50 protein-coding genes and 1 pseudogene (1 of these 51 cut by a window edge) are annotated in these 56,578 nt (G+C 69.0%); 29 read left to right on the top strand and 22 right to left on the bottom strand.

Going from position 1 to position 56,578, the window contains the following annotated elements:
- Window positions 1-1,507 (bottom strand): annotated as a pseudogene (locus tag FPV16_RS13630) (DNA translocase FtsK); the annotation flags it as partial.
- 288 nt (window positions 1,508-1,795) lie between these two features.
- Here FPV16_RS13630 and FPV16_RS13635 point away from each other — a divergent pair.
- The 3 genes from FPV16_RS13635 (at window position 1,796) to FPV16_RS13645 (ending at window position 4,635) form a co-directional block, all read left to right on the top strand.
- The gene (locus FPV16_RS13635; protein ID WP_227438950.1) at window positions 1,796-3,853 is read left to right on the top strand and encodes an NAD(+) synthase; all 2,058 of its coding nucleotides are present in this window, start codon (window positions 1,796-1,798) and stop codon (window positions 3,851-3,853) included.
- Between the two features lie 67 nt (window positions 3,854-3,920).
- A complete protein-coding gene (locus FPV16_RS13640; protein ID WP_227438951.1) occupies window positions 3,921-4,148 on the top strand; it encodes a hypothetical protein in 228 nt (75 codons plus the stop codon).
- 91 nt (window positions 4,149-4,239) lie between these two features.
- Window positions 4,240-4,635 carry a PilZ domain-containing protein gene (locus FPV16_RS13645; RefSeq protein ID WP_227438952.1) on the top strand — a complete coding sequence of 132 codons (396 nt, stop codon included), beginning with the start codon at window positions 4,240-4,242 and terminating at the stop codon, window positions 4,633-4,635.
- A gap of 1 nt (window position 4,636) precedes the next feature.
- On the opposite strand, the gene FPV16_RS13650 is transcribed toward FPV16_RS13645, so the two are convergent.
- On the bottom strand, window positions 4,637-5,083 hold the full coding sequence (locus tag FPV16_RS13650; protein WP_227438953.1) for an HIT family protein: 447 nt from the start codon (window positions 5,081-5,083) through the stop codon (window positions 4,637-4,639).
- 115 nt (window positions 5,084-5,198) lie between these two features.
- On the opposite strand from FPV16_RS13650, the gene FPV16_RS13655 reads away from it, so the two are divergent.
- Entirely contained in the window at window positions 5,199-6,143 is a 945-nt protein-coding gene (locus FPV16_RS13655) for a cation diffusion facilitator family transporter (protein ID WP_227438954.1), read from the top strand.
- A gap of 3 nt (window positions 6,144-6,146) precedes the next feature.
- On the opposite strand, the gene FPV16_RS13660 is transcribed toward FPV16_RS13655, so the two are convergent.
- The 7 genes from FPV16_RS13660 to FPV16_RS13690 all read right to left on the bottom strand — a co-directional run bounded on the left by FPV16_RS13660 (window position 6,147) and on the right by FPV16_RS13690 (window position 11,166).
- Window positions 6,147-6,635 (bottom strand): glutathione peroxidase, encoded by a 489-nt coding sequence (locus FPV16_RS13660; protein WP_227438955.1) that lies wholly within the window; start codon window positions 6,633-6,635, stop codon window positions 6,147-6,149.
- Window positions 6,632-7,792 (bottom strand): M20 aminoacylase family protein, encoded by a 1,161-nt coding sequence (locus FPV16_RS13665; RefSeq protein WP_227438956.1) that lies wholly within the window; start codon window positions 7,790-7,792, stop codon window positions 6,632-6,634. The genes FPV16_RS13660 and FPV16_RS13665 overlap by 4 nt, the downstream gene beginning before the upstream one ends.
- On the bottom strand, window positions 7,789-9,048 hold the full coding sequence (locus tag FPV16_RS13670; RefSeq protein ID WP_227438957.1) for a GNAT family N-acetyltransferase: 1,260 nt from the start codon (window positions 9,046-9,048) through the stop codon (window positions 7,789-7,791). Before FPV16_RS13670 ends, FPV16_RS13665 begins: the two co-directional genes overlap by 4 nt.
- A 63-nt stretch (window positions 9,049-9,111) precedes the next feature.
- Window positions 9,112-9,618 carry a hypothetical protein gene (locus FPV16_RS13675; protein WP_227438958.1) on the bottom strand — a complete coding sequence of 169 codons (507 nt, stop codon included), beginning with the start codon at window positions 9,616-9,618 and terminating at the stop codon, window positions 9,112-9,114.
- Between the two features lies 1 nt (window position 9,619).
- A complete protein-coding gene (locus tag FPV16_RS13680; protein WP_227438959.1) occupies window positions 9,620-9,898 on the bottom strand; it encodes a hypothetical protein in 279 nt (92 codons plus the stop codon).
- 39 nt (window positions 9,899-9,937) lie between these two features.
- Window positions 9,938-10,690: a glycerophosphodiester phosphodiesterase family protein gene (locus FPV16_RS13685; RefSeq protein WP_227438960.1), complete on the bottom strand. Its 753-nt coding sequence runs from the start codon at window positions 10,688-10,690 to the stop codon at window positions 9,938-9,940.
- Window positions 10,691-10,692: 2 nt separating this feature from the next.
- On the bottom strand, window positions 10,693-11,166 hold the full coding sequence (locus tag FPV16_RS13690) for a RidA family protein (protein ID WP_227438961.1): 474 nt from the start codon (window positions 11,164-11,166) through the stop codon (window positions 10,693-10,695).
- A 329-nt stretch (window positions 11,167-11,495) separates the two neighbouring features.
- Between FPV16_RS13690 and FPV16_RS13695 the strand changes: the two genes are divergently transcribed.
- From FPV16_RS13695 to FPV16_RS13710, 4 genes are all read left to right on the top strand, one after another.
- A complete protein-coding gene (locus FPV16_RS13695) occupies window positions 11,496-12,689 on the top strand; it encodes an aspartate aminotransferase family protein (RefSeq protein WP_227438962.1) in 1,194 nt (397 codons plus the stop codon).
- An 80-nt stretch (window positions 12,690-12,769) separates the two neighbouring features.
- Window positions 12,770-13,714, top strand: a complete 945-nt coding sequence (argF, locus tag FPV16_RS13700; protein ID WP_227438963.1) for an ornithine carbamoyltransferase — start codon at window positions 12,770-12,772, stop codon at window positions 13,712-13,714.
- 94 nt (window positions 13,715-13,808) lie between these two features.
- Entirely contained in the window at window positions 13,809-14,081 is a 273-nt protein-coding gene (locus FPV16_RS13705) for a hypothetical protein (protein WP_227438964.1), read from the top strand.
- Window positions 14,082-14,376: 295 nt separating this feature from the next.
- Entirely contained in the window at window positions 14,377-15,375 is a 999-nt protein-coding gene (locus FPV16_RS13710; protein WP_227438965.1) for an Hsp33 family molecular chaperone, read from the top strand.
- A 33-nt stretch (window positions 15,376-15,408) separates the two neighbouring features.
- Here the strand turns inward: FPV16_RS13710 and FPV16_RS13715 are convergent, their stop codons facing one another.
- Together FPV16_RS13715 and FPV16_RS13720 are read right to left on the bottom strand one after the other, a co-directional pair.
- Window positions 15,409-16,539 carry a 2'-deoxycytidine 5'-triphosphate deaminase gene (locus tag FPV16_RS13715; protein WP_227438966.1) on the bottom strand — a complete coding sequence of 377 codons (1,131 nt, stop codon included), beginning with the start codon at window positions 16,537-16,539 and terminating at the stop codon, window positions 15,409-15,411.
- A gap of 102 nt (window positions 16,540-16,641) precedes the next feature.
- Window positions 16,642-17,055: a hypothetical protein gene (locus FPV16_RS13720; RefSeq protein WP_227438967.1), complete on the bottom strand. Its 414-nt coding sequence runs from the start codon at window positions 17,053-17,055 to the stop codon at window positions 16,642-16,644.
- A 132-nt stretch (window positions 17,056-17,187) separates the two neighbouring features.
- On the opposite strand from FPV16_RS13720, the gene apaG reads away from it, so the two are divergent.
- The 3 genes from apaG (at window position 17,188) to speG (ending at window position 19,455) form a co-directional block, all read left to right on the top strand.
- A complete protein-coding gene (gene apaG, locus FPV16_RS13725) occupies window positions 17,188-17,580 on the top strand; it encodes a Co2+/Mg2+ efflux protein ApaG (protein ID WP_018044100.1) in 393 nt (130 codons plus the stop codon).
- Between the two features lie 107 nt (window positions 17,581-17,687).
- The gene (argE, locus tag FPV16_RS13730; RefSeq protein WP_227438968.1) at window positions 17,688-18,860 is read left to right on the top strand and encodes an acetylornithine deacetylase; all 1,173 of its coding nucleotides are present in this window, start codon (window positions 17,688-17,690) and stop codon (window positions 18,858-18,860) included.
- Between the two features lie 10 nt (window positions 18,861-18,870).
- Entirely contained in the window at window positions 18,871-19,455 is a 585-nt protein-coding gene (speG, locus tag FPV16_RS13735) for a spermidine N1-acetyltransferase (RefSeq protein ID WP_227438969.1), read from the top strand.
- Window positions 19,456-19,515: 60 nt separating this feature from the next.
- Here speG and FPV16_RS13740 read toward each other — a convergent pair whose 3' ends face one another.
- The 8 genes from FPV16_RS13740 to FPV16_RS13775 all read right to left on the bottom strand — a co-directional run bounded on the left by FPV16_RS13740 (window position 19,516) and on the right by FPV16_RS13775 (window position 29,914).
- Window positions 19,516-19,839: a type II toxin-antitoxin system PemK/MazF family toxin gene (locus FPV16_RS13740; RefSeq protein WP_227438970.1), complete on the bottom strand. Its 324-nt coding sequence runs from the start codon at window positions 19,837-19,839 to the stop codon at window positions 19,516-19,518.
- Window positions 19,836-20,060, bottom strand: a complete 225-nt coding sequence (locus tag FPV16_RS13745) for an antitoxin MazE family protein (RefSeq protein ID WP_227438971.1) — start codon at window positions 20,058-20,060, stop codon at window positions 19,836-19,838. Before FPV16_RS13745 ends, FPV16_RS13740 begins: the two co-directional genes overlap by 4 nt.
- Before the next feature lie 95 nt (window positions 20,061-20,155).
- The gene (pgl, locus tag FPV16_RS13750) at window positions 20,156-20,887 is read right to left on the bottom strand and encodes a 6-phosphogluconolactonase (protein WP_227438972.1); all 732 of its coding nucleotides are present in this window, start codon (window positions 20,885-20,887) and stop codon (window positions 20,156-20,158) included.
- A gap of 14 nt (window positions 20,888-20,901) precedes the next feature.
- Window positions 20,902-21,876, bottom strand: a complete 975-nt coding sequence (gnd, locus tag FPV16_RS13755; protein WP_227438973.1) for a phosphogluconate dehydrogenase (NAD(+)-dependent, decarboxylating) — start codon at window positions 21,874-21,876, stop codon at window positions 20,902-20,904.
- Between the two features lie 183 nt (window positions 21,877-22,059).
- Window positions 22,060-24,915 (bottom strand): bifunctional transaldolase/phosoglucose isomerase, encoded by a 2,856-nt coding sequence (locus tag FPV16_RS13760; protein ID WP_227438974.1) that lies wholly within the window; start codon window positions 24,913-24,915, stop codon window positions 22,060-22,062.
- A gap of 233 nt (window positions 24,916-25,148) precedes the next feature.
- Window positions 25,149-27,224 (bottom strand): transketolase, encoded by a 2,076-nt coding sequence (gene tkt, locus FPV16_RS13765; protein WP_227438975.1) that lies wholly within the window; start codon window positions 27,222-27,224, stop codon window positions 25,149-25,151.
- Between the two features lie 34 nt (window positions 27,225-27,258).
- Window positions 27,259-29,145, bottom strand: coding sequence for a glycoside hydrolase family 15 protein (locus FPV16_RS13770; protein ID WP_227438976.1), 1,887 nt, complete (start codon window positions 29,143-29,145; stop codon window positions 27,259-27,261).
- A 160-nt stretch (window positions 29,146-29,305) separates the two neighbouring features.
- Window positions 29,306-29,914: a hypothetical protein gene (locus FPV16_RS13775; protein WP_227438977.1), complete on the bottom strand. Its 609-nt coding sequence runs from the start codon at window positions 29,912-29,914 to the stop codon at window positions 29,306-29,308.
- Window positions 29,915-30,227: 313 nt separating this feature from the next.
- Between FPV16_RS13775 and FPV16_RS13780 the strand changes: the two genes are divergently transcribed.
- The 12 genes from FPV16_RS13780 (at window position 30,228) to FPV16_RS13835 (ending at window position 46,233) form a co-directional block, all read left to right on the top strand.
- Window positions 30,228-30,815 (top strand): ANTAR domain-containing response regulator, encoded by a 588-nt coding sequence (locus FPV16_RS13780; protein WP_227438978.1) that lies wholly within the window; start codon window positions 30,228-30,230, stop codon window positions 30,813-30,815.
- Window positions 30,812-31,828, top strand: coding sequence for a CmpA/NrtA family ABC transporter substrate-binding protein (locus FPV16_RS13785; RefSeq protein WP_227438979.1), 1,017 nt, complete (start codon window positions 30,812-30,814; stop codon window positions 31,826-31,828). The genes FPV16_RS13780 and FPV16_RS13785 overlap by 4 nt, the downstream gene beginning before the upstream one ends.
- A gap of 320 nt (window positions 31,829-32,148) precedes the next feature.
- Window positions 32,149-33,438 (top strand): CmpA/NrtA family ABC transporter substrate-binding protein, encoded by a 1,290-nt coding sequence (locus FPV16_RS13790; protein WP_227438980.1) that lies wholly within the window; start codon window positions 32,149-32,151, stop codon window positions 33,436-33,438.
- Window positions 33,438-34,310, top strand: coding sequence for a nitrate ABC transporter permease (ntrB, locus tag FPV16_RS13795; protein WP_227438981.1), 873 nt, complete (start codon window positions 33,438-33,440; stop codon window positions 34,308-34,310). Before FPV16_RS13790 ends, ntrB begins: the two co-directional genes overlap by 1 nt.
- A gap of 76 nt (window positions 34,311-34,386) precedes the next feature.
- Window positions 34,387-35,181, top strand: coding sequence for an ABC transporter ATP-binding protein (locus FPV16_RS13800; protein ID WP_027173078.1), 795 nt, complete (start codon window positions 34,387-34,389; stop codon window positions 35,179-35,181).
- Between the two features lie 16 nt (window positions 35,182-35,197).
- Complete coding sequence (locus FPV16_RS13805; protein WP_227438982.1) at window positions 35,198-36,421, top strand: NAD(P)/FAD-dependent oxidoreductase; 1,224 nt, start codon at window positions 35,198-35,200, stop codon at window positions 36,419-36,421.
- 11 nt (window positions 36,422-36,432) lie between these two features.
- Window positions 36,433-38,220: a NirA family protein gene (locus tag FPV16_RS13810; protein WP_227438983.1), complete on the top strand. Its 1,788-nt coding sequence runs from the start codon at window positions 36,433-36,435 to the stop codon at window positions 38,218-38,220.
- Window positions 38,217-39,821: a sulfite reductase subunit alpha gene (locus FPV16_RS13815; protein ID WP_227438984.1), complete on the top strand. Its 1,605-nt coding sequence runs from the start codon at window positions 38,217-38,219 to the stop codon at window positions 39,819-39,821. Before FPV16_RS13810 ends, FPV16_RS13815 begins: the two co-directional genes overlap by 4 nt.
- Before the next feature lie 271 nt (window positions 39,822-40,092).
- Window positions 40,093-42,771 carry a nitrate reductase gene (locus FPV16_RS13820; RefSeq protein WP_227438985.1) on the top strand — a complete coding sequence of 893 codons (2,679 nt, stop codon included), beginning with the start codon at window positions 40,093-40,095 and terminating at the stop codon, window positions 42,769-42,771.
- Between the two features lie 15 nt (window positions 42,772-42,786).
- The gene (gene cysG, locus FPV16_RS13825; RefSeq protein ID WP_227438986.1) at window positions 42,787-44,277 is read left to right on the top strand and encodes a siroheme synthase CysG; all 1,491 of its coding nucleotides are present in this window, start codon (window positions 42,787-42,789) and stop codon (window positions 44,275-44,277) included.
- A gap of 150 nt (window positions 44,278-44,427) precedes the next feature.
- Window positions 44,428-45,537 (top strand): D-alanyl-D-alanine-carboxypeptidase/endopeptidase AmpH, encoded by a 1,110-nt coding sequence (ampH, locus tag FPV16_RS13830; RefSeq protein ID WP_227438987.1) that lies wholly within the window; start codon window positions 44,428-44,430, stop codon window positions 45,535-45,537.
- 117 nt (window positions 45,538-45,654) lie between these two features.
- Window positions 45,655-46,233, top strand: coding sequence for an SCO family protein (locus FPV16_RS13835; protein WP_227438988.1), 579 nt, complete (start codon window positions 45,655-45,657; stop codon window positions 46,231-46,233).
- 4 nt (window positions 46,234-46,237) lie between these two features.
- On the opposite strand, the gene FPV16_RS13840 is transcribed toward FPV16_RS13835, so the two are convergent.
- Window positions 46,238-48,106, bottom strand: a complete 1,869-nt coding sequence (locus FPV16_RS13840) for a glycosyltransferase family 2 protein (RefSeq protein WP_227438989.1) — start codon at window positions 48,104-48,106, stop codon at window positions 46,238-46,240.
- A gap of 134 nt (window positions 48,107-48,240) precedes the next feature.
- Here FPV16_RS13840 and FPV16_RS13845 point away from each other — a divergent pair, with 134 nt between their 5' ends.
- On the top strand, window positions 48,241-49,092 hold the full coding sequence (locus tag FPV16_RS13845; protein WP_227438990.1) for a transporter substrate-binding domain-containing protein: 852 nt from the start codon (window positions 48,241-48,243) through the stop codon (window positions 49,090-49,092).
- 31 nt (window positions 49,093-49,123) lie between these two features.
- Here FPV16_RS13845 and FPV16_RS13850 read toward each other — a convergent pair whose 3' ends face one another.
- Window positions 49,124-50,194 carry an NAD(P)H-dependent flavin oxidoreductase gene (locus FPV16_RS13850; protein ID WP_227438991.1) on the bottom strand — a complete coding sequence of 357 codons (1,071 nt, stop codon included), beginning with the start codon at window positions 50,192-50,194 and terminating at the stop codon, window positions 49,124-49,126.
- A 335-nt stretch (window positions 50,195-50,529) separates the two neighbouring features.
- Here FPV16_RS13850 and FPV16_RS13855 point away from each other — a divergent pair, with 335 nt between their 5' ends.
- Genes FPV16_RS13855 through uraD form a run of 4 tightly spaced genes read left to right on the top strand, consistent with a single transcriptional unit; the run spans window position 50,530 to window position 53,309 of the window.
- Window positions 50,530-51,792 (top strand): MFS transporter, encoded by a 1,263-nt coding sequence (locus FPV16_RS13855; protein WP_227438992.1) that lies wholly within the window; start codon window positions 50,530-50,532, stop codon window positions 51,790-51,792.
- Window positions 51,793-51,838: 46 nt separating this feature from the next.
- Window positions 51,839-52,381, top strand: a complete 543-nt coding sequence (gene uraH / locus FPV16_RS13860) for a hydroxyisourate hydrolase (RefSeq protein WP_227438993.1) — start codon at window positions 51,839-51,841, stop codon at window positions 52,379-52,381.
- Window positions 52,382-52,432: 51 nt separating this feature from the next.
- A complete protein-coding gene (uraH, locus tag FPV16_RS13865; protein ID WP_027173093.1) occupies window positions 52,433-52,786 on the top strand; it encodes a hydroxyisourate hydrolase in 354 nt (117 codons plus the stop codon).
- Window positions 52,787-52,790: 4 nt separating this feature from the next.
- Window positions 52,791-53,309: a 2-oxo-4-hydroxy-4-carboxy-5-ureidoimidazoline decarboxylase gene (gene uraD, locus FPV16_RS13870; protein ID WP_227438994.1), complete on the top strand. Its 519-nt coding sequence runs from the start codon at window positions 52,791-52,793 to the stop codon at window positions 53,307-53,309.
- 52 nt (window positions 53,310-53,361) lie between these two features.
- On the opposite strand, the gene FPV16_RS13875 is transcribed toward uraD, so the two are convergent.
- Entirely contained in the window at window positions 53,362-54,867 is a 1,506-nt protein-coding gene (locus tag FPV16_RS13875) for a calcium-binding protein (protein ID WP_227438995.1), read from the bottom strand.
- Window positions 54,868-55,131: 264 nt separating this feature from the next.
- Here FPV16_RS13875 and FPV16_RS13880 point away from each other — a divergent pair, with 264 nt between their 5' ends.
- Window positions 55,132-56,578, top strand: partial view of a lysine--tRNA ligase gene (locus tag FPV16_RS13880; protein ID WP_227438996.1) — the 5' portion only. 254 nt of this gene lie beyond the right edge of the window; 1,447 of the gene's 1,701 nt are visible here — the first part of the coding sequence; its start codon is at window positions 55,132-55,134; the stop codon falls past the right edge of the window.

A 56,578-nucleotide genomic window follows, 5' to 3' on the forward strand; every position in this document is an offset into this window, starting at 1 on the left:
TGGCAGGGGAGGGGGCCTGCATTGGAGAGGCTTGCGCGACGGTGGCGTCCATCACGGGAGCTTGCATGATGGGAGCTTGCGCCACCGGGGCGGCGGGCATGCGGGCCGGGCGGATCGCCGCGCGGGCGGCCATGGCCGAGACGGCGACGGGGCGCTGGGGAGCCGGTCCGGTCTGCTCGATGACGAGAGCCAGGGTCGCTGCCTCGGCGACTTCGGCGACGCGGTCCTCGTGGCTCGGCTCGTCCCTGACGGGTGCGGACTGGCCGTTATCCTGGCCGTCGGCGGGCAGCGGCGCGCCGCCACGGTCGAACCGCATCAGCCGGTCGAGGACGTAGACGGGGCTGGGCGGCAGCGGGCGCAGGAGCGAGATGTCCACGGGCGGTGAGACCGTGAAGGCTGAGGTCTGGTCCTCCGGCGCGCTCACCGGGGCCAGATCCGGCACCGGAGACATCTCCAGCACGGCAGAAACTTCCGGCACGGGAAAAACGTCCGACACGGGCGGAGCCAAAACCTCGGCGGAATCGGCCTGGATCGCCGACCACGTCTCGACGGCCGTCGAATCCTCGCCGTCGAACCAGGCGCGCATGGCGGCCCAATCCGGGACCTCGGTCCAGTCGCGGTCGACAGGCAGCGGGGCCGGCTCGGCGGGGGCCACGGGCTCGCTCACCGATGCGAGGATGGGCAGCGGCTCCTCGACGATGGCGGCGAGGACGGCCTGCGGGCGGCGGTCGGGCGAGCGGAAGAAGCGCACGCCGGGTGGGGGGGTATAGGGCTGGCGCCACAGGGGCTGGGGCGGCTCGGGGGGGATCGCGGCGAGAAGCGCGGCCTCGGCCGCCTCCTGGGCGGCACGCTCGGCTTCCGCGGCGGCGAGGGCGGCGCGTTCGGCGGCCTGCCGCGCCTCGTCCTCGGCCTGCCGCGCGGCGCGGACCTGCTCTTCCTGGGCCAGGCGCTCGGCATCGAGCGCCCGCTGGCGGCGCTCCTGCAGGACCGGATCGGGGGTGCGGGTGTAGCGCACCGCCGGGGCGTCCGGTTCGGGCGCGGAATGGGCCGGCGCGTCGTAGCCCTCCGGCGTGATCGAGGCGGGGCGGCGCGGCGAGCGGATCAGCACGCGCGGGCTCGATGCACCGTGGTCGATCCGGCTCTCGCCTGTCGAATCCAAGGCCGCGATGCCCGAAGAGCGGGCGAGATCGGGGGTGGCGCGGTCGTCGAAGACGTGGTCCGGCCAGGCCTGCGCCTCGGCCCACTCACCCTGCTCCCGCCAAGGCTGGGCCTGGGGAGCGGGGGCATCGTGCACCATGTCCCTGGGGGCCGTGAGCCAGGATTGCGCCGGGCGCGGCGAGACCAGACTCGGGCGCTGCGGCGGTCCGGCGAGGCGCCGGGTCAGGCTTGCGCGCAGGCTGATCAGCCTGTGCGCGAGGGCGCCCAAGGACAGGCCGGGGCGGTCGCCGCCGCGTCCGGGCCGGGAGGGATCACGATGTGAATAGGGAGGCCGTCCCGATGCGCGCATGATGCTCTGGATTGACTCGAAGGGTACGGGTCCGCGTCCTCGATAGGAGCGGTTCTTCCCCAAGCTAGGGCCAACGTCGTTAACAGACGCTTGCCCGCATGCCGCGAAGTGTCGGATCTCCGAAGACCGGGAGCGCCCGCCTCCCCCTGGAGCCCCGGCGCGTAACGGGTTAGATGAGGGAACCCGATGAAGCGTCTCGGATCAAACGGGTTTCCCTCGGCGGACCCTGCCCGCTCAGCCCCGCGCGCTGCGGACGCTGCGTCACCCTTGCGAGAGGCACCCCGCGCCTTGGTCGAAACGACACGAAGTTCCGCCTTCAAGTCCCTCTACCGTCACGGTTTCGCCCGCGTGGCGGCCTGCGCCGGGAGGAGCCATCCGGCCGATCCGGAGCGCAATGCCGACGAGATCCTGGCGCTGGCCGGGGAATGCCATCGGGCGGGCGCGGTCCTCGCCGTGTTCTCGGAACTCTGCGTCTCGTCTTATGCCATCGAGGACCTGCTGCTGCAGACGCCCCTCCTCGACGCGGTGGAGACGGCGATCGCCCGCATCGTCGCGGCCTCGGCCGAGCTGACGCCCATCCTCGTGGTCGGCGCGCCCCTGCGCTGGCGCCACCGGACCTACAATTGCGCGCTGGCCATCCATCGGGGCCGGGTGCTCGGCGTGGTGCCGAAGAGCTACCTGCCGAATTACCGGGAGTTCTACGAGAAGCGCCATTTCGCCTCCGGTGCCGGCCTTCTCGGCGAGGCGATCATCCTCGGCGGGGTCGATGCGCCGTTCGGCACGGACCTGCTCTTCTCGGCGGACGACCTGCCCGGCTTCACCCTCGGCATCGAGGTCTGCGAAGATTTGTGGGTGCCCGCCTCCCCCGGCACCGATGCGGCCCTGGCCGGCGCCACCGTGCTCGCCAATCTCTCGGGCAGCCCGATCACCGTGGGGCGCGCCGAATCGCGGGCGATGCTCACCCGGTCGGCGTCGATGCGCTGCGCCTGCGCCTATGTCTACGCGGCGGCGGGTCTGGGCGAATCCACCACCGACCTGTCCTGGGACGGCCAGACCACCATCGACGAGGTCGGCATCCGCCTCGCCGAGGGCGAGCGTTTCGCCACCAGTCCGGTGGCGACCCTGGCCGATATCGACCTCGACCTCCTGGCCCAGGAACGGCTCCAGACGGGAAGCTTCGACGACAATGCGCGCGGGCGCGGACTCTCCTACCGCACGATCCGCTTCCGCCTCGATCCGCCATCGGGCGATCTCGGGCTGATGCGGCGGGTGGAGCGCTTTCCCTTCGTCCCGGCCGACATCGCCCGCCTCGCCCAGGATTGCTACGAGGCCTACAACATCCAGGTGGCGGGGCTCGCCCAGCGTCTCGCGGCCACCGGCACGAAGAAGGCGGTGATCGGCATCTCGGGCGGCCTCGATTCGACCCATGCCCTCATCGTGGCCGCCAAGGCCTTCGACAGGCTCGGTCTCCCGCGCTCCGACATCCTCGCCTTCACGTTGCCGGGCTTTGCCACCTCGGAGGCCACCAAGGCCAATGCCCACGCGCTGATGGCGGCCCTCGGGACCACCGCCGGGGAGATCGACATCCGGCCGGCGGCGCGGCAGATGCTCGCCGATATGGGCCATCCCTACGGGCGGGGAGAGCCGGTCTACGACGTCACCTTCGAGAACGTGCAGGCGGGCCTGCGGACCGATTACCTGTTCCGGCTCGCCAACCAGAACGGCGGCATCGTCATCGGCACCGGCGACCTGTCGGAACTGGCGCTCGGCTGGTGCACCTACGGCGTCGGCGACCAGATGAGCCATTACGGCGTCAATTCCGGGGTGCCCAAGACGCTGATCCAGCACCTCATCCGCTGGGTCATCGCCAGCGGCCAGATCGGGGAGGACGCCAACGCCACCCTGCAGGCGATCCTCGCCACCGAGATCTCGCCCGAACTCGTGCCCACGGAGGAGGGCGGTTCGCCCCAGAGCACGGAGGCCAAGATCGGCCCCTACGCGCTGCAGGATTTCAATCTGTTCTACACCCTGCGCTACGGTTTCCGGCCCTCGAAGATCGCCTTCCTGGCCCTGCATGCCTGGAGCGATGCGGCGCGCGGCGCATGGCCGCCGGACTTTCCCGAGGCCAAGCGTCAGGTCTACGCGCTGCCGGAGATCCGCGCTTGGCTCGGCGTCTTCCTGCAGCGCTTCTTCGGCTTCAGCCAGTTCAAGCGCTCGGCGATGCCCAACGGCCCGAAGGTCGCCGCCGGGGGCGCCCTCTCCCCGCGCGGCGACTGGCGCGCGCCGTCCGACGGCAATGCCCGGATCTGGCTCGACGAGCTCGCCCGCAACGTCCCGGAAAACTGATCGACACAGTCCGGTCCGATTATGCCACTATCAGCCCGAGTCGGGGTGGCCAGTCGGAGACCGACCGATGCAACGCTACAACGTGTTCTGCCTGAAGAGCGTCAGCGGCCTGTGCTGCGCGGTGCCCGAGAGCCGTGCGGTGCCGCGCTTTCTCAGCGAACGGAACTGGGCGTTCAGCGGACGCCTGCGCGACGAGGCCGAGGCGCCGGCCGATTTCGACGAGCGGGCCGCGACCACGGCAGTGCGCTTCAACGGCTTCTACCTGTTCGAGACCATGGACCAGCGCTTCAACTGAGCGGGCTCGTCCATCCCGGCGATCATTCCTTAAGGGGCGCCATGCGAGGGTCCGGCCGGTCCGCACCAAGCGAAGTCGGAGGCCGACCGTCATGTCGGACAAACGCAAGGAAGCGCGGCAGAGGACATTCCTCAAGGGCCGCATCATTTTCAACAACGGCGCGTCGAGCATGGATTGCCTCGTGCGCGACCTGTCGTCGATCGGCGCGCGCCTCGCGCTGACGGAGACCGCGAGCCTTCCGGATACGTTCGACCTCTTCATCCCCCAGAAGGAGCGGACCTATCGGGCGAATCTGCGCTGGCGCCGCGCCGACGGCATCGGCATCGCCTTCGTGGACGAAACGGCGGTCGCTGCGCCAGTTCCGGTGCCGCAGACCGATCAGGGCACGATGCTGGCCCTGATCCATCGCATCAGCGAACTCGAAGCCGAGAACGCCGTCCTGCGCCGGCTCGTCGCCGCGAAGCCCGCGCCCGCCGGCACCGACTGACTCACGCGCCGGCCAGCGCCGCCCGGATCTGCGCCGCATGGATGCCGAGAAGATCCTGATCGGCCATCTTGCCCGTATGGCGGCCCAGGGCCACGCCGTCGAAACGGGGGACGACATGGACGTGGAGGTGGAACACCGTCTGCCCGCCGGCCGCCTCGTTGTACTGGAAGACCGTCAGGCCATCGGCAGAGAAGGCGATCTTCACGGCGCGGGCCACCCGCTGCACCGTGGCGGCGACGGCGGCCAGGGATGCGGGATCGGCATCGAGGAGGCCGCGGGCCGGCGCCTTGGGGATCACCAGGGTATGGCCCGGCCCCTGGGGCATCACGTCCATGAAGGCCAGGGTGTGCTCGTCCTCGTAGACCTTATGGGCGGGGATCTCGCCGCGCAGGATCTTGGCGAAGACGTTCTGCGGATCGTACTGCGCAGCTTCGGCGTTTGAGGACATCGGGGCCGGTCTCCATCGCGGATGGTCGTCTGCGGATTTCCGGCCGGACCTTGCACAGACTGGCCCCCGGCGTCCACGGCGCGCGGGCCGTCCCTTCAATGAGAGTTTCGCCGGCATGGCGCATGAAAGCAACGGCGCGATCTACACCGCCGCGGGAGCCAACCTCGCCATCGCGGCGGCGAAGTTCGTGGGCGCCTTCTTCACCGGATCCTCGGCCATGCTGGCCGAGGGCGTCCATTCCCTGGTGGACACAGCCAACCAGATCCTCCTCCTCGTCGGCCTGTCGCGGGCGAAGAAGCCAGCGGATGCGCGCTTCCCCTTCGGCTACGGCCGCGAGGTGTATTTCTACGCCTTCATCGTCGCGCTGTTCATCTTCCTCGGCGGCGGCGCCTTCGCGGTCTACGAGGGCATCCACAAGATCCACTACCCGGAGGCCTCCGCCGACGCGGTGATCTTCGGCCGCACCATTCCGGGCTTCTGGGTCAACCTCTCGATCCTCGGCTTCGCGGTGCTGGCCGAGGGCTATTCCTGCGCCGTCGCCCTCAAGGCGTTCTGGGCCGAGAAGGGCGACCGGGAGGCGATCACCGCGATCCGCCGGAGCAAGGACCCGGCCCTGTTCACGGTGCTGGTCGAGGACGTCGCCGCCCTCCTCGGGCTGATGGTGGCCCTGGCCGGCGTGATCCTCGCCGAATGGCTGCAGATGCCCGCCCTCGACGGCTGGTCCTCCATCGGCATCGGCGCGATCCTGATCGGGATGGCGCTGTTCCTGATGATCGAGACGCACGGCCTCCTGGTCGGCGAGGCGGCCGCCCCCGAGACCGTGGCGGCGATCGAGGAGACGGTGCGGACGGAGCCCGGCGTCCGCCACGTCAATGCTGTGCTGACGCAGCATCTCGGCCCCTCCGACATCCTGGTGAATGTCAGCCTCGACATGGAGGACGACCTCAAGGCCGGCGAGGTCGAAGCCATGGTCGGCCGCCTCGATGCCCGGCTGAAGGCGCAGAACCCGGCGGTGAAACGGGTGTTCATCGAGATTCAGGCGAAGGACTCCGCCGCCTGACGGTCAGGGGCCGGCGAGCGCCGCCGCGATGTCGCCCTCGAGATCCGCCGGCTTGGCGGTGGGGGGGTAGCGACCGATGACCCTGCCATCGCGGCCCACGAGGAACTTGGTGAAGTTCCACTTGATGCCCTTGGTGCCGAGGAGGCCGGGCTTCTCCTGTTTCAGATGGGCGAAGACCGGGTCTGTGCCGGCCCCGTTCACCTCCACCTTGGCGAGGACGGGAAAACTGACATCGTAGGTCAGGCTGCAGAATTGCGCGATCTCCCCGGCATCGCCCGGCTCCTGGGCGCCGAACTGGTTGCAGGGGAAACCGAGCACCACGAGTCCGCCCTCGCGGTGCTTGCGCCACAGGGCCTCCAGCCCCTCGTATTGCGGGGTGAAGCCGCATTTCGAGGCGGTGTTGACCACGAGCACGACCTGCCCCCGGTGCTGATCCAGGGGATAGGGTGTGCCGTCGGCGGCCTTCGGTGTGAGGTCGAAGAGGCTGGTCATGCGGCGGTGCGCTTCTCCACGAGGCGGGCGAGGTAGGAGCTGCCCAGGGGAATGATGCTGTCGTCGAAATCGAAGGCGGCGTTGTGCAGGCCGGGCCCCGGCGTCGCGCCGATCCAGGCATAGGCGCCGGGCACCACCCTCAGCATGTCGGCGAAATCCTCGCTGCCCATGCGCGGTACCGTGTCGTCGTCGACGTCCTCGGAGCCAAAGACCTCGCGGGCGATCTCGGCCGCCGCGGCGGCATGGGCGGCGCTGTTCTCCAGCACCGAGAACACGTCGCGGATCTCCACGTCGATCTCGACCCCGTGGGCGAGGGCGATGCCCTTGGCCACCTCTCGGATGCGGCGCGAGACGAGTGTGCGCATGCCCGCATCGAAGGTCCGTACCGTGCCGGCGAGATGGGCGCCCTCGGGAATGACGTTATAGGCCGCACCCGCATGGATCTGGGTCACTGAAAGCACCGCGCTCTTCAGCGGGTCGGCATTGCGTGAGACGATGGATTGCAGCGCCTGGACAAGGGCCGAGGCCGCCACGATGGAATCGAGACCGCGATGCGGTTCGGCCGCGTGGGCGCCGCGCCCGGTGATGCGGATATCGAAGAAGTCCGCCGCCGCCATCATCGGCCCGGGGCGGATCTTGAGTTTGCCGTGCGGGCCGCTGGGGGTGTTGTGGAGCCCGTAGATCTCGTCGCAGGGGAAGCGTTCGAACAGACCGTCGGCGAGCATGGCGCGGGCGCCGCCGAGCCCTTCCTCCGCCGGCTGGAACACGAACAGGGCAGTCCCGTCGAAATCCCGCGTCTCGGCAAGATAGCGGGCCGCGCCGAGCAGCATGGTGGTGTGGCCGTCATGGCCGCAGGCGTGCATCTTGCCCGGAATGGTGGAGCGGTGGGGGAGGTTTGTCTCCTCCTCGATCGGCAGCGCGTCCATTTCCGCCCGCAGCCCGATACGGCGGCCATTGGCCGAGCGCCCCTGCAACACGCCGACCACGCCGGTTCCGCCGAGCCCGCGATGAACCTCGATGCCGTAGCGCTGCAGCTCCTCAGCCACGAGGTTCGCGGTCCGCACCTCCTCGAAGCCGATCTCGGGATGGGCATGGATGTCCCGGCGGATCGCGGTGAGGTCGTCGGCGAAGGCCTTGATACGGTCGATCGGGCTCATGGGCGCTCTTCGTCCTCTTGGGTCTCGGGATCGGCGATCGTGCAGTCCCGGCGAAACGGCGTCATCTCGCCAAGCACCGAGGCCGCCTCGAGCACGTGGTCGCGCTCGCGGCGGAGATAATCGGCGACCGCCCGGCGCAGGGCGGGATCGGCGATGTCGTGGGCCGAATGCATCAGCACCGGCCGGTAGCCGCGGGTGAGCTTATGCTCTCCCTGCGCCCCGGCCTCGACGCGCTTCAACCCCTGCCGGATCGCGTATTCGATAGCCTGATAGTAGCAGACCTCGAAATGCAGGAACGGGTGATCCTCGTTGCAGCCCCAGTTGCGGCCGTAGAGCGCCACATCGCCGATGAAGTTGATGGCGCCGGCGACATAGCGGCCCTCGCGCTTGGCCATGATCAGCAGGATGCGCTCCGGCATCCGCTCGCCGATGAGGCCGAAGAACTGGCGGTTGAGGTAGGGCCGGCCCCATTTGCGCGCGCCGGTATCGGCGTAGAACTCGTAGAACGCATCCCAATGGGCCGGCGTCAGGTCGACGCCGGTGACGTGCTCGATGGTGATGCCCTGGCTCAAGGCGTCGCGGCGCTCGCGCCGGATCGCCTTGCGCTTGCGCGAGGAGAGCGCCCCGAGGAAATCCTCGAACCCGGCATAGCCGGCATTGTCCCAATGGAACTGCTGGTCGAGCCGCTGGAGGAGCCCCAGCGCGCCGGCCTGTTCCCATTCCCGCTCCTGCATGAAGGTGACGTGGATCGAGGAGGCCTTGGTCTCCGCCCGGAGCGCGCGCAGCCCGGCGATCAGCGCGGAGGCGGCCTCGGCCACGTCCTGGCCCGGCGCGATGAGGAAGCGCGGGCCGGTGACCGGCGTGAACGGCACGCTCACCTGGAGCTTGGGATAATACGCCCCGCCCGCGCGCTCGTAGGCGTCGGCCCAGCCATGGTCGAACACGTATTCGCCCTGGCTGTGCGACTTGAGATAGCACGGCGCGACCCCGATCAGCCGCCCTTCGCGCTCCACCGCCACATGCAACGGCAGCCACCCGGTCCTGCGCGAAACGCAGCCCGAATCCTCCAGGGCCGAGAGGAAGGCGTGCGAGACGAAGGGATTGTGGGTCTCGTCCCCCGCCGCCAGGGTCTCGGGCGAGGTGGCGCAGGCATCCCACTCCGCCGCCGGGATCTCGGCGAGGCCGGTGACCGCGCGCACCTGCAGGGTCTCTGCGGGATCCAGCTCTGGCTCGGCTACCGGTCCGGTCTTTTCCATGACCGCAATCTAACCCTGTCGGGCGAGGGGACAAGCGCGCGCGATGGGCGCGGGCAAACGGATCTATCGGCGCTGATCGATGAGCATCAACGCCAGGATGTCGCGGATCTCGGCCGTATCGGCCTGGGCGAGGCTCTTTATCCCGAAATCCGCCAGCAGGCAGGCACGCGCGGCGTCCGCGTCGGTGGTGGCTGCTTCCGGATCATAATCGGCCCGGTGCCGCGCTTCCTGCAACTCGACGAAGGTCGTCGCAAGGTAGCGCACGGAAGGACTGACGGCGGCTCGTTTCAGCTTCTCACGGTAGACAGGGCGCAAGCTCGGCTTATCGAGTTCCTCGCATACCTGCTTCATCCGGGCATGAGCGAAGCCCCGGTACAGGAGTGTATAGCTCGCCTCACCCTGATGGCTCCTGCCCACGAACTCGTCGGCAGCACGCCGCAGAAGCGCGTGAAACAAGGCGTAATAAGCCGTGGAGACGGCTCTGCATCGTCGCGCCGGGTTCTGGACCGCACTCCCCGACGACGTCGCGAGCTCCGTTGCAAGATCGAGAAGCTCACGAGGATCGAGCATCTCACTGGATGCTCCACTCATCCTGCGTCATGAGACGGATGTAGGGATAGGATTCGTCGCCGTTCTCAATCAGTTCATCCCGAACCTTGTGGGCGATGTCCAGGAGGACTTCCGGCCGCCCGGTCTGGCTGGTCTCGGAGAGAAAGGACAGAAAGTACGCGGGTTCATCCGCAGAATCGAGGGCGGGACGAACCCTGATCGCCCGGACCTTCCCACCCGCAATGGCTCGGGCGGCCGCTAACCCGATTTCCTCGATGCGGTGGATAGGAAGCTGTGCCATGCAGCGAATGTGATCCCGATGGCGCGATGCGTCAAATCCTCACGGCCGGAATCCCTCGAACACCATCTGGTCGGCGTGCTCCCGTGCTCGGCGGCGCTGGTCGGGATTGCGCACCGTCCAGGTCATCAGCGGTATCCGGCCGAGATGGCGGCAGAGATAGGTCGCGGCGCAGGGCAGGTCGTCCACGCGCCAGGACAGGAAGTCGGGGCGGCTTGCCTCGAGATGCAGCAGGTCAGAGAGCGAGCGCCGCAGGCTCTCCGGCATCAGCGCATAGGCTGGATCGTCCTGGGTGGTCTCGCCGACGATCCCGCGCGGGACGTCCGGCGCCAGACCGGCGAGGGCCTCGATCAGGGCCGGGTCGAAGGACTTCACCGCCACCGGGCCGTCATAGATCGAGACGATGGCGGCCACGCGCTCGACCAGGCGCAGGTCGCCGGAAAAGCGCGACTTGACCTCGACGACGAGGGGCACCCGGCCGGCAATGGCGGCGAGGTACTCGGGCAGGGTGGGGATCGTCTCGGGGGAGCCGGCCACCGCCAGGGATCGGAGGGCGTCCGTTCGCGTCTCGGCCACGAGGGCGACGGCGCCGGTGAGACGCCCAAGCGCCTCGTCGTGGAACACCATCGCCTCGCCGTCGGCGCTGAGCTGCACGTCGCACTCGATGGCGTAGCCGCCGGCGATGGCGGCCTTCGCCGCCGCCAGGGTGTTCTCGGGGATGCCGGCGGCCCGGTCGTGCAGGCCGCGATGGGCGATGGGTGTCGCGGTGAGCCAGGCGGGGGCGTTCGACCCCATCCTCACTTCACCTCGAACATCGCCTCGACCTCGACGGCGGCATCGAGGGGCAGTTCGGCGACGCCCACGGTGGAGCGGGCGTGCCGGCCGCGATCACCCAGGATCTCGACCATCAGGTCGGAGGCCCCGTTCATGATCCCGGCGAGGCCGGCGAAGGTCGGCACGGCATTGATGAAGCCGCCGAGGCGCAGGCATTGCACGACGCCGCGGTCGAGATCGCCTACGGCCGCCTGCACCTGGGCCAGAACGTTGAGGGCGCAGAGCCGGGCGGCGGCGATGCCGGCCTCCGGGGAGATCTCGGCGCCGAGCTTGCCCTTGTGGGCGTCGGCGAGCGTGCCGTCGGCGCCAAAGCAGATCTGGCCGGAGATGATCACCAGATTGCCGGTGCGGATGAAGGGTACGTAGTTCGCCACCGGGGCCGCGGCCTTCGGCAGCACCAGGCCGAGGGCATCCAGGCGTTCCTTGACCGTGCTCATCCGTCCGTCCTTCCTTGAAGGCATGCCACCCTTGGGGTCATGCCCGACGGGGCGGGACAGAGCACACTTGCTCCGAGCCGCGCAAGCTCCGAGCCGGGGGCCCAGCCACGCGAACCGACCCCACCCCGCGGACGCCGTGCAACTGCCGAACCGCGTCCTCCCGCATAGCTTAATCCCTAGGCATGTCAGGCATATGAACCCGGCCGATCATTGACAGAACCGGCCAATTCTCTAGTAATCACAGCGGTGCCGCCCGGTTTCGAGGCGGCACTTTCATTTGGTGCCGCGGCCCATCCGCGTGCCCGCTTTGACGATGGGAAGTCGGGATCGTGACATCCGCCCTTCTGCCGACCTACGCCCGGGCTCCGATCGCCTTCGAGCGCGGAGAGGGCGCCTGGCTCGTGACGCGCGACGGCGAGCGATATCTCGATTTCGGCGCCGGCATCGCCGTCAACGCGCTTGGCCATGCCCACCCGCACCTCGTGGAGGCCCTGACCACCCAGGCGCAGAAGCTCTGGCACACCTCGAACCTGTTCGAGATCCCCGAAGGCGAGCGCCTCGGCCGGCGGCTCGTGGACGCGACCTTCGCGGACGTGGCGTTCTTCGCCAATTCCGGGGCCGAGGCCAACGAGGCCGCCATCAAGATGGCGCGCAAGTACCATGCGGCGGGCGGCCACCCGGAGCGCTTCCGCATCATCACCTTCGAGGGCGCGTTCCACGGGCGGACGCTGGCCACCATCGCGGCGGGCGGGCAGCAGAAGTACATTGACGGCTTCGGCCCGAAGGTGGACGGGTTCGACCAGGTGCCCTTCGGCGATCACGACGCGCTGGTGGCGGCGATCGGCCCGGAGACGGCCGCCCTGATGATCGAGCCGATCCAGGGGGAGGGCGGCATCCGCACGGTGCCCCCCGAGATGCTGCGCGGCCTGCGGGCGCTCTGCGACGAGCATGGCTTGCTCCTGATCATGGACGAGGTCCAGACCGGCGTCGGCCGCACGGGCAAGTTGTTCGCCCATGAATGGGCCGGCGTCACCCCCGACATCATGAGCGCGGCCAAGGGCATCGGCGGCGGCTTCCCCCTCGGCGTCTGCCTCGCCACGGCGGAGGCCGCGCGCGGCATGACGGCGGGGAGCCACGGCACCACCTTCGGCGGCAATCCGCTGGCCATGGCGGTGGGCAACGCCGTCCTCGACGTGGTGCTCGCCGACGGCTTTCTCGACCACGTCCTGCGGATGGGCCTGCTCCTCAAGCAACGACTCGGCGCCGTCATCGACCGGCATCCGGGCGTGATCTCGGAGATTCGCGGCACCGGCCTCATCCTCGGGCTCAAGCTCGGCGTGCCCAACACCGCCTTCACCGCGGCGGCGCGCGACGAGCGCCTGCTGGTGATTCCCGCCGGCGACAACGTGGTCCGACTCTTGCCGCCGTTGATCGTCTCCGAGGCGGACGTGGCCGAGGCGGTCGAGCGCCTCGATGCCACGGCCGGACGGCTCGGCGCGCAGATGCGCGGAGCCGCGGAGTAACGCATGGCCGTCCGGGTCCGGCCTCGTCGCCGGACCGCGACGCCCGCAACGTCGATATGCCCAACACGAAGAACGAGCCGATGATTCCCCAGACCAACGGGACCGCCACCAGGCCCCGCCACTTCCTCGACCTGAAGGACTTCTCCGGCGAGGATCTGCGTGCCGTCCTGACCTCCGCGGCCGCGATGAAGGGGCGTCGCCGCAAGGGCGAGATCGCCGCCGAGCGCCCGCTGACGGGCAAGATGCTGGCGATGGTGTTCGACCGGCCCTCCACCCGCACCCGCGTCTCCTTCGACGTCGCCATGCGCGAGCTCGGCGGCGAGACGCTGATGCTGACGGGCAGCGAGATGCAGCTCGGCCGGGGCGAGACCGTGGGCGACACCGCCCGCGTGCTGTCGCGCTACATCGACGCGATCATGATCCGTATCCTCGACCACGACACGATGCTGGAACTGGCCGACTATGCCGAGGTGCCGGTGATCAACGCCCTCACGAAGGTCTCGCATCCCTGCCAGATCATGGCTGACGTGCTGACCTTCGAGGAGCATCGCGGGCCGATCCAGGGGCGCACCATCGCCTGGTCGGGGGACGCCAACAACGTGCTGGCCTCCTGGGTCCACGCGGCGGCGCGGTTCGACTTCACCCTCAACATCGCCGCCCCCCTCGAATTGTCGGCCCCGCCGGCCCTGCTCGCCTGGGCCAGGGCTGAGGGCGCGCGCATCAACGTCACCACCGACGCGTTCGAGGCGGTGGACGGGGCGGATGCCGTCGTCACCGATTGCTGGGTCTCCATGGGCGACGACGACGAGCATTACCGCCACAACCTGCTCTCGCCCTATCAGGTCAATGCCAAGCTGATGGCGGCGGCCAAGAACGACGCGATCTTCATGCATTGCCTCCCCGCCCATCGCGGCGAGGAGGTGACCGCCGAGATCATGGACGGCCCGCGCTCGGTGGTGTTCGACGAGGCCGAGAACCGCCTGCATGCGCAGAAGGGTATTCTGGCGTGGTGCCTGGGGGCGTAAAGCTCCGTGCGGGCGCGCTTGCCATGGCGCGCTGACATCGATTGTGCCGTCGCCGATCCCACAGCATGCGGGGAGGGCGGGACAGGAGAGAGGCATGGACGACGATCTCGATGCCCTCGACCGTGATGCCCTGATCACCGAGGTGAAGCGTCTGCGGGCCGGCATCCGCCGCCATCGGGACGGCTCCGGCCACGACCTGTGCTGGTTCCATCCGCAACTCTGGTCCCTGCTGCCGGAACCCGTCGCCCCCGATGTCGCCGTACCGCCCTGGCCGGCCTTCATGCGGGGCTGCGTGGCTTTCCGATCGAGCCTCGACCGGGAATTGCCGCATGCGCCGGTGGCGGATGCCGAGTTCGACCAAGGCTGACGGCCGTGTGAAACGGCGGGCTCATCCCTATATCCGGTCCTGGATGCACGGTCGGCGGTGGAGTGCCATACTCGACGATGCCGACAGTCGCGATCCGCACAGCGTCGCTCATCCCCCGCGCGACCTCATCCTGAAGTGCCGCGCAGCGGCCTCGAAGGAGGTTTCCCGTGTTCGTTGCGCGAACTGGAGGCCTCCCTCGAGGCCTTCGCTTTGCTACGGCGCCTCAGGATGAGGTCGAGAATCGAGCCAATGCGTTCGGTCCACGGACCGGATGGACAAAAGACATGGAGAGGCCATGACCTCCGGACACGAGATTTCCTCCGCCGTCATCGACGGCGCCGACGACGTCGCCCTGCCGTTCTCGGTGGAGGCGCTGGATGTGCGCGGCCGCGTGGTCCGGCTCGGCCCCAGCGTCGACACCATCCTGCGCCGCCACGGCTATCCCGACCCGGTGGCGCGTCTGCTGGGTGAGGCGGCGGCGCTCACGGTGCTGCTGGGCTCGTCCCTGAAATTCGAGGGCCGGTTCCAGCTCCAGACCAAGACCGATGGCCCGGTGGAGATGATCGTGGTGGATTTCGAGGCGCCCGACCGTCTGCGCGCCACGGCACGGTTCAACGCCGCGCGGATCGAAGCTCTGGGGAGCGCTCCTCTCAAGGATGCCGATCTGATCGGGCAGGGCCATCTCGCCATGACCATCGACCAGGGCAACGATTTCAGTCGCTACCAGGGCGTGGTGGCCCTGGAGGGCCAGAGCCTGGAAGAGGCGGCCCACCAGTATTTCCGCCAATCCGAGCAGATCCCGACCCAGGTCCGCCTCGCAGTGGCCGAACAATTCGCGGGCGGCGACAAGACCTATCGCGCCGGCGGGCTGCTGATCCAATTCCTGCCGCAATCCATCGACCGCGCCCGCCTCGCCGACCTCCCCCCCGGCGACATCCCCGAAGGCCACGCCCATCTCGATACGGGCGCGGCACCGGAGGACGATGCCTGGGTCGAGGCGCGCAGCCTCGTCAACACGGTGGAAGACCACGAACTGGTCGATCCGGAGGTCTCCTCCGAGCGCCTGCTCTACCGGCTCTTCCACGAGCGCGGCGTGCGGGTGTTCGACACCCAGGCCATCCACGAGCGCTGCCGCTGCTCGCCCGAGCGCGTCATGGGGATGATCCGCTCATTCTCGCCCCAGGAACGCCGAGACATGATCGCCGAGGACGGCCGTATCGGCATCACCTGCGAGTTCTGCTCGCGCCGCTACGACATCGACCCGGCCGAGGCGGAGATCGATCCGGCACAATAGGGCGCCTTCGACCTCGGACGAAGTGCCTCGACGTCAGGCGAAGTGCTTCGACAGTTTCAGCCCCTGCGCCTGGTAGTTCGACCCGGCATCCGCCCCGTAAAGGGCGGCGGGGCGCTCGGCCATGCGCTCATAGACGAGGCGGCCGACGATCTGGCCGTCCTCCAGCAGGAACGGGACGTCGCGCGAGCGGACTTCGAGCACCGCCCGCGCGCCGGCGCCCCCAGCCCCGGCAAAACCGAAGCCGGGGTCGAAGAAGCCAGCGTAATGCACCCGGAACTCGCCCACCAGCGGATCGAACGGCACCATCTCGGCGGCGAAATCCGGCGGGACCTGCACCGCTTCCTTGGAGGCGAGGATGTAGAACTGACCGGGATCGAGGATCAGCGCGCCCGAGCCGTCGGCTGGCAGCGGCTCCCAGAAATCCGCGGTGCGGTGTTGGCCCGGCGCGTCGACATCGACGAGGCCGGTATGGCGCTTGGCGCGATAACCGATGAGGCCTTCGAATCCGGCGAGATCCACCGACACGGCGATGCCGCCCTGGAAGGACGGTGTGGCGGAGGCGACGAGCGGTGTGGCCGCATGGAGCGCGGCGAGTTCGGTGTCCGTGAGGCGCGGCTCGCCTCGGCGGAAGCGGATCTGCGACAGGCGCGAGCCGGTGCGGACGCGGACCGGGAAGGTGCGCGGCGAGATCTCGGCATAGAGCCGGCCGTGGTAGCCGGCCTCAACCTGGTCGAAGGCCTGGCCCCGGTCGGTGATGACGCGGGTGAACACGTCGATGCGGCCGGTGGAGCTTTTCGGGTTCGCGCTCGCCGCCACGTCCGCCGGCAGGGCCAGGGTCTCCTGCAATTCGGCGATGTAGACGCAGCCGGTCTCCAGCACGGCGCCCCGCGTCAAATCGATCTCGTGGAGGGCGAAGGCCGCGATGCAGGCGGAGACCGGCCGCGCACCGGGCAGGAAGCTGGTGCGCACCCGGAAGGCGCGCGAGCCGAGGCGCAGGTCGAGGCTCGCCGGCTGGACCTGATCGACCGCGAAGGTGCTTTCGGGAAGGATGGCGCCGGCCGCATGCAGGGACTGGATGCCTTGTGCCGCCAGAATGCCTCCGGACTTCTCGCCGAGGGAAGGGGGCGGGCTCGTCGGCGCCGTGTCCTGCTTGGTATCCGGCATGGTCTCGCGTCGCCCGCTCCGCACTCGGCCGCCTTCCCCGGCTGGGGATCAGGAATGCCGCATGGTTTGACTCATGATCCCACCGGATCGCTGAAGGCGCGGTTAACCCTCCTCGCGATCGATCCGCAGCACGATCCAGGCAACGACGAGGCGGGCGATGGCCCCCATGGCGATCAGCCCCGCCAGCGCGCTCGCCACGGGGGGGAACCAGGCGGGCCGGAGCAGGAGCGCCACGGCGAACAGCACGGCGCAGAGTCCCGCCGCCGGACCGAAGGCCAGGACCACGGAGGGCAAGCCGGCGATGCGGGGCGCGGGGCCGCGCCGGGCCAGCCATGCGCCCGCCAGCAGCGCGAGGCCGTCGAGCACCAGCGCTGCCCCCAGGGCCAGGGCGGCCCAGCCGTTCCGCTCCGGCGCATTCCAGGCAAAGGCACCGGCCAGGAGAGCGATGGCGAGGCTGGCGAGGACGGCCCGGCTCGGAAACGGAGCGGGCAGGGGCGAGACGGTCTCCTCGACCACGGGGCACGACCTTCCGATTGGGGCGGGCAGCCCCGCATTCAGCACGATTGACGCGATTTCGCCCGGGACGTACCACGGCGAAAAGGCTATGTCGCTTATCGGTGGGCGACGGCACGGGAGGCTTTGAAGGCGATGTACAAGGCCCAGACGCGCGGCATCAGCGTGACCGTCCAGCCCCGCTTCGTCGAGGAGGAATCTTCCCCCGACGAGAGCCGCTACTTCTTCGCCTACACTGTCGAGATCGTGAATAACGGTTCCGAACAGGTGCAGCTGCGCTCGCGCCACTGGCGCATCGTCGACGGTCGCGGCGAGACCCAGGAGGTGCGCGGTGCCGGCGTCGTCGGCAAGCAGCCGGTCCTCGGCCCCGGCGAGTCGTTCAGCTATACCAGCGGCTGCCCGCTCACCACGCCCGACGGGCTGATGGCCGGCAGCTACACCATGTCGACCACCGCCGGCGAGAGCTTCGAGGCCGAGATCCCCGCCTTCTCCCTCGATTCGCCGCACGTCCGCCGCAGCGTTCACTAAGCGGGTTCACGTTGGCAGGCCAACGCTTCACCCTGCTTAGGTTTTTGCTCTGACGCAGGGTTTTACCGCAAAACCGGGGGCCACTTTTGCGAAACCTGCTGAGGCCGATGTCCCGTGGCGGAGAACGGTTGAGCACGCTCGACCTGCTGGCGCGCCTCGTCGCCTTCGACACGGAGAGCTCCCGCTCCAACCTCGCGCTCATCGACAGCGTCTGCGCCTATCTCGACGGCTGGGGCGTGAGCCACGTGCGCATCCCCAATGAAGCCGGTGACAAGGCGGCCATCTTCGCCACGATCGGCCCGATGGTGGATGGCGGCATCGTCCTCTCCGGCCATACCGACGTGGTGCCGGTGGCGGGGCAAACCTGGACCGGCGACCCCTTCACCCTGCGAATCGCGGACGGCCGCGCCTATGGCCGCGGCTCCGTGGACATGAAGGGCTTCTGCGCCCTGGCACTCTCCGCCGTGCCGGACATGCTCGCCGCCGACCTGAAGCGGCCGATCCACATCCTGCTCTCCTACGACGAAGAGACCACCTGCCTGGGCGTCGCCGACACCATCGCCCGGTTCGGCAAGGATCTCCCCCGGCCGGGCGCGGTGATCGTGGGCGAGCCCACCGATCTTGACGTCGCCGATGCGCATAAGAGCATCGTCACCTACCTCACCACCGTCCACGGCCACGAGGCGCATTCGGCGAAACCCATGCTCGGCGCCAATGCGGTGATGGCGGCGGCCGAGCTCGTCTCCGAATTGAACCGCATCGCCGACGCGATGATCGAGCGCGGCGACGCTTCCGGGCGCTTCGATCCACCCGCCACCACGGTGCATGTGGGCACGATCTCGGGCGGCACGGCGCGCAACATCCTGCCCAAGATCTGCACGTTCCACTGGGAGTTCCGCGGCCTGCCCGACCTCGACATGGGCGAGATCCCGGCCCTGTTCGCGGCCAAGGTCGAGACCGTGCTGACGGAGCGGCTCAACCGCTACGGCGCTTACGGGCGGATCGAGACGATCGAGGAGGTGGCGGTGCCGGGCCTTGCCCCCGAGCCGGGCTCCGAGGCCGAGCGCCTGACCCTACGGGTGGCGGGGCGCAACCACACCATCTCCGTGCCCTACGCCACCGAGGCGGGACGCTTCCAGGTGGCGGGCATCCCCACCGTGGTCTGCGGACCCGGCTCCATCGACCAGGCCCACCAGCCCGACGAGTACATCACCCTCGCCGCCCTCGAGGCCGGCGAGGCGTTCATGCGCCGTCTCATCACGGAATGCGTGACCCCATGAGCCTCACCCCATGAGCAAGTTCGCTCCCCGCACCATCGCCGCCGACGGGCCGGTGAAGCTCCGGCCGCTGGAGCGCGAAGACCTGATGTTCGTGCATCAGCTCAACAACAACGACAGCATCATGCGCTACTGGTTCGAGGAGGCCTACGAGTCCTTCGCCGAACTGGCGCAGCTCTACGAGCGCAACATCCACAACCAGACCGAGCGACGCTTCATCATCGCCAATTCGGAGGGCGAGCCGGCCGGCCTCGTGGAGCTCGTGGAGATCAACCACCTGCACCGGCGCTGCGAGTTCCAGATCGCGATCCATCCGGCGTTCCAGGGCCAGGGCTACGCCCCGCGAGCCACCCGTATCGCCATGGATTACGCCTTCAGCGTCCTCAACATCCACAAGCTCTACCTGCACGTCGACAAGGACAATGCCCGCGCCGTCCGCATCTACGAGCGCTGCGGCTTCGTGCCCGAGGGCATCCTCAAGGACGAGTTCTTCGTCAACGGCAAGTATCGCGACGCGGTGCGCATGTGCCTGTTCCAGCCGGCATATCTGGCCCGGCGCGGCAGCGGCGACATTTCGGAGCCGGTGCTGAAGTCGTAGCCGTCGATCCCGGACGGTCTCTTATAGGCCTCGTGCAATCGCCTCGGCAGCGATCCGCCCTCAGGCAACGGCGAAGAACACAGCCAGCGCCCGCGTCACCGCCAGCATCGTCTCGGCATCGAGATGCCCGATCCGTGCGCCGATCGTCTCACGCTTCACTGTCATGGCCTTGTCCACCATGACCTGTGAGCGCTTCCTCAGGCCATTGGCCTCAGTCGGCTCGATGGTCGTGCGGATCAGGGGAGCGTCGGCCAGCGTGCCGGATATCAGCAGCACCGTGACCGTACCGGTCTCGACGAACGCGTCCAATTGGATAATGAGCGCCGGACGAGGTTTGCCGAAATCGCCGGGCATGGCGATGGTGACGAGATCGCCCCGCTTCAAGCCTCGCGCTCAGGGAGCAGATCGAGGAGCGCCGCCTCCATGAAGGCATCCAGTTCCCGATCGGCCGCATCTGTCGCCGCCACGATCCGAGCCTGTCGCCCGCATTCTTCGGCAAAGCCCGCCCGTCGGGTGTCGGGCACCCAAATCTGAATAGGCCGCAGGCCGGCCGCCCGGAGCGCATCACGACGCTTGCTGACGCGCGGACCGACAGATGCCGACATGACGAGACCGTTCCCCAGGGCGTTACACGTCACGTAGGCTCCGCCTGCGACGATGCCAAGGGACCAGGACAGTCACCGACCGCCGGTCCCCGATCTCAGCCGAGATCCGCCGCCGCGCGGTCGAGCAGCCATGTCAGGGTGCCGACACTCGAGATGTGGCGCGCGGGCAGGTCCTCGCCGCCGGCGATCCGGGTGAGGGGCTCGCGCTTGCCCGCTCCCGTCACGAGCACCAGAAGCTGACGCGACGAGGCGAGCGCCGGGAAGGTGAGGGTGACGCGCGGCACGAACGGCGTGAGCCCGGCCTCGGGCACGGCGACGACCCAGGCCTCGCGTTCATTCACGGCGGGCTTGCCCGGAAACAGGGAGGCGGTGTGCCCGTCCTCGCCGAGGCCGAGGAGCACGAGGTCGAAGAGCGGGCGGGCCGGGTCGAGGCTATCGGCGCCGTAGAAGGCGCGCAGGGTGTCGGAATAGGCAGAGGCCGCCGCGTCCAACGTCCCGTCGGTGGGAATGCCATGGAGATGGCCTTCCGGGATCGGCGCGTCGCCGAACGCCGTCCGGACCATGTGCACGTTGCTCGCCTCATCCGTCCAGGGCACGAACCGGTCGTCCCCGAAGAACCAGTGCAGGCGCTCCCAGGGGAGGGCGCCGACGTGATCCGGCCCGGCGAGCAGCGCGTAGAGCCGCTTCGGGGTCGAGCCGCCCGAGAGGCAGATGGCGATGCGCTCCTGCTTGCTCTCGGCGCAGAGCGCGACCAGCCGGTCGGCCGCGGCGCGGGCGACACTGTCCGCGTCGGGAAAGATCTCGGCGTTGTTGGGCAGTGGGATCATGCCGCGGCTCCCGGCTATTTTGGCTCGACGTGCCCGCCGAACCCCTTGCGCATGGCCGAGAGCAGCTTGTCGGCGTAGGACGCATCCTCGCGGGAGCGGAAGCGGGCGTAGAGGGCGGCCGAGAGGACGTTGGCCGGCACCGATTCCTCGATGGCCGCGTTCAGCGTCCAGCGCCCCTCGCCGGAATCGGCGACGAAGCCGGAGAAGTCGGTGAGGTTCTCGTCGCCCGCCAGCGCTCCCGCCGTGAGGTCGAGGAGCCAGGACGAGACCACGCTGCCGCGCCGCCAGACCTCGGCGATGTCGCCGATGTTGAGATCGAAGCGCTGACCCTCCGGAAGGTCCTTCGAATTGGCGTGTTTGAGGATGTCGAACCCTTCGGCATAGGCCTGCATCAGCCCGTATTCGATGCCGTTATGGATCATCTTGACGAAGTGGCCGGCCCCGCTCGGCCCGGCATGGATATAGCCCTGCTCGGCGCGGGCGTCGCGGCCCTCGCGGCCGGGCGTCTTGGGGATCGATCCGGTTCCCGGCGCCAGGGTCTTGAAAATCGGGTCGAGGCGGTCGAGGGCGTCGGTATCGCCGCCGATCATCATGCAGTAGCCGCGCTCCAGACCCCAGACGCCGCCCGAAGTGCCGACATCGACGTAGTGCAGGCCCTTGAGCTTGAGTTCGGCGGCGCGGCGGATGTCATCCTTGTAGAAGGAATTGCCGCCGTCGATGATGACGTCGTCGGAGGCCATCAGGTTGCCGAGCTTCGCCACCGTCGCCTCGGTGATGGCCCCCGCCGGCAGCATCACCCAGGCCGCGCGCGGTACATCGAGCTTGTCCACGAACTCCTCGAGGCTCGCCGCCCCGGTGGCGCCCTCGGCGACGAGGGCCGCCACGGCCTCCGGGTTCTGGTCGAACACCACGGCCGTGTGCCCGTCCCGCAGCAGCCGCCGGACGATGTTGCCGCCCATCCGGCCGAGGCCGATCATGCCGAGTTGCATTGGGGATCTCCGTGCTTGGATTTCGGAACGTGCCAACTTGCCGTCGCCGGGCGCGGGTCCCCTCTCCTGGAAGGAGAGGGACAGGGTGAGGTGTGTGACCTTTCCGAACAGTCCACGACCCTCACCCCAACCCTCTCCCAGACGGGAGAGGGGGCCCGTCTCAGGTGTTCGGAGGCGGTGCGATTATCCGGCGAGGGCCGCCTTGATCGCGGCCGCGATGCGCTTCAGCCCGGTGTCCACGTCGCCGCCCTTGATGTGGACGCGCAGCGCCCGGCGGCCGCGCTCGGCCAGCACCGCGAAATCGCCCCGCGCTTGCGCCGCCACCACGGTGCCGAAGCCCAGCGCCCGGCCGGGGATGGCGAGATCCTCCGACGGGTCGGCGGTGATCTGCAGGAACACCCCGGTATCCGGCCCACCCTTGTAGGCCTGACCGGTGGAATGGAGGAACCGCGGCCCGAATTCGAGGCAGGTCGCGACCTTGCGCTTGTCGCGCAGAGCGATGCGCGCCTCCTGCAGGATGGCGTGGTGCGCCTCGTTGCGGGCGACATAGGCCAGCAGCGCGGCGTAGTCGCCGTCCTTGATCCGCGCGAGATGGGCCTTCAGTGCCGCCTCGAACCCCTCGGCGGTCTGCGGCAGGGCCCCGGCATTGGCCGGGTCGGCATAGAGGGCGATGGTCTCATCTTCGACGAGCGGCGTCTCGGAGGGCAGCGAGCCGCTCTTCTCGGCGGCGTCGAACAGCTTCTTCGTCTCGGTCTTGCTCGCTTCCACGTCCGGCTGGTCGAACGGGTTGATGCCGAGCAGCGCGCCGGCCACCGCCGTAGCGATCTCGAACCGGAAGAATTCCTGCGGCAGCTGCTCCTCGTTGGCCATGGTGATGTGCGCGACGGGATGCCCCTCGCGCTCCAGGCTGCGCACGGCCTCGTCCTGCCGGGCATCCGCCCGGTTGTCGAGACGCAGGTAGACGAAGAAGCGGTCGCGGCCATAGACCGCCGGCACGCCCACCGGCTCGCCGTCGACGGGGATGAGGCCCTTTCCGTCCTTGCCGGTGGATTCGGCGATGAGCTGTTCGGCCCAGGCACCGAACGTGTCGATGCCCGGCGAGGCGATGAACGTCACCTTGTCGCGACCGTCATGGAGCGCCGCCGCCGCCATGGCGGTGCCCAGCAGAACGCCAGGATTCTGGGCGGGCGGCACGGCCGGGCCGCAGGAGCGGACCATGGTCCTGGCCGTGTCGAGGAACTGCTTCACGTCGATGCCGGACGCCGCCGCCGGGACCAGCCCGAAGGCCGAGAGCACCGAATAGCGTCCGCCGATCTGCTTCACCCCGTAGAAGATCCGGCGGAAATTGTCGGCTTTGGCCGCCGCTTCCATGGCCGAGCCGGGATCGGTGACGGCGACGAAATGCGCGCCCGCCCGCTCGCCGACCAGAGCCTTCATCCGGCCGAGGAAATAGTCGCGGAAGACGTTGGGCTCGAGGGTGGAGCCGGATTTCGAGGCGACGATGAACAAGGTCGTCTCGAGGTTCACCGCTGCCTCGGTAGCACGAACCTGATCCGGGTCGGTGGAATCGAGGATGCGCAGCGTCGGGAAGCCGTCGCGGGTGCCGTAGGTCTCGGCCAATACTTCCGGGCCGAGGCTGGAACCGCCCATGCCGAGGACGACCACGTCGGTGAAGCCGGTCTGCCGGACGTCCTCGGCGAAGGCTTGGTACTCGGAAACGTGGGCGAGTTCGTCCTCGACGATGCGGAGCCAGCCGAGCCACTGGTCCTCATCGGCATTCGACCACACGGTCTTGTCATGGGCCCAGAGCCGGCGGATCGAGCCCGAGGCGCGCCAGGATTCGACGGCCTTCTTCGCTTCCGCGCCGATGGCATCGCCGAGGATCAGGGTCTGGCCGTCGAGCTTGGCGCCGAGGAAGTCGGCGCGCTTGCCCGCCACCGCGCCGAGGAGCTTGTCGGCGGCATCGATGAAAAGCTGGACGCCCTCCTCCACGAGCGTGTCGGCCACCGCACCGATGTCGATGCCGGCCTTGGCGAGGCGGGCCATCACGGCCTCGGCGTCGCCGAGATTCTCCTCGATGGCGGACTTGACCGTGCCGTGGTCGCGGAATGCATCCATGGTGGCCGGCGGCATGGTGTTGACGGTATCGCGGCCGATCAGTTCCTCGACGTAGAGCACGTCGGAATAGGCCTTGTTCTTCGTCCCCGTGGAGGCCCAGAGCAGGCGCTGCGCCTTGGCGCCCTTGGCGGCGAGGGCCTGCCATGTCGGCTCGGCGAAAATGCGCTTGTAGCGCTGGTAGGCGAGCTTGGCGTTGGCGATGGCAACCTTGCCCTTGAGGGCTTCCAGTTCCGCCTTTTCGTCGGGATCGTTGGCCTCGGCGATCTTGGCGTCCAGGGCCTTGTCCACGGCGACGTCGATGCGGCTGATGAAGAAGCTCGCGACGCTGGCCACCTTCGAGACGTCGCCGCCCTTGGCACCGAACTCTTCGAGGCCGGCGATGAAGGCGCGGGCCACCTCCTCGTAGGCATCCTGCCCGAACAGCAGGGTGACGTTGATGCTGATGCCGTCGGCCGTCAGCGCACGGATCGCCGGGATGCCGGCGGGAGTGGCGGGCACCTTCACCATCAGGTTGTCGCGGGCCACCGTCTCGTGCAGGCGGCGGCCCTCTTCGAGAGTGTCCTCGGTGGACAGGGCAAGATACGGCGAGACTTCGAGGCTGACATAGCCGTCGGCCCCGTCGCTCTCGTCGTAGACCGGGCGCAGCACATCGGCGGCGGCCTGAATGTCGGCGATGGCGCAGCCCTCGTAGAGGTCGATGACGCGGGCGTCGCCCGTATCCATGACCTCCTTCAGCGCCCCGTCATATTCCGTGGAATCGCCGATCGCCTTCTCGAAGATCGAGGGGTTCGAGGTCACGCCCCGCAGGCCGTCCTCGTCCACCAGCTTCTTGAGGCGTCCATCGGCGATGAAACCGCGGGCGACGAAGTCGAGCCACACGGCCTGGCCCTGTTCCGGGAAGAGAGCCTTGAGCGGGTTCATGCGAAAACTCCTCGTCGTGGTCGTCGTGCCGCTCGGAAAACAGGCGGCGCTATCTCACCAAGTCGCGACCTCATCCCGAGGTGCCCGCATCAGCGGGCCTCGAAGGAGGCCTTCAGGGAATGCCGCGCGACCTGGAGCCCTTCTTGGAGGCCTCCGCTTCGCTCCGGCACCTCGGAACGAGGTGGTGGGTCGGTCGATCCAACCACCTCGCCCCTTCGGAAAACCCTCGACCCCTACTTCTTGTGCCGTTCGATCTGGTCGCGGGCGGCCTGCGCCACCTTCTCGGAGGTGAAGCCGAATTTGGTCTGCAGATCCTTGATCGGCGCCGAGGAGCCGAAGGTGTGCATGCCGATGATCGCGCCGGACGAGCCGGAATAGCGGTCCCAGCCGATCACCGAACCCTGCTCCACGGCGACGCGGGCCAGCACGTCGGGGATCAGGACGCCGTTGCGGTAGGTCTCGTCCTGGCGCTCGAACAACTCCCAGGACGGCATCGAGACCACGCGGGCCTTGATGCCCTCGGCCTTCAGAGCCTCGTAGGCGGAGACGCAGAGCTGCACCTCGGAGCCGGTGCCGATGAGGATCACGTCGGGCGTGCCCTCGCTGTCGGCGAGCACGTAGGCGCCCTTGGCGGTGCCGGCGGCACTGGCAAAGGCCGAGCGGTCGAGGGTCGGCAGCGGCTGGCGGGAGAGGGCCAGCACGGCGGGCTGGTCCTTGAGGTTCATGATGACGCGGTAGGCTTCCGCCACCTCGTTGGCATCCGCCGGGCGGAGGGTGATGAGGCCCGGAATGGCGCGGAGCGTCAGGAGCTGTTCCACCGGCTGATGGGTCGGCCCATCCTCGCCGACCCCGATGGAATCGTGGGTGAAGACGTGGAAGACCGGCAGTTCCATCAGCGCCGCGAGGCGGATGGGCGGGCGCATGTAGTCGGCGAAGACCAGGAACGTCGCGCCGTAGGCGCGCAGGCCGACGAGGCCGAGGCCGTTGACGATCGACCCCATGGCGTGTTCGCGCACGCCGAAATGGATGTTGCGCCCGCCCGGCTCGAACGGCGACAGGGTGCCGGCCCCCTCGAATTCGAGCTTCGTCTTGTTGGAAGGCGCGAGATCGGCCGAGCCCCCGAGCATGTGGGGCACGTTCTTCGCGATGGCGTTGAGGACCTTGCCCGAGGATTCGCGCGTGGCCATGCCCTTGGCGTCGGCCGGGAAGACCGGGATGTCCTTGTCCCAGCCCTCGGGCAGGCGGCCAGCGAGCAGGGCGTCGATCTCCTCGGCCAGCGCCGGTTCGGCGGCCTTGGCCTCCGCCATGAACCGCTCCCAATCGGCGAAGAGCGCGGCGCCGCGCTCACCGATCCCGGCCTGGAAATTCTCCCTGACACCGTCCGGGACCAGGAACTGGGAATCCTCGGGCCAGCCATAGGCGCGCTTGGCGGCCTTGACCTCGTCCACGCCGAGCGCGTCCGAATGCGCCTTCGAGGTGTTCTGCTTGTTGGGGGCGCCATAGCCGATGATCGAATTGACGACGATCAGGGTCGGGCGGTCGCCGGACTGGAGGAAGGTCTCCAGGGCGCTGGACACGGCGTGGACGTCGTTGGCGTCGGCCACCCGCAGCACCTGCCAGCCATAGGCGAGGAAGCGCGTCGCCACCTCTTCCGAGAAGGCGAGCTCGGTATGGCCCTCAATGGTGATGGTGTTGTTGTCGTAGATCCAGCACAGGTTCGACAGGCGCAGGTGCCCGGCGATGGAGGCGGCCTCCGAGGCCACGCCCTCCATCAGGTCGCCGTCCGAGCAGATCGCGTAGACGTTGAAATCGAACAGCGGCAGGTCGGGCCGGTTCAGGGTCTCGCCGAGGAAGCGGCCGCCCATGGCCATGCCGACGGAGTTGGCGACCCCCTGGCCCAGGGGCCCGGTGGTGGTCTCGACGCCGGTGGTGAAGTGGTATTCCGGGTGGCCCGGCGTCTTGCTGTCGAGCTGGCGGAAATTCTTGATATCGTCGATGCTGACGGCCGGCTCGTTGCCGCCATCCGTCTGGGCGACGCCGGCGAGATGCAGCAGACCGTAGAGCAGCATGGAGGCGTGGCCGGCCGAGAGCACGAAGCGGTCACGGTTGGGCCAGTGCGGGTGGGCCGGATCGTAGCGGAGATAGCGGTTCCACAGGGTGTACGCCACGGGCGCCAGCGCCATCGGCGCACCGGCATGTCCCGAATTCGCCTTCTGCACGGCGTCGATCGCCAGGGTGCGCAGCGTATCGATCGACAGCTTGTCGATCTCGCTCAGGGCCTCGGTCGGCCTGTTGTCGGCTCCGCTCATGGTCTCGTCTTCCCGTCGTTTGTGGCAGCGGCGCTCAGCTGCGCTGCGCCGCGGCATCCGTTAAGTCTGCGCCGCCCTCGCCGGGGGAACTCGCCCGGTTGGGGGCGGTGGCGCGGGCGAGGGCGGATTTCCCGCTCCGCTCCCGAGCCGGCCCGTAGGCGCGGCTGTAGTTCAGAATCGTGTTCACCAGCGTGACATGGCTGAAGGCCTGGGGAAAATTGCCCACCAGACGCTTGGCGTCCACGTCGTATTCCTCCGCGATCAGACCGAGATCGTTGCAGACTCCGATCAGCCGCTCGATCAGGTCACGGGCCTCGTCGCAACGGTCCAGGCCGATGAGATTGTCGGCGTACCAGAAGCTGCAGGGCAGGAAAGCCCCTTCGCCGCCGGGCAGCCCATCGGTATTGTCATCCTCGGTGTCGTAGCGCAGCAGGAACCCGCCGCGCATCAGTTTCCGGCCGATGGCCTCCACCGTGCCGACGACGCGCGGGTCGTCCTGGGGCAGGAAGCCCATATGGGCGATGAGGAGCAGGCTCGCGTCGAGGGTCTTCGAGCCGTAATACTGCACGAAGCTGTTGAGCTCGGTGTCGAACCCCTTCTCGCAGACCTCTTCGTGGATGTGGTCGCGGATCGCGCGCCAGCGGTCCACGGGGGCGGGCGGCCCGTCGCCCATCTCGAAGGAGCGGATGGCGCGGTCGAAAGCGACCCAGGCCATGACCTTCGAATGGACGAAGTGGCGGCGCCCGCCGCGCACCTCCCAGATGCCCTCGTCGGGCTCGCTCCAGACCTTTTCCAGGTGCTCGAGCAAAGCGAGGCCCACGCGCCAGCCGTCGGCGTCGCCGAGCATCCCGCGCTGGCGGGCCTGGTAGAGGGCGTCGAAGATCTCGCCGTAGACGTCGAGCTGGAACTGGTCGACGGCCGCATTGCCGATCCGCACCGGCTTCGAACCCTCGTAGCCGGGCAGCCAATCGAGTTCGATCTCGGGCAGCAGCCGCTCGCCGGCGATGCCGTAGAGGATATGAGCCTGTTCCGGATTGCCGGCCACCGCCCGCACCAGCCAGTCGCGCCAGGCGCGGGCCTCGTCGAGGTAGCCGCCATCCATCAGGGCGATGAGGGTGAAGGTGGAATCGCGCAGCCAGCAGAACCGGTAATCCCAGTTGCGCACGCCGCCGAGTTCCTCCGGCAGGGAGGTGGTGGGCGCGGCCACGATCCCGCCGGTGGGCTGGTAGATCAGCGCCTTCAGGGTGAGGAGGGAGCGCTTCAGGATGGCGTCCCACGGGGTGCCCGAGGCGGCGCGGCTCGACCAGTCGCGCCAGTAGCGGTCGGTCTCGTAGAGGATCTTGCGCGGCTGGATCGGCGGCGGGTCGTCCTCGTGGGACGGGCCGTAGCTGAGGCTGAAGGCCATGCTCTCGCCCTCGGCCACGCTGAAGGTCGAGACCGTGGTCTGGCCGACCCCCTCAAGGGGGGCCAGGGTGCGCAGCACCACCTTGTGAGGGCCGGAGATGGCGCGCAGGTCGCCGAGCTCGTTGTGCGAGACCCAGGGCACCGCGAGCCCGTAATCGAAGCGCACGGACAAGACCATGCGCATGTCCACCGAGCCGGAGAGCCCTTCGACGATGCGCACGAGGTGCGAGCCGTCATTGGCCGGCATGTAGTCAGTAACCCTGGCCTCGCCGGTGGAGGTGACGTAGCGCGTCTCGAGGACGAGGCTGCCCTCGCGATAGCGGCGGGAGATCGTCGCGTCGCCGTCTGCCGGGGACAGCTTCCAGAAGCCGTGCTCCTCCGTGCCGAGGAGAGAGGCGAAGCAGGCGGCGGAATCGAAGCGGGGCCAGCAGAGCCAGTCGACGCTGCCGTCCCGACCGATGAGAGCGGCGGTGCGGCCATCGCCCACAAGCGCGTAATCCTCGATGCGTCCCGCCATGCCCATCCTCGCCGCCGGGACTCCGCGGCATACCAGTCGTCGCGCCCGTATTCTCGATGAAGGCTCACCTAGTCCCCGGTGAGGGGAGAATCCAGCGGCAACGCTCGGAAAGAGAGGCCGGGCAGGGCCATAACAGCGACCGATCCACGGAGCGGCGCGGTCAGGGGCGCAACGGCAGGCTGTCGACGAGGCCGGTCACCACGTTGCCGAGGGCCACGGCTTTGGCTCCCGCCGCGGCGCTCTGGGTACCGACGAAGCTGCCGGCCCGGCTGATCGCGGAGATCGCCGGCGCGAAGGGCAGGGCGAGACGGGGAACGAGATCCTCCTCCGCCTCGGCCTCAACCCGGAACGGCTCGGGAGCCACGGCGGGCGCCTTGGCGACGGCGACCGATGGCACGCGGACGGCGTCGGGCCTCGCGGATTCGGCCCTGGCCGTCTCGGACCGCGCGGGATCCGTCCGCCGCAGGGTCGGCTTGGCGGCGACGCGAGCGGCCGGGCGACGGGGTGGGGTCACGGCGCCCGTCGCTGCGACGCTCATGGCACCGTGATCGCGCAACGGAAACTGATCGCGAAAGGCGAGGGCGGCGGGGACGAAGGCCACCGTCGGGTCGGCCTCGGCCGGATTGGCCTGCGCCGTCCGGCTCTCCATCTCGACCATCGGCGGGCCGACGGGCGTCTCAAGGACGGGAGCGGAGGGCGTCTGGCAGAGGAAGGAGGCGGCCGAGACGATCACCGCGACGACGATCGTCGGCAGCAGCGGAAGCGCCATGCCCGACCCCGCCTCGGAGGCGAGGGCGTTCTCGATGGGCTGTGATATGCGGCACTCCACCATCCGAACACCTCACCCCGCGCCTCGACGACGCCATAAGCGCCTGCGTTTGCGGCGGAAGCTGGGCCATTTCCTTTCCCGATCGTATCAAAACATACCGGAGACGCCGAATCGGTCGCGCTGCTTTTCCGCTCCCCCGGTCTTGGGTCGATCCGTTCGGCCGAGCGGCCTGTTCGGCAAGCGGCTCATTCGGTATGCGTCTTGCCCTTTCCCGCCGGCATGCACCCGCCGTCCCGCCGCCCATTGGGCCCCGATGACAGACCCATCCCTCACCGTCGCCGTGATCGATCCGAGCCGAGCCCGCGCCGCGATCCTCGAAGAGGGACTGCGCGCCGCCGGAATCGCGCATGTGGTGATCATCCCCGATACCGCCGACCTGCCGGCGCAGGTGGCCGCCCTCAACCCGGACGTGGTGGTGATCCACCTGGAGAGCCCGAGCCGGGACATTCTCGAACAGATGTCGGGCCTGTCGCGCCATGTGGAGCGCCCGGTGGCGATGTTCGTCGACCGCTCGGACGCGCCGATGATGCAGGCGGCGGTGGATGCGGGGATCTCCGCCTACGTGGTGGACGGGCTTCATCCCCAGCGCATCCGGTCGATCCTCGACATCGCCATCCTGCGCTTTCAGGCCTTCGCCCGGCTGCAGCGGGAGCTCGTGGAGGCGCGGGGCGAGCTTGCCGACCGCAAGATCGTGGAGCGCGCCAAGGGCATCCTCATGGCCGCCCGTTCCCTGAGCGAGGAGGAGGCCTACAAGCTGATGCGGCGCAAGGCCATGAACGAGAAGCGCAAGATCGCCGACATCGCCCGCGCGATCGTCACCGCGGCGGACCTGTTCGGATGAGGCTCGCCCTCGGATACGTCCCCCTCGTGGATGCCGCGAGCCTGATCGCGGCGGCGGAACTCGGCTTCGCCAAGGTCGAGGGGCTCACCCTCGATCTCGTGCGCGAGCCGTCCTGGGCGACCCTGCGCGACAAGCTGGCCGTGGGTCATCTCGATGGCGCGCATATCCTGGCGCCCCTCGCCATCGCCAGCACGCTGGGGCTGAGCGGTCCCCAGACCCGGCTTTGCGTGCCCATGGCGCTGAACCTCAACGGCAACGCCGTCACGGTGTCCCGGCCCCTGTGGGACGCGATGGAGGCCGCCGACGACGAGGTCGACACCGTGGCCGCTGCCTTCGCCCGCATTGCCCGGCGACGGGCTCGGGAGGGACGGCCCCTGACGCTGGGTACGGTGCATCCATTCTCGAGCCATACCTACCAGCTCAGGATCTTCGCCGAGCGTGGCGGTCTCGATCTCGATGCGGAGACCCGCCTCGTGGTGATCCCGCCGCCGCAGATCGCCGAGGCCCTGCGGCGCGAACTGATCGACGGGTTCTGCGTCGGCAGTCCCTGGAACAGCGTCGCCGTGGCGGAGGGCTATGGCCGCATCGCCGTGCTTTGCAGCGAGCTCGTGCCCGGTTGCCCGGAAAAGGTCCTCGCCCTGCCCGAATCCGAAGCCCTGCGCTGCGCCCCCCTGGTGCGGGCCCTCGACCGGGCCGGGCGCTGGTGCGCCGATCCCGGCAACAGCGCGGAACTCGCCTCTATCCTCGCGCGGGAGGCCTATCTAGGAACGTCGGCGCCGATCCTCGAACGGGCGATCACGGGGGACGTCGTTGTCGATCCCGACGGCAGACGCCGGCGCGACCCGCATTTCGCCCTGTTCGGAGAGGCGGCGCACCGGCCGGACCCCGCTCATGCGGAGTGGTTCATCGACCAGGCGCAGCGTGCCGGGCAGCTCGCAGCCTCCGACGATCTGCTGGCCGCCGCCCGCGCCGTCTACCGCCCGGACCTGTTCGATGCCGCTCTGAGCGGCTGATCGGGGCCCGACGCCGCTTTTGACGGCAGAACAAGCCTTCCGATTGTGCATCGCACACCCCGGCCAGGCCTATAGCGGCCATGGCCCGCGCGCCGTCGATCCCATCCCCGAACCTAGAGCCGTTACAGGCTGAACGGCGTTTGGCACGGAACCTGCTGTGATCTTCTCGCTCGTCAACGGCGACGGGCGCGAATGTCGGCAGAGCCGCTGACCCAAGTAACCCGTTGGCGCGCTTTCGCGGCTGCCTCCGGTTGCGTTTGGGCGGCGGTTTTTTTGTGTGTTCAGGTCGGCGGCTCACGCTTCGAGGGATCGATTTCTCCATGACTGACGGGTTTCAGAACAGCCGGCGCAGCCTCCTGAAGGGCGCCGCCGCGACCTTGTCGCTGGCAGCCCTGGCGCGCACCGCGCTGCCCGGCGGCGCCTTCGCGCAAGGGGCCGGCCCCGAGGTGAAGGGCGCCAAGCTCGGCTTCATCGCGCTGACCGATGCCGGGCCGCTCTTCGTCGCCAAGGAGAAGGGCTTCTTCGCCAAGCACGGCATGCCCGACGTGGAGGTGCTGAAACAGGCGAGCTGGGGCACCACCCGCGACAACCTGGTGCTCGGCTCCGAGGGCAACGGCATCGACGGCGCCCATATCCTCTCGCCGATGCCCTACCTCATCAGCGCCGGCCGGGTGACGCAGAACAACGTCCCCGTGCCGATGCAGATCCTGGCGCGCCTCAACACCAACGGCCAGTGCGTCTCGGTGGCCAAGGAGTATCTCGATTCCAAGGTCGCCCTCGATTCCAAGGTGTTCAAGGCCGCGATCGAGAAGAAGAAGGCCGCCGGCAAGTCGGTGAAGGCGGCCATGACCTTCCCCGGCGGCACCCACGACCTCTGGATCCGCTACTGGCTCGCCGCCGGCGGGATCGACCCCGACAAGGACATCGAGACCATCGTCGTGCCGCCGCCCCAGATGGTGGCGAACATGAAGGTCGGCACGATGGATTGCTTCTGCGTCGGCGAGCCGTGGAACGCGCAGCTCGTGCAGCAGGGCCTCGGCTACACCGCGTTGACCACCGGCGAATTGTGGAAGGACCACCCGGAAAAGGCGTTCGCCATGCGCGCCTCCTGGGTCGAGAAGAACCCCATCGCCGCCAAGGCCCTGACCATGGCGGTGCTGGAAGCGCAGATGTGGTGCGACAAGCCCGAGAACCGGGACGAGTTCGCCGCCATCGTCGCCAAGCGTCAGTGGATCAACATCCCCGTCGGCGATGTCGCCGGCCGCATGAAGGGCACCATCGATTACGGCGACGGCCGCGTGGTCGAGAACAGCCCCTACGTCATGAAGTTCTTCGCCGACAACGCCTCCTACCCCTACCAGAGCCACGACCTCTGGTTCCTCACCGAGGACATCCGCTGGGGCAAGTTCGACGCGCAGACCGACACCAAGGCGCTCATCGCCAAGGTCAACCGCGAAGACATCTGGCGTGACGCCGCGAAGGCGCTGGGCGTCACCGCGATCCCGAGCTCCACGTCGCGCGGCAAGGAGACCTTCTTCGACGGGAAGGTCTTCGATCCCGCCGATCCCGCCGCCTACCTGTCCAGCCTCGGCATCAAGAGGATCGCGTGATGGCCAACACCTCCACCATCGCCGTAACGGGAGCCGCCGCGAAGCCGGCGGCGGCGGCCAAGGCCCCGCGCAAGCCCCTCGTGACCCTGGCGACGTTCCGCCAGATCGCCGTCAACCTGATCCCGCCGGTCGTGGTTCTGATCGCCTTCCTGGTGATCTGGGAACTGCTGTGCTCGCGGCCCACCGCCGGCCTGCCGCCGCCCTCGCGCGTCGTCACCGAGGCCTGGGACATCATCGCCCACCCGTTCTACGACAATGGCGGCACCGACAAGGGCCTGTTCTGGCACATCTATGCCAGCATCCAGCGCGTCGCCTTCGGCTTCGCCCTCGCGACCGTGGTCGGCATCATGGTCGGCACCCTGATCGGCCAGTCGGACTGGGCCATGCGCGGCCTCGACCCGATCTTCCAGGTGCTGCGCACGATCCCGCCGCTCGCCTGGCTGCCGCTTTCCCTCGCGGCGTTCCGCGACGGGCAGCCCTCGGCCATCTTCGTGATCTTCATCACCTCGATCTGGCCGATCATCATCAACACGGCGGTGGGCATCCGCAACATCCCGCAGGATTACCGCAACGTGGCGGCGGTGCTGCGGCTCAACCCGCTCGAATTCTTCGTGAAGATCATGCTGCCCTCGGCGGCCCCCTACATCTTTACGGGGCTGCGGATCGGCGTCGGCCTGTCCTGGCTCGCCATCGTGGCGGCGGAGATGCTCATCGGCGGCGTCGGCATCGGCTTCTTCATCTGGGATGCCTGGAACTCGTCGCACATCTCCGAGATCATCGTCGCCCTCGTCTATGTCGGGGTGATCGGGTTCTTCCTCGACCGGTTCGTGGCCTTCATCGGCACCCTCGTCACCCGCGGCGCCACCGCCTGAACGCCTCCGCGCGGCGCGCCGGGGTCTTCCCGCCGCGCCGTGCCCCGACCGCCTCTCGCAGAGGGACACGAGACCCATGAGCTATCTCAGCATCGAGAATGTCGGCATCAGCTTCACCCGCGCCGGGCGCACCAACGAGGTGCTGCGCGACGTCAGCGTGAAGATCGACAAGGGCGAGTTCGTCTCGCTGATCGGCCATTCCGGCTGCGGCAAGTCGACGGTGCTCAACATCGTCGCCGGCCTGCTCAAGGCCTCCACCGGCGGCGTCCTTCTCGAGGACAAGGAGGTCAACAGCCCCGGCCCCGACCGCGCCGTGGTGTTCCAGAACCACTCCCTGCTGCCGTGGCTCACCGTGCGTGAGAACGTGGCGCTGGCCGTGGAAAAGGTGCTCAAGGGCAAGAAGTCCCGGGCCGAACGCTCCGAGTGGATCGACCACAACCTCGCGCTGGTGAACATGACCCACGCCGCCGACCGGCGCCCCAACGAGATCTCGGGCGGCATGAAGCAGCGCGTGGGCATCGCCCGCGCGCTCGCCATGGAGCCGAAGGTGCTCCTCCTCGACGAGCCGTTCGGCGCGCTGGACGCGCTCACCCGCGCCCATCTCCAGGACTCGCTCATGGACATCCATGCGCGGCTGAAGAACGCCGTGATCATGATCACCCACGATGTCGACGAGGCGGTGCTGCTCTCCGACCGCATCGTGATGATGACCAACGGCCCCTCGGCCACCGTCGGCGAGATCCTCAAGGTCGATCTGGAGCGGCCCCGCCGCCGCCTCGATCTGGTGGAGGACGCCACCTACACCCATGCCCGCGCGGCGGTGCTCGAGTTCCTCTATGCCCGCCACGCCAAGCCCGCCATGGCGGCTTGAGGATCGGACCTCGGTGATGAAGGAACGTCTGGTGGTCATCGGCAACGGCATGGCGTCGTTGCGCTTCCTCGAACGGCTCACCGAGCGCGCGCCCGGTGCCTACGACGTCACCGTCGTCGGCGCCGAGCCGCAGGCGGCCTATAACCGCGTCCTGCTCTCGTCGCTGCTCGGCGGCGAGGTGGACGAGGCGGCCTGCGCGTTCCGGGGCCTCGACTGGTACGAGGCGCATGGCATCCGCCTCATCACCGGTGCGCCCGTCACCCAGGTCGACCGGGAGAACGCCCTGGTCATGGTCGGCGAGACCCATGTCCTGCCCTTCGACAAGCTGGTCCTGGCGGTGGGCTCTCTGCCGATCCGGCTGCCGAAGCCCGGCATGGACCTGCCCGGCATCATCACCTTTCGCGATCTCGCCGACGTGGCGGCCATCCGCAAGGCGGCTGTGACGGGGGCGAAGGCCATCGTCATCGGCGGCGGCCTGCTCGGGCTGGAGGCCGCCGTCGGCCTCGCCCGTCTCGGGGTCGACACCACGCTGCTCCACGTCATGGACCGGCTGATGGAGCGCCAGCTCGACCACCACGCCGCCGGCCTGGTGAAGCGGGCCATGGAATCGCGCGGCGTCCGCGTGCTGCTCAAGGCCGACACCGCCCATGTGGAGGGCGACGGCCGGGTCGAGCGCCTCGTCCTGTCGGACGGAACCGTGCTGCCGGCCGACCTCGTGGTGATGTCGGTGGGGGTGCGCCCCAATGCCGTCCTGGCTCAGGGCGCCGGGCTCGATGTCGGACGCGGCATCAAGGTCGACGACCGGATGACGAGTTCCGATCCGCGCATCTTCGCGCTCGGCGAATGCGCCGAGCATCGCGGCATGGTCTACGGCCTCGTCGAGCCCGCCTATGAGCAGGCCGAGGTGCTGAGCCGCCATCTCGTGGGCGAGGAGGCCGCCTATCCCGGCACGTCGCTGGCCACCAGCCTGAAAGTGTCCGGCCTGCCGGTCTTCTCTGCCGGGCTGATCGAGGCGCCCGAAGGCGCCGAGACGATCGTGATGTCCGATCCCGGCCTCGGCCTCTACCGCAAGCTGATCGTCGGCGACGGCCGGCTCCTCGGCGCCGTCTTCGTCGGCGACATCGCCGAACAAGGTTGGTGCAAGACCCTGATCCGCACCGGCGAACCCATCGCCGATCACCGCGACGACCTGATGTTCGGGCGCGTCCACGCCCCCGATTCCCAATCCCTGGCAGCATGATGGAGGCTTCCATGGCCGACGACTTCAACGCCGAGCAGAAGCGCTACCTCGAAGGCTTCGCCTCGGGCATCGCCGCCGCCCGCCTCACCGGCGGCCTCGCCCTCGGGCAGGGCGCCGCCGCGCCCTCCGAGCCCACCGGGCCGGACGCCATCCACATCAAGGCCCAGGACGCCACGGTGAAGGCCGGCGGCAAGCTCTGCGACCAGGAGAAGTGGAAGCGGGCGGAGAATCCGTTCGAGGGCCACAATCGCCTCATCGCCGAGGCCGCCACCGGCAAGGCCCCGAAGCCGGAGGACAATTTCCGCTGGCGCTATCACGGCCTGTTCTGGCTCGCCCCGGCCAGCGGCGACTTCATGTGCCGCCTGCGCATCCCCAACGGCATCCTGCAGCATTGGCAGTTCGCCGGCATCGCCGATCTCGCCGATGCCCATGGCGGCGGCTACAGCCACGTCACCACCCGCGCCAACCTCCAGGTCCGCGAGATTACGGCGGAGCACGGCCAGCCCTTCCTCGACGGGCTGATCGATCTCGGCCTTACGGCGCGCGGCTCGGGCGCCGACAACATCCGCAATGTCACCGGCTCGCCCGTGGCCGGCATCGACGCCCAGGAACTCCTCGACACGCGGCCGCTGGCCAAGTCCTGGCACAACTGGATCATCAACGACCGCTCGCTCTACGGCCTGCCGCGCAAGTTCAACGTCGCCTTCGATGGCGGCGGCGTCATGCCGGTGCTGGAGGAGACCAACGATATCGGCTTCCAGGCGGTAAAGGTCCTCGAGGGTGCCGCCGTGGAGCCCGGCATATGGATGCGCCTCGTGCTCGGCGGCATCTCCGGCCACCGCGATCTCGCCCGCGATACCGGCGTGGTGCTGCGCCCCGAGGCCTGCAACAAGGTCGCCGACGCGATCCTGCGGGTCTTCATCAAGAACGGCGACCGGACCAACCGCAACAAGAGCCGGATGAAGTACGTCCTCGACGCCTGGGGCTTCGACAAGTACCTCGCCGCCGTGGAAGACGAACTCGGCTACAAGCTCGACCGGGTCGATCCGGCGCATATCGCACCGCGCGGACCGATGGACCGCTTCTCCCATGTGGGCGTCCACAAACAGGTCCAGCCGGGCCTGAACTGGATCGGCGTGATCCTGCCTGTCGGCAAGATGACCTCCGACCAGATGCGGGAATTGGCCAAGATCTCGTCGGAATGCGGCGACGGCGCCATCCGCATGACCGTCTGGCAGAACTTTCTGTTTTCCGGCGTGCCGGACGCCAAGGTTGCCGAGGTCCAGGCGCGCGTGGCAGCGCTCGGCCTCACCACCGAGGCCTCCAGCATCCGCGCCGGCCTCGTGGCCTGCACCGGCATCAAGGGCTGCAAGTTCGCCGCCTCCGACACCAAGGGCCACGCCCTCATCATCGCCGACTACATCGAGGCCAACCTCACCGAGCTCGACGTGCCGGTGAACGTCCACGTCACCGGCTGCCACCATAGCTGCGCCCAGCATTACATCGGCGATATCGGCCTCATCGGGGCCAAGGTCGTCGTCTCGGAGGAGGGCGACACGGTGGAGGGCTACGACATCGTCGTGGGCGGCGGCTTCGGCGACAGCCCGAAGATCGGCACCGAGATCTGGAAGGCCGTGAAAGCCGAGGATTGCCCCGCCCGGATCGAAGCGCTGCTGCGCAGCTACCTCACCCGCCGCGAAAACCGGGAGGAGAGCTTCCAGGCCTTCACCGCCCGCACCGGCCCCGAGACCCTCCGCAACCTCGCCGAAGAGCAACCCGTCCTGAAGGCCGCAGCATGAGCGAGCACGTCACGCCCCCGCTCGTTCTCATCCCCGAGAACGCCCCGTTCAACCCCGACCAGCGCTCCTGGCTGTCGGGCTATTTCGCCGCTCTCCTCGGCCCCGCCATCGAGGGCGCCACGGCCCTGGCCCCGGGTGATTCCGGGGGCGGGCCGAAGCTCGCCGACAACGACGACGCGCCCTGGCACGACCCGTCGATGCCCTTGCCCGACCGGATGGAGCTCGCCAAGGAACGGCCGGAGCCGCAGAAGCTCATGGCGGCCATGGCGCAGCAGGATTGCGGCCAGTGCGGCTACAATTGCGCGGATTACGCCAACGCGCTGTTCCTGAAGAAGGAGGAGCGCCTGAACCTGTGCCAGCCGGGGGGCAAGGACACCCTCCGCATGCTCAAGAAGCTGGACGAGGAGTTCGGCGCGAGCGGCGGCGGCACCGCCAAGAAGGCCGATGCGGGGGAGGGCGAGGCCAAGGCGGAAGCGCCGCTGGGACCGCTGGGCTATTGCCGCGAGAACCCGGTGGAGGCCGTGTTCCTGTCCCGCACCCGCCTCAACGAGCCGGGCGGCGAGAAGGAGACGTGGCATATCGAGATCGACCTCACGGGCACGCCGATCGAGTACGTGGTCGGCGATTCCCTCGGCCTGTTCCCGTCGAACCCGCCGGCCCTCGTGGATGCGGTGATCGCCGAACTCGGCGCCCGGCCGGAACGGATCATCGGCGGCCAGACCCTGCGCAACCGACTGATCAAGGACTACGCGCTGGGCGGAGCGCCGGACGGGCTCTACCAGCTCCTCTCGCTCCTCACCTCGGGCGAGGCGCGCAAGAAGGCGCAGGCCCTCTCGGCCGGCGAGGACCCGGACGGCGATGCCGCCTATCTCGACGTGCTCGGCGCCCTCCACAAGTTCCCCGGCGCCCGGCCCGATGCGGAGGTGTTCCTGGAAGCCCTCGACGAGTTGCAGCCGCGGCTCTACTCGATCTCCTCCTCGCCCAAGGCCGATCCGGGCCGGGTGTCGCTCACCGTCGACGCGGTGCGCTACAACCACCGCTCGCGGCTGCGTCTGGGCGTCGCCTCGACCCATCTCGGCGAACGCATCTCCGAGAAGACCACGGTCAAGGTCTACCTGCAGAAGGCGCACGGGTTCGCCCTGCCGGAGGATCTGTCGAAGGACGTGATCATGTGCGGGCCGGGCACCGGCATCGCGCCGTTCCGCGCTTTCCTCCGCGAGCGCGCGGCGACCCAGGCTCCGGGGCGCAACTGGCTGTTCTACGGCCACCAGCGCCAGGCCTCCGACTTCTTCTACAAGGACGAGTTGACCAAGCTGAAGGACGACAAGGTGCTGACCCGCCTGTCGCTGGCCTGGTCCCGTGACGGCACCGAGAAGACCTATGTCCAGGACCGCATGCGCGAGAGCGGAGCGGAGCTATGGAATTGGCTCGAGGGCGGCGCCCATTTCTACGTCTGCGGTGATGCCAAGCGCATGGCCAAGGATGTGGAGCGGGCGATCATCGACGTCGCGGGCAGCCACGGCGGCAAGAACCCGGACGAGGCGGTGGCCTATTTCACCCATCTCAAGAAGACAGGGCGGTATCAGGCCGACGTGTATTAGCACACGTCGAACCGTCCCCCCCCACAGACCTCGGGCTTGCCCGAGGTCTGCCTTTGACTGCCCAAGTCGGGCAGGCCCGACTGGGGGTGGGGGAGGGTGCCTGCGGAGCAGGCGGGAGAGGGGCAGCGCGACCTCTCCGAATGGGGCAGTGCTCCCCTCTCCCGACCCGCATTCGCGGGCCACCCTCCCCCGCAGAGGGGGGAGGAAGATGCGCACATCCGGCCCGACTCTTGCTGCCCTTTAAACCCTGGAACCCGCCGAGGATTTCGCCATGAACGCGCACGTCCAGGCACCCGCCGCCGCCGTGAAGACCACCTGCCCGTATTGCGGCGTCGGCTGCGGCGTGCTGGCCACCCCCGACGGGTTCGGAGGGGCGGGCATCGCCGGCGATTCCGAGCATCCGGCGAATTTCGGCCGCCTCTGCTCCAAGGGCTCGGCCCTCGGCGAGACCCTGTCCCTGGACAGCCGCCTGCTGCATCCCTCCGTCGACGGCGTGCGCGCGAGCTGGGAATCGGCGCTCGGCACCGTGGCCGGCGGCCTGCGCAAGGTCGCCGAGCAGCACGGCCCGGATGCGATCGCGTTCTATCTCTCGGGCCAGCTCCTCACCGAGGATTACTACGTCGCCAACAAGCTCGCGAAGGGCTTCCTCGGCACGCCGCATGTGGACACCAACTCGCGCCTCTGCATGTCGAGCGCGGTGGCGGCCCACCGCCGCGCCTTCGGCTCCGACACGGTGCCGGGCTGCTACGAGGATCTCGACGAGGCCGACGTGATCGTACTGGTGGGGTCCAACACCGCCTGGTGCCACCCGATCCTGTTCCGCCGCATGGTCGATGCCCGCGCCAAGCGTGGCACCAAGCTCGTGGTGATCGACCCGCGCCGGACCCAGACGGGGGAGGAGGCCGACCTCTTTCTCGGCCTCAAGCCCGGCACCGACACCGCCCTGTTCTCCGGCCTCCTCGTGCATCTCGCAAGCGCGGGCGCCCTCGATTACCGCTTCGTCCTCGACCACACGACGGGCTTCGAGGGGGCGCTCGAGCGCGCCCGCTCGATCGCGCCGGACATCGCCGCGACGGCCGCCGCCACCGGCCTTTCGGACGCGGATGTCGGCGCCTTCTTCGCGCTGTTCACCCGCACGAAGCGCGTCGTCACCGCCTTCTCGCAGGGGGTGAACCAGTCGGCCCAAGGGACCGACAAGGGCAACGCCATCATCAACTGCCATCTGGCCACCGGCCGCATCGGCAAGACCGGCGCCGGGCCGTTCTCCCTCACCGGCCAGCCCAACGCCATGGGCGGGCGCGAGGTCGGCGGCCTAGCCAACATGCTCGCCGCCCACATGCATTTCGCCCCCGAGGAGGTGGACCGGGTCCGCCGCTTCTGGAGCGCGCCGCGCATCATCACCGGCGAAGGCATGAAGGCGGTGGCCCTGTTCGAGGCGGTGGAGCGCGGCAAGATCAAGGCCCTGTGGGTGATGGGCACCAACCCCGTCGTGTCGATGCCCCGCGCCGACGCGATCCGCGAGGCGATCAAGGGGCTCGATCTCTACGTCGTGTCCGAGGCCGTCGCCGACAGCGACACCGCCATGGCGACGGGCCGCAAGACCGTGCTCCTGCCGGCCCAGGCCTGGGGCGAGAAGGACGGCACCGTCACCAATTCCGAGCGGCGCATCTCGCGTCAGCGCAGCTTCCTGAAGGCCCCCGGCGAGGCGCGGGCCGACTGGGCGATCATCAGCGACGTCGCCAAGCGCCTCGGCCACGGCGAGGCCTTCGCCTATCCCAACGCCGCCGCGATCTTCCGCGAGCATGCCTCGCTCTCGGCCTTCGAGAACAACGGCACCCGCGATTTCGACATCGGCGCGGTGAGCGACATCTCGGACGCGGCCTATGCCGGCGCAAAGCCGCTGCAATGGCCGCTGACGAAGCGCGGGGCCAGGGACGGCAAGCAGCGCCTGTTCGCCGACGGGCAGTTCTTCACCTTCGACAAGCGCGCCCGCTTCGTCGCGGTGCAGCCCCCGGCCCTGGCACAGGCCGTGAGCGAGGACTTTCCCTTCGTGCTCAATACCGGCCGCGTGCGCGACCATTGGCACACGATGACCCGCACCGGAAAGAGCCAGCGCCTCTCGGCTCACCGCGACGTGCCCTTCGTCGAGATCCACCCCGACGATGCGGCGGCGATGGGCGTCACCCATGGCGGCCTCGCCACGGTGTCCACCGCCCACGGCACCACGGTGCTCGAAGTCATGGTCAGCGGCGGAATGCGCCGGGGCGACCTGTTCGCCGCCTTCCACTGGAGCGGGGCCACGGCCTCGGAGGGGAGGGTCGGCGCCCTCGCACGCGGCATCCCCGATCCGGTTTCCGGGCAGCCCGAGCTGAAGGCGACGCCGGCCGCCATCGCGCCGGCGGTCTATCGCAGCCGCGGCTTCCTGCTCACCCGCGATCAGAGGTCGCTCCCCGCCGGCTGGTGGTGGGCGCGCGCCACGATCCAGGGCGGCTCAGGCCTCCACTTCGCCACCCAGGAGAGCTCGCGCGAGGTGGCGCTGATGCTGCGGGGAATGTTCCAGGGTCTCGAGATCGCCGAATACGCCGACCACGCCCGTGGCCGCTACCGCTTCGCCGCCTATGACGGTGACCGCCTCGTCGCGTGCCTCGCCCTGGCACCAAGTGAGGCCAAACCCGGCTGGGAATCGGAGAAGGCCTATTTCGCCGCCGACGATCTCGAACCCTCCGCCCGGCGCGCGCTCCTCTCCGGCCGGGCCGAGACGGCGTCGGCCGGACCGACGGTCTGCGCCTGCCACGGGGTCGGGCTCGACGTCATCGCCGCCACCATCGCGGCCGGGGCGCACAGCGTCGAGGCGGTGGGCGTCGCCTGCAAGGCCGGCACGAATTGCGGCTCGTGCATCCCAGAGATCCGCAAGCTGCTGCCGCAGGCGCTTGCGCGCGACGCCGCATAAGCTCATTTTCATAGGATGAGCACGCCCCGCCAGCCCCGGGAAACCCGACCCGCCGGAATCGCCGCCCGTGAGGGCGCCGGACATGCCGGCCTCGAACCGCTTGCGGTGCTGCCGGTCTTCGTGCCGCTGCAGGGCAAGCGTGCGGTGCTCGCCGGCTCCAATGGCGGGGCGCCGTGGAAGGTGAAGCTGCTCGCCGCCGCCGGCGCCGACGTGGACGTCTACGCGCCGGAGCCCAGCGACGAGCTGCGCGCGGTGCCGGGCGAGATCGTCGCCGGCAGCGTCACCCTGCACGAGCGCCAGTGGCAGCCCGCCGACCTCCAGGGCGCCGCCTTCTGCATCGGCGCCATGGAGGACGAGGCCGATTGCATCGCCTTCGTCGCAGCCGCGCGGGCAACCGGCGCCATCGTCAACGCCGTCGACCGGCCGCATCTCTGCGACGTGAAGTTCGGCGCCATCGTCAACCGCTCGCCCATGGTGGTGGGCATCTCCACGGAGGGCGCCGCCCCGGTCTTCGGCCAGACCGTGCGCGCCCGGATCGAGGGCATGCTCCCGCGCGGGTTCAAGGCCTGGATCGGCGCCGCCCGCGACTGGCGCGAGGAGGTGACGGGCCGCTTCCACGCCTTCTCCGATCGCCGCGCCTTTTGGGAGCGTTTCACGGACCGCGCCTTCGCCGAGCCGGATCGCGTCCCCACAGAGACGGATCTGGCCGAACTCCTCGATCACACCGAGACCGCGCCGAAGGGCGGAGCCGTTACGCTGGTCGGCGCCGGGCCGGGCGATGCCGAGCTCCTGACGCTGAAGGCCCTGCGGGCCCTCCGCAACGCCGACGTGATCCTCTACGACGACCTCGTGGCGCCCGAGATCCTCGATTATGCCCGCCGCGAGGCGCGCACCATGCTGGTGGGCAAGACCGGGCACGGCCCCTCCTGCCGCCAGGACGACATCAACGCGCTGATGGTGCAGCTCGCCAAGTCCGGCAAGCAGGTGGTGCGCCTCAAATCCGGCGATCCGCTGGTCTTCGGAAGGGCCGGCGAGGAGATCGACGCCTGCCATCAGGCCGGCATCCCCGTGAGCGTCGTCCCCGGCATCTCGGCGGCGCAGGGGGCGGCTGCCTCCCTCGGTGTCTCGCTGACCAACCGCGACGCGGCGCGGCGCCTGCAATTCGTCACCGGCCACGACCGCCGCGGCGCCCTGCCGGAGGATCTGAACTGGGGCGCGCTCGCGGACCCGAGCGTGACCACCGTGGTCTACATGCCGAAGAAGACCCTGCGCGTGCTGCTGGACCGCGCCACCGTCGAAGGTCTGGCTCCCGACACCACCGCGCTCCTCGTCTTCAACGCCACCCGGCCGAATCAGGCCGTGGTCAGCGGTACCGCCGCCGATCTGGCGGACCGGGTGGAGGCATCCGGCTTCGAGGGGCCGGCCTTGCTGATGGTGGGAGAGGCCCTGCGCCGCATGGGCGCCGAGGCCGCGGTCTCCGCGATCGAAGGCAAGCTCGCGATCTGAAAAGCGCCGGTTCGCAGGCACTCCCCTTCCAAGTCGGCGTGAAACGGTGAAGATCGGTAATGTCGCGCCGCTCTCCTGCTGACCGAAGGGCTCGCGCTGCAGCCAAAGCGTGTAGAGTTCCGATCCGGGTCGGAGCAGCGCCATACCATCATGCGATTCGTTGTCCTCGCCCTCGCTCTGTCTCTTCTGGCCGCCACGCCCGCATCGAGCGCCGACGATCCGGTGATCGCGGCGGCGACGGACCTCACCGGCGAGGTCCTGTTCCTCGAATCCGGCGCGCCCGGCATGATCCTGGTGGTCGTGCGCGGGGACGGGACCTTCATTCGCGGCTACGGCGAGACCGAGAAAGGCAACGGGATCACGCCTGACGGGACGAGTCTCGTACGGCTCAACTCCGTCACCAAGGTCTTCACCACGGAAGTGCTGGCCTCCCTTGCCACGGAGAGAAAGCTCTCCCTCGCCGATCCGCTGCAGAGCTTCGCGCCGGAGGCGAAGGTTCCCGCCTTCGAAGGGCGGCCCATCACCCTGCTCGATCTGGCGACCTATTCCGGCGCCCTTCCGCGCGAGATGGGACACGCTCCCGAAGGCACGAACCCCCGCGCCTGGCCGACCCGCGACGACCGCTGGTCCTGGCTCGGCACATACACGCTGCCTTGGGCTCCCGGCACCGTCACGTCCTACTCGAATGTGGGGTTCGACCTCCTGGCCGATGCCGTCGGCGCGGCGGGGGGCGCGCCCTATTCCCAGTTGCTGCGCAGCCACGTCACCACGCCGCTGGGAATGGCCGATACGGGACTGTCGCCGACGCCGGAGCAATGTGCGCGGCTGATGATCGGCTCGGGCCTCGGCGGCCCGGCCACCTGCGTCGACACGCAGGCGACGGGCGGCAGCGGCGGGCTCTACAGCACGGGCAACGACATGGCGCGCTGGCTCCGGCACAATGTCATGGCCAAGAGCGGCGCGCTCGCCTTGAGCCATGCGGTCTACCGCCCGCGCCAATCGATGCCGGCGGCGATCGGCTTCGACGAAGCCTCGCCGATGGCGGGCCTCGCCCTCGGCTGGGTCGCCTTGGCGGCCAAGGGGAACGAACCGGCGCTGCTGGCAAAGAGCGGGGGAGGCGCCGGCTTCATGAGCTACATCGCCTTCGCGCCGGGGCGCGATGTCGGGGTCTTCGTCGTGATCAACAGCATCGATTTCGCCGCGTTCTCCGCCTTGACCAGCACGACCCACAAGCTGATCGCCGCCCTCGCGACCCGCTGACCTGGGCGAGACCCCGATTTCCCCGATGCCGCCCCCGGCGACACATTGACGGTTGCCCGCATCCCCGGCCCATGCTCTTGCCGCAGCATCCCTCCGGAACCGGCCTGAAGACTTCCCATGCGGCGTGCCCTTCCCCTCATCCTCTTCGCCCTCGGCCTCGTGGCGCTCGGCGTCGCGGCCACCGTGCTGCTCGTGCCCAAGGCCGGTCAGGTGGCGACCAGCAGCGTCGGCGGGCCGTTCACCCTGACGGACCAGGACGGCCGGCGCGTCACCGAGCGCGATTTTGCCGGAGCGACTCATCTCGTCTTCTTCGGCTTCACCCATTGCCCCGACGTCTGCCCGACGACGCTGCAGCAGATCGGCGACGTGCTTCAGGCGCTCGGCCCTAAGGGCAAGGACACGAAGGCGCTGTTCATCGCGGTCGATCCGGAGCGCGACACGCCGGAGGCGCTGAAGACCTATCTTGCCAGCTTCGACCCCCGCATCGTCGGCCTCACCGGCTCGCCGGAGGAGGTCACCGCAGCGGTGAAGGGCTACCGCGCCTATGTCCGCAAGGTGCCGACCAAGGAGGGCGACTACACGATGGAGCACACGGCGCTCGTCTACATCATGGATGGCGGGAACCGCTTCGTGAACGCCCTCAATTTGACGAAACCCGCGGACCAGGCGGCGGCGGAACTCGCCAAGGCGCTGTGACGCGTCATCGCGGCGGGTGCGGTGTCAACGCCCCGCTCCGCGAGGTGCGGGACAGGCCGTGCTCGGTCTTGTTCCAGCGGTCGGGCGCGAGGATCAGTTCGATCACTCCGCGCCAGGCGGCGAGGCTGACGAGCAGGAAGTAGGCCGGCAGCAGCGGCACGAACGGGACGAGGTCGTGCCAGCCCCGGCGCCGGCAGCCGATATAGGCCGGCAGCAGCATCGCCACGAAGCCGGAGACGAGCACCGTGATCGCCGTGCCCGTGGGCAGGTTCGCCCAGAAATCGCTCCCTGCCTCGATCCGGCCCGGCCAGAGGGAGACCACGGCCGGCAGCATCAGGAACGGATAGGCCAGAGCCGAGGCCACAGTGCCGGGGATGAGGGCCAGCGCACACAGGCTCGCCAGGGGGCCGAGTTCGCGGAAGGTCGCCAGGGGGGTGCGGCCATGGGTGAGACTGGTCTGGAGGAAGCCCTTCATCCAGCGGGTGCGCTGGTTGAGCCAAGGCCCGTAGCGGGCCGGCGCCTCCTCGATCGTGCTGCTCGGAAGGTCGCCGACATCATAGCCGGCCCGGGCCAGCCGCAGGCCGAGATCGGCATCCTCGGTGACATTCCACGCATCCCAGCCGTAGACGGCGCGCAGGATGTGGGTGCGAAAATGGGTGGAGGTCCCCCCCAGCGGTGTCGGCAGCCGCCATGCGGCCAGCGCCGGGCCAAGCACGTCGAACAGGGCGGTGTATTCGAGGGCGAAGCACCGGGTCAGCCAGGAATCGCGGGCGTTGTCGATGACGAGGCGGCCCTGCAGGCAGGCAACGCGCGGGGAGGCGCGGGCGAAGGCCTCGGCCGCCGCCCGCAACTGGCCGGGATCGGGCACATCCTCCGCGTCGTAGACGACGAGGCAGCGTCCCCGCGCCAAGGGCAGGGCGGCGTTGAGGGCGCGCGGCTTGGTCTTCGGCAGCCCCGGCGGCACCACGACGACCTCCACATGCGCCGGCAGGGTGAGACGCGCGAGCGCCCCCGCCGTGGCGGCATCGTCGGCTTCCGTGAGGAGCTTGATGTCGAGCTTCGCCACCGGGTAATCGAACCGCGTGAGCGCCCCCAGCAGGCGCGGCACCACCGCCGCCTCCCGGTAGAGGGCGACGAACACCGTGTAGACCGGCAGGTCGCCGTCCGGCATCCTTTGCCCGGCCGTGTTCTCCGGCGCGATCCCGCTGGTCGGGCCGATGGCGGCCACGCGAAAGGTGAGCAGGGCGAGAAATCCGACCTGCACCAGACCCCAGACCGCCGTGACGAGGAGCGCCGGCAGGCAGGCCAGGGCGACGAGGAACGCGCCGAAGATGAGGCCCGCCAGGGCGAGGAGCGGCGCCACGGGGGCGGCATTGTAGGCCCAGTCAGGCCTCCGCCTGAGGAGGTCGTCCGAGGCATGGGCCGCGATTCCCGCCGGGCGCTGGGCGAAGATCGCGTGGCGCAGGGCCGTCGGGGTGGTGATCGCCGGCATCAGTCCGGTGGGGCTGTGCCCCTGCAGCAATTCGACGACGGCGCGTCCCCGCGGCGCGTAGACGAAGGCGGCCCCAGTCCCCGGATCAAGGGGCGCAACACCCGCGACCAGACTGTCGGGAAACCGCGCCCCGGTGCCGAGGGGCAGGGTCTCGCCGAGATAGCGCGCGCCGAGGGTAAGGGCGAGGGCGCGGTAGAAGCGTTCCTCCTCCATCAGCCCGGACTGGATCAGGGCGGTGGCGGCATCGGTGCCGCTCGCCCGCGCCAGTGCGGCGGCCTTCGCCAGCAGCATCGGGGAGGCGGCGTGGCTCAGGAGAAACGCGATCTCGGGCGGCAATGCCACCGTTTCGCCGCGCAGGCTCCTGAAACCGAGGATCGACACCGGAACCGGCTCCCCGAGGCCCGGGAACGTGATAGGGGAGAGCCGTGAGCCAGACGATTCCCGCGCACAACCAATGCGCCACAGATACAACCAAACCGTCAAGCCGCCCCACGTGGTGCGCTGCCGCTTTGCTGATGTTGGCGCTGCTCTCGGCTTGGCCGGCGGCAGCGCAAGACACGACAGCGCAGGATACGGCCTCGCGGGACACGGCCTCTCCGGGGGTGACGATCCCGAATTTCTGGAATCCGCGCAGCCGCCTCGAACGGATCGAGGCTCCGCAAACGGCGCGCGCTGTCCGCTTCCTCACCGACGACGAATTTCCGCCCCTGCATTTCGCCGGCCCGGACGGCGCACCCACCGGCTTCGTGGTGGAACTCGTCCGGGCGGTCTGCGAACGCCTATCGCTCAACTGCACGATCCAGGCGCGCCGGTTCGATACGCTGCTCGATGCCCTGGCCGACCGGCAGGGCGACGTGGTCGCGGCCGCGATTCCGCTCACCCCGACCCTGCGCAGCCGCTTTCTCGCCACCCGTCCGTATTTCCGCTGGCCGGCGCGCTTCGCGGCCCGCACGGACAAGGGCCTGCCCGCCCCCTCGGCCAAGGCGCTGGCCGGCAAGTCCGTCGGCATCGTCACTGGCAGCGCGCACGCGGCCTATCTGAAGGCGTTCTTCGCCCAGGCCGAAGCGCGCGACTTCACAGACCTCGCCACCGCCGAAGGGGCGCTCCGGCGCGGCGATGTGGATTACGTCTTCGCCGACGGGCTCAACCTCGCCTTGTGGATCGGCGGCATCGATTCCTCGAATTGCTGTGCGCTGGTGGGCAGCGACTACCTGGAGAACCGCTATTTCGGCGAAGGCATCGGCCTCGTTACCCGGCGCGAGGACACGGCCCTCTCGCGCGCCCTCGACGAAGCCCTTCAACGGCTCTGGGACGAGGGGAAATACGCCGAGCTGTACCTGCGGTTCTTCCCCGTCAGTCCGTTCTGACTCGCCGGCCCATCCCCATCGGGAAGTCGGGCTAGCCGCGGAGCTTCAGCATCCCGCCCGCCTCGTCCGCCAACCGCAGGGTCAAGTCCGCAGCCCCCATTTCTTGCGCCAGAGCCGCCGCCTGTCCCGACCAGAGCGGCGAGAAATCGCCCGAGCCTGCCGCTTCCGCGCGCTGGCGCAGGAGCTGGAGCGCGACGGCGGCGGAGGGAAAGGCCGGCGCGTCGGCGCTCACCGGGCCGAGTTCCGCCAGAACGCGGTTGACGAGACCTCGGGCGGGGCGACCCGTGAACACGTTGGTGAGCGCGGTCTCCTCGTCGCGGGCGGCCCGCAGGGCGGCGAGATGGACGGCGGAGATGCCGGCCTCCGGGCAGAGGAGGTAGGCGGTGCCGATCTGGACGGCGGACGCGCCGAGGGTGAGCGCCGCGGCGATCCCGCGCGCATCGGCGATGCCGCCCGCCGCGATCACCGGTACGCGCACCGCGTCCACCACCTGCGGCACCAGGGAGAAGGTGCCGACCTGGGACTCGAGCGCGTCCGTAAGGAACATGCCGCGATGGCCGCCGGCATCGGCCCCTTGCGCGATGATCGCGTCCACGCCGTGTGTCTCGAGCCAGCGGGCCTCGCGCACCGTCGTGGCAGAGGAGACGACGAGGCAGCCCGCCTCCCTGACGCGGCGGAGGAGAGCGGCGTCCGGGAGCCCGAAATGGAAGCTGACCACCGCCGGGCGCAGATCCTCCACGACGGCGCACATCGCCTCGTCGAAGGGCGCGCGGTTGGCCATGGCCACCGGCGCCGCCGGGTCGAGGCCGAGCTCACGGTAATAGGGCGTCAACCGCTCCAGCCATGCGGCTTCGCGGGCCGGATCGGGGGCGGCCGGCGCGTGGCAGAAGAAATTGAGATTGTACGGACGATCCGTGCCCCGGCGGATCACGGCCACCTCGCCGCGCACCTGTTCGGCGTTGAGCGCGGCGCAACCCAGCGACCCGAGGGCGCCGGTGGCGGACACGGCCGCCGCGAGCCCGGCCCGAGGCCCGACCATCGGCGCCTGGACGATGGGGTGATCCAGACCGACGAGATCGAGAAAGCGTCTGTCGGGCCACATGATGCGGTTTCCTTGCGGTCAGGAGCCACCTGTCTACACCATCGCACCAGGACGACGTCCACCCGCTCGGCAACCGGATCCGATCGCGACGACGCCCGGAGAGGCGAGGGACAGGCCGGAATTCGCGGCCCGATCGATCGTCGGGTCACATGCGATACTGGTCCATATATTGCTGGTCCTTCGCCGAGGTTTCATGGGCGCCGATGGTGTGGCTGACCTCGGGGCGATCAATGGCGGCTCAGTCATATCCGGCTCATCGTGCGTCGTCGTCCGGACCACCTCCGGCTCTCGACGCGACCTACCGCCGTATTACATGGCGCCTTCTGCCGTTCCTCATGGCGCTCTGGATCCTGTCCTGGATCGACCGGGTCAATATCGGCTTCGCCAAGCTGCAGATGCTGTCCGATCTCACATTCAGCGAGACCGTCTACGGCATCGGCGCGGGCATCTTCTTCATCGGCTACTTCCTGTGCGAGGTGCCGAGCAACCTGCTGCTGGAGTACATCGGCGCCCGCAAGACCATCGCGCGAATCACCTTTCTATGGGGCGTCTGCTGCGTGGCGATGATGTTCGTCACCACGCCGGCCTTCTTCTACGTCCTGCGCTTCCTCCTCGGCGTGTTCGAGGCCGGCTTCTATCCGGGCGTGATCCTGTACCTCACCTACTGGTACCCGAGCGAGCGGCGGGCGAAGGTGTTCGGGCTCTTCATGTCGGCCTCGGCGATTGCCGGGGTGATCGGCGGGCCGCTGGCCGGGGCGATCCTCACCGGCATGGACGGGGTGAACGGCTGGGCCGGCTGGCAATGGGTGTTCCTGCTGGAGGGCATCCCCTCGATCCTCGCGGGATTCGTCACGCTCCTCTACCTCACCGACCGCCCCGCCAAAGCCAACTGGCTGACGCCGGAACAGCGGGCACTGATCGAGGCCGACCTCGCCCGCGACGCCGAAGCCTTGGGTCCACGGGAACACCGCATCCTCGCCTCGCTGAAGGATGTCCGGGTCTGGCAGTGCATCGCGATCTTCTTCTGCATCATCATGGCGAACTCGGCCCTGACGTTCTTCGGGCCGAGCGTGGTGCGCGATGCCGGCTTCACCGATCCGCTCACCGTCGGCTGGATCATGTCGGCAGCGTATCTGTGCGGCGGCATCGGGATGATCCTCAACGGGCGCCATTCCGACCGGACCGGCGAGGCGCGCCTGCATTGCGGCGTACCGGCGACGATCGGGGCGCTGGCCATCGCCCTCGTCGGGTTCCTGGTCCCGACGAGCCCGGTTCTGGCGATGCTGGCGCTCGCCGTGGCGATCGTCGGCACCATGAGCGCGATCCCCGTCTTCTGGCAGATTCCCGGCCGGTTCCTGGCGGGCTCCGCCGCCGCAGCCGGCATCGCCCTGATCAACTCGGTGGCCAACCTCGCAGGTTTCGGAGCCCCGGCGGTCATGGGTTATTTGCGCGAGCATACCGGCTCGGCCTCGGCCGGCCTGTGGCTGGTCGCGGCCTTCGAGCTCGCGACGATCGTCCTGATCCTCGCCTTCGTCCCGCCCGCCACCCCGGCGCTGGAGCGCCGGGCCGCCGCCCGCGCCGCCCATGAGCCGGCCTGAACCCGCTCCCGGTCGCGCCGGGACCGGCCCTCTGCAGGAGACACAGTTGAACCACCCCCCTGAGCGACCCGTCCTCACGCGCCGCAGCCTCGTTGGAGCCGGCCTCGCCGGGATCGGTCTCGGCGGCACGGTCGCCGCCACCGGCACCGTACTGGCCCAGGGCGCGCCCGCCCCGTCTTCGGCTCCGGCGCAGCCGGGAGCCCTGACCACCGGCCCGACGATGCAATCGGGCCTCGGTCCGCGCCTCACCATGCACGCCATCGACAATTTCCACGGCACGCCGGGCGCGGGCATGGTCTGCGACCTCTCCGTCCTCGACGGAGACGCCTACCGGCCGCTCAAGACCATCACCACGGGGGCCAACGGCCGCTCGCCCGAGCCGCTCCTCATCGACGACGCCCTGAAGACCGGGCGCTACGAGTTGCTGATGCATTTTGAGGAATACTTCGCCCGGATCGGCGTGGCGCTGCCGAACCCGAACTTCCTCGGCCTCGTGCCGATCCACTTCCATATCCGCGACGCGAGCCAGCGCTACCACCTGCCGATCCTGTTCACGCCCTGGGGCTACTCGTATTATCGCGGCAGCTGAAAACCCCGACCCTCCGCAACCGCTCCGTCACGACACGATCCGAGAGACCCGATGGCCGGCATCACGACACATATCCTCGACTCGGAGCGCGGGCGCCCCGCGCCCGGCGTGCGCATCGACTTCTCGGTGATGGAGGAGGGGCGCTGGCGCCTCGTGAAGAGCGTCGTCACCAATGCAGACGGGCGCACCGACGCGCCGATCCTGCCGGCGGCCGAGGCGAAGATCGGCCAGTACCAGCTCGAATTCTTCATCGACGGCTACCTGAAGAGCCGGCCGGGCGTGAGCGAGGCGGATATCTTCGTGGACAACCCGGTGGTGCGGTTCGCGGTGTTCGACGCCAAGCAGCACTACCATGTGCCGATGCTGTGCACGCCCGGCAATTGCACCACCTATCGCGGGAGCTGAGCCCTTGCCGGATCTGGCCGCCATCCATCGTCTCGAGCGGGACGCCTTCGTCGCCCTGCTCGGCGGGGTGTTCGAACATGCGACCTGGGTCGCCGAGGCGGTGGCCCCTGCGCGACCCTTCGCCAGTGTCGCCGACCTGCACGCCGCGATGATGGACGCGGTGCGCCATGCGCCCAAGGCGCGGCGCCTCGCCTTCCTCAACGGGCACCCGGAACTCGCCGGCCCCGAGGCCCGGGCGCGGGCAATGACCGCGGAGTCCGCAAGCGAGCAGGGCAGCGCCGGCCTCGACCACCTGCCGCCCGAGGATCTAGCGGCCTTCGACCGCCTGAACGCCGCCTACCGGGAGAGGTTCGGTTTCCCCTTCATCATCGCCGTGCGCAGCCGCAGCCGGGCCGAGATCCTCGCGGTGTTCGAGGCCCGGCTCCGACGGGGACGGGCCGAGGAGGAGGCGACCGCCCTCGACGAGATCGGCGCGATCACGCGGATGCGCCTGGACATGCTGATCTCCGGGACGGGCGACTGAGAACGCCCGGGGTTTGCAGCGGAGGAACCCGGTACCGCGTGTGCGGACCGGATCAGATGATGAAGTTTCCTTCGCCGAGCGACGAGGCGGCGACATCGTGCAGGATGATGCGATGCTCGATGCCGGTGTATTTCGCGAAGGTGACGAGGGTGTCGTCACCGCCGTGGACCGACGTGATGACGACGTCATCGAAATTCGTCGTCAGCGGCACCACGTTCAGCTTGTCCCTGCCGAGCTCGAAATCGTGGATCTCGGTGCGGCCCTTGTCCGACCGGAAGATGAACTGGTCCTTGCCCACACCGCCGAGGACGGTGTTGTCGCCGCTCCAGGCGTCGATCCGGTCGCCGCCGCTTCCCGCCCTGATGCGATCATCCCCGGCGGTGCCGATGATCTTGCCGTGATCGCCCGCGACGCTCTGTGAGATGATCGACGTTCCGAGCGTGACATCCCTCATATCGATGGACCCGTCGCTGCGGACGGCCACCTTCTCGATGGCCGAGAAGGTCTCGTCGCTGAAGTGGATCGTTTCGAGGTAAGGGTTCACCTCGACGATCAGGACGTCCCGTCCCGCGCCGCCATCGACCTCGACGGGGGTGGCCGAGACGATCAGGCGGTCGTTGCCGTTGTTGCCATAGAGCCTGTCGGCGCCGCCGTTCCCGTCGAGGGTGTTGTCCTTGCCGTCGCCCGCGAGCCGGTCGCCGTCGTGGCTGCCCGTCACATTGGCGATGTCGTAGAGCATGTCCTCGTTCGCATCGCCGCCGCTGACCTGATAAGTGCGGAAGAGATTGATCGTGACCCCGGACGCGGAATGCTCGTAGCTCGCGGTGTCGATCCCGCCGCCGCCGCGGATGGCGTCCGCGCCCGCGCCGCCTTCGATAAGATCGTCGCCGCCGCCGCCATTGATGCTGTCATCCCCGGCGCCACCGTCGAGGGCATCGTCGCCACCGCCGCCGCCGATGACGTCCTCCCCCGCGCCACCCTCGATGCGGTTGGCGCGGCCGTCTCCCGTGAGCACATCGCCGAAGCGTGTGCCGCGTATATTCGCGATGCTCGACAGGGTGTCCTCGTCTCCGGTGGGAGCGGTGTAGGCGCGCGAATCCTCCAGATACACCTCGATGCTGTACCGGGCGTGCTCGTAGCTGACGGTATCGGAACCGGCGCCGCCCTTGATGACGTTGTCGCCCTCGCCGCCCTCGAACACGTCGTTGCCGCCGCCGCCGCTGAGGATGTCGTCGCCGCTTCCGCCCCGGAGCACATCTCCGAAGGTCCCGCCGGTCAGGCTCAACGATGCCGTGTTGTCGGACATGTCCAGGAAGACCGCGTAGCGGTCGCTCGTCAGGGCGGCGTAGCCACCCGGGACGGGTCGGGCGGCATCGGTGAAGGTCGAACCACCATCGTCGATGGCGCCGGTATCGTTCAGGATGAAGCGGCCCTGGCCGTCGGGACCGAAGGCGTGGCTGCTGGCCGGTCCGGCATAGGAGGCGAGGGGGTTGCGCTCCAGGCGGATGGCCTTGGCGGACTCGTAGTCGTCGTCGAGGGTGAAGGAAACGGATGCCATCGGGGTCGCCTTTCCGCTGGATACGCCGGGATCGGGCCGCGGCATGGTTCCCGCCCGTCTCGCTCGTCGCCAAGGTCGGGAATGCCCGCTTGCATAAGGCGCCGAGCATTAAAGCCTAGTTTCAGGCGACCTTGGCCCCAGCCTCGCCGGCGACTCGCGTTGCCCCTCCGCGTTGACCCTCCCCGGCACGCTCCCTAGGGTGCCGGGCCGCATCCGGCCGGTTCCGGCCGTCCCGTGTCTTCTCGCAGAACTGACGCCAATTCCATGTCCGCCCCGCCCGTCTCGTCGCCGCTCGTCCTCGATCCCGCCCTGGTGGAGGCCGCCGCCCATGCGGCCGCCTGGCCCTTCGAGGAGGCGCGCAAGCTCGTGGCAAGGCTGGAGCGCAAACCCAAGAGCGAGGTGCTGTTCGAGACCGGCTACGGGCCGTCGGGATTGCCGCATATCGGCACGTTCGGCGAGGTGGCGCGCACCTCCATGGTACGCCACGCCTTCCGCGTGCTCACTAACGACAGCGTGCCGACCCGCCTCATCGCCTTCTCGGACGACATGGACGGCCTGCGCAAGGTGCCGGACAACGTGCCGAACAAGCAGATCCTGATCCCAGCGCTGAACCAGCCGCTCACCCGCGTGCCCGATCCGTTCGGCACGCACGAGAGCTTCGGCGCGCACAACAATGCCGAGCTGCGCCGCTTTCTCGATGCCTTCGGCTTCGACTACGAGTTCCGCTCGGCCACCGAATGCTACAAGGCCGGCCTGTTCGATACGGCCCTCCTCACAGTGCTGGAGCGCTACGAGGCGGTGATGGCGATCATGCTGCCCTCGCTCCGGGCCGAGCGTTCGGCGAGCTACTCGCCGTTCCTGCCGCTGCACCCGGAGACCGGGGAGGTGATGCAGGTGGCCATCGACGAGGTGCGGGTCTCCGCCGGCACCCTGGTCTGGCGCGACCCGAAGACCGGCACCGCCTACGAGACCCCGGTCACCGGCGGCCACGCCAAGCTGCAATGGAAGCCCGACTGGGCGATGCGCTGGGTGGCGCTGGGCGTCGATTACGAGATGGCCGGCAAGGACCTGATCGATTCGGTGAAGCTGTCGGGCGAGATCGCCCGCGCCCTCGGCGGCGAGCCGCCGGAAGGGTTCAACTACGAACTCTTCCTCGACAAGGAGGGCAAGAAGATCTCGAAGTCGAAGGGCAACGGCCTGTCCATCGACGATTGGCTCGTCTACGGCACCGCCGACAGTCTCGCCCTGTTCATGTACAACAAGCCGCGCGAGGCCAAGCGTCTGTTCGTGGAGATGATCCCGCGCCAGGTCGACGATTACCTCAACTTCCTCGAGAAGTTCCCCGGCCAGGAACCGGCGCAGCAGCTCGGCAACCCGGTCTGGCACCTGCATGCGGGCCATCCACCGGCGGCCGAAGCCGTTGGCAAGGGCGGCTCGTTGAACTTCGCCATGCTGCTCAACCTCGCGGCGGTGGCCAATACCGAGGACCCGGCGGTGCTGTGGGGCTTCATCCGCCGCTACGACCCGGAGATCGGGCCGCAGACCCATCCGGTCCTCGACAAGCTGGTGGGCCACGCGCTCGCCTATTTCCGCGATCTCGTGCGCCCGGCCAAGACCTACCGCGCGGCGACGGAGGAGGAGAGGGCGGCCCTCGCCGACCTGTCTCAGACGCTGGATGCCCAGAAGGGCTCCACCGATCCGGAGGGGCTGC

Source organism: Methylobacterium sp. W2 (genome assembly GCF_020662345.1).
Classification (GTDB): domain Bacteria; phylum Pseudomonadota; class Alphaproteobacteria; order Rhizobiales; family Beijerinckiaceae; genus Methylobacterium.

What these genes read in the sequence shown, in the direction of transcription:
- FPV16_RS13640 (WP_227438951.1), top strand. Translation starts at nt 3,921, where the DNA reads ATGCAACGCTACAACGTGTTCTGCCTGAAGAGCGTCAGCGGCCTGTGC.
- FPV16_RS13645 (WP_227438952.1), top strand. Translation starts at nt 4,240, where the DNA reads ATGTCGGACAAACGCAAGGAAGCGCGGCAGAGGACATTCCTCAAGGGC.
- FPV16_RS13650 (WP_227438953.1), bottom strand. Translation starts at nt 5,083, where the DNA reads ATGTCCTCAAACGCCGAAGCTGCGCAGTACGATCCGCAGAACGTCTTC.
- FPV16_RS13655 (WP_227438954.1), top strand. Translation starts at nt 5,199, where the DNA reads ATGGCGCATGAAAGCAACGGCGCGATCTACACCGCCGCGGGAGCCAAC.
- FPV16_RS13660 (WP_227438955.1), bottom strand. Translation starts at nt 6,635, where the DNA reads ATGACCAGCCTCTTCGACCTCACACCGAAGGCCGCCGACGGCACACCC.
- FPV16_RS13665 (WP_227438956.1), bottom strand. Translation starts at nt 7,792, where the DNA reads ATGAGCCCGATCGACCGTATCAAGGCCTTCGCCGACGACCTCACCGCG.
- FPV16_RS13670 (WP_227438957.1), bottom strand. Translation starts at nt 9,048, where the DNA reads ATGGAAAAGACCGGACCGGTAGCCGAGCCAGAGCTGGATCCCGCAGAG.
- FPV16_RS13675 (WP_227438958.1), bottom strand. Translation starts at nt 9,618, where the DNA reads ATGCTCGATCCTCGTGAGCTTCTCGATCTTGCAACGGAGCTCGCGACG.
- FPV16_RS13680 (WP_227438959.1), bottom strand. Translation starts at nt 9,898, where the DNA reads ATGGCACAGCTTCCTATCCACCGCATCGAGGAAATCGGGTTAGCGGCC.
- FPV16_RS13685 (WP_227438960.1), bottom strand. Translation starts at nt 10,690, where the DNA reads ATGGGGTCGAACGCCCCCGCCTGGCTCACCGCGACACCCATCGCCCAT.
- FPV16_RS13690 (WP_227438961.1), bottom strand. Translation starts at nt 11,166, where the DNA reads ATGAGCACGGTCAAGGAACGCCTGGATGCCCTCGGCCTGGTGCTGCCG.
- argF (WP_227438963.1), top strand. Translation starts at nt 12,770, where the DNA reads ATGATTCCCCAGACCAACGGGACCGCCACCAGGCCCCGCCACTTCCTC.
- FPV16_RS13705 (WP_227438964.1), top strand. Translation starts at nt 13,809, where the DNA reads ATGGACGACGATCTCGATGCCCTCGACCGTGATGCCCTGATCACCGAG.
- FPV16_RS13710 (WP_227438965.1), top strand. Translation starts at nt 14,377, where the DNA reads ATGACCTCCGGACACGAGATTTCCTCCGCCGTCATCGACGGCGCCGAC.
- FPV16_RS13715 (WP_227438966.1), bottom strand. Translation starts at nt 16,539, where the DNA reads ATGCCGGATACCAAGCAGGACACGGCGCCGACGAGCCCGCCCCCTTCC.
- apaG (WP_018044100.1), top strand. Translation starts at nt 17,188, where the DNA reads ATGTACAAGGCCCAGACGCGCGGCATCAGCGTGACCGTCCAGCCCCGC.
- argE (WP_227438968.1), top strand. Translation starts at nt 17,688, where the DNA reads ATGTCCCGTGGCGGAGAACGGTTGAGCACGCTCGACCTGCTGGCGCGC.
- speG (WP_227438969.1), top strand. Translation starts at nt 18,871, where the DNA reads ATGAGCAAGTTCGCTCCCCGCACCATCGCCGCCGACGGGCCGGTGAAG.
- FPV16_RS13745 (WP_227438971.1), bottom strand. Translation starts at nt 20,060, where the DNA reads ATGTCGGCATCTGTCGGTCCGCGCGTCAGCAAGCGTCGTGATGCGCTC.
- pgl (WP_227438972.1), bottom strand. Translation starts at nt 20,887, where the DNA reads ATGATCCCACTGCCCAACAACGCCGAGATCTTTCCCGACGCGGACAGT.
- gnd (WP_227438973.1), bottom strand. Translation starts at nt 21,876, where the DNA reads ATGCAACTCGGCATGATCGGCCTCGGCCGGATGGGCGGCAACATCGTC.
- FPV16_RS13760 (WP_227438974.1), bottom strand. Translation starts at nt 24,915, where the DNA reads ATGAACCCGCTCAAGGCTCTCTTCCCGGAACAGGGCCAGGCCGTGTGG.
- tkt (WP_227438975.1), bottom strand. Translation starts at nt 27,224, where the DNA reads ATGAGCGGAGCCGACAACAGGCCGACCGAGGCCCTGAGCGAGATCGAC.
- FPV16_RS13770 (WP_227438976.1), bottom strand. Translation starts at nt 29,145, where the DNA reads ATGGCGGGACGCATCGAGGATTACGCGCTTGTGGGCGATGGCCGCACC.
- FPV16_RS13775 (WP_227438977.1), bottom strand. Translation starts at nt 29,914, where the DNA reads ATGGCGCTTCCGCTGCTGCCGACGATCGTCGTCGCGGTGATCGTCTCG.
- FPV16_RS13780 (WP_227438978.1), top strand. Translation starts at nt 30,228, where the DNA reads ATGACAGACCCATCCCTCACCGTCGCCGTGATCGATCCGAGCCGAGCC.
- FPV16_RS13785 (WP_227438979.1), top strand. Translation starts at nt 30,812, where the DNA reads ATGAGGCTCGCCCTCGGATACGTCCCCCTCGTGGATGCCGCGAGCCTG.
- FPV16_RS13790 (WP_227438980.1), top strand. Translation starts at nt 32,149, where the DNA reads ATGACTGACGGGTTTCAGAACAGCCGGCGCAGCCTCCTGAAGGGCGCC.
- ntrB (WP_227438981.1), top strand. Translation starts at nt 33,438, where the DNA reads ATGGCCAACACCTCCACCATCGCCGTAACGGGAGCCGCCGCGAAGCCG.
- FPV16_RS13800 (WP_027173078.1), top strand. Translation starts at nt 34,387, where the DNA reads ATGAGCTATCTCAGCATCGAGAATGTCGGCATCAGCTTCACCCGCGCC.
- FPV16_RS13805 (WP_227438982.1), top strand. Translation starts at nt 35,198, where the DNA reads ATGAAGGAACGTCTGGTGGTCATCGGCAACGGCATGGCGTCGTTGCGC.
- FPV16_RS13810 (WP_227438983.1), top strand. Translation starts at nt 36,433, where the DNA reads ATGGCCGACGACTTCAACGCCGAGCAGAAGCGCTACCTCGAAGGCTTC.
- FPV16_RS13815 (WP_227438984.1), top strand. Translation starts at nt 38,217, where the DNA reads ATGAGCGAGCACGTCACGCCCCCGCTCGTTCTCATCCCCGAGAACGCC.
- FPV16_RS13820 (WP_227438985.1), top strand. Translation starts at nt 40,093, where the DNA reads ATGAACGCGCACGTCCAGGCACCCGCCGCCGCCGTGAAGACCACCTGC.
- cysG (WP_227438986.1), top strand. Translation starts at nt 42,787, where the DNA reads ATGAGCACGCCCCGCCAGCCCCGGGAAACCCGACCCGCCGGAATCGCC.
- ampH (WP_227438987.1), top strand. Translation starts at nt 44,428, where the DNA reads ATGCGATTCGTTGTCCTCGCCCTCGCTCTGTCTCTTCTGGCCGCCACG.
- FPV16_RS13835 (WP_227438988.1), top strand. Translation starts at nt 45,655, where the DNA reads ATGCGGCGTGCCCTTCCCCTCATCCTCTTCGCCCTCGGCCTCGTGGCG.
- FPV16_RS13845 (WP_227438990.1), top strand. Translation starts at nt 48,241, where the DNA reads ATGTTGGCGCTGCTCTCGGCTTGGCCGGCGGCAGCGCAAGACACGACA.
- FPV16_RS13850 (WP_227438991.1), bottom strand. Translation starts at nt 50,194, where the DNA reads ATGTGGCCCGACAGACGCTTTCTCGATCTCGTCGGTCTGGATCACCCC.
- FPV16_RS13855 (WP_227438992.1), top strand. Translation starts at nt 50,530, where the DNA reads ATGGCGCTCTGGATCCTGTCCTGGATCGACCGGGTCAATATCGGCTTC.
- uraH (WP_027173093.1), top strand. Translation starts at nt 52,433, where the DNA reads ATGGCCGGCATCACGACACATATCCTCGACTCGGAGCGCGGGCGCCCC.
- FPV16_RS13875 (WP_227438995.1), bottom strand. Translation starts at nt 54,867, where the DNA reads ATGGCATCCGTTTCCTTCACCCTCGACGACGACTACGAGTCCGCCAAG.